A 57,671-nucleotide genomic window follows, 5' to 3' on the forward strand; every position below is an offset into this window, starting at 1 on the left:
CTGATCCAGAAACTGCCGCATTTCAAGATAGGTTCCAAAATCCGGTCCCACCTGCAGATGATACGGTCCAAAGTAGGCACCACTACTTCCGGCTGGTGTGCCGATGGTCTCGCCAACCGCCTTTGTATTCTTAATGACATAGAGGGTATTAAGCGGCAATATGGCACCGGTGTCCGAAAAAGCGCCCACACCGTCTACCGTAACAAGCTTAAACCCGCTGGTTGAAGTCAAAACGGACGTCGCGTCGGTAATACTGTTGAATTTGATGCCAACGCGAAACTGTCGATCCGGGCTTGCTTCCACAGCATAGGAAGGATCCGCATTAAAAGCCAACAGAACTGACAAAAGACATAAAGTCAACAGGATCCAAGCCGGCTTCGCGTTTAGTGTATTTTTTTTATAGGTCACGTTAACCTCACCTCATTCCTCAAGACTGATCTCCAGTTGATTAAAAGGAACCTCTGCCGCAATCTGTCCCTTTGGATCCAGATTGAGATAACGGTAACCGTTTCGCGTAATCACGCGGCCTCTTGGCGTTCGGTTGATAAAACCAAGCTGCAGCAGAAATGGCTCAATGACGTCTTCAATGGTGCCCTGCTCTTCACCGGTAGCCGCTGCCAGGGTACTAACCCCAACCGGTCCGCCGTCAAATTTTTCAGCAATGGCGTAAAGAAGTCTGCGGTCAGCTTTGTCGAGACCGGAATCATCAATATCCAGCATTTTTAATGCATAGCGCGCGACGTCTATATCGATGGTGTCGCTGCCGCCCACCTGAGCAAAGTCTCTGACCCGTCTCAGTATGCGGTTGACAATCCGTGGTGTGCCGCGGCTTCTTCTGGCGATTTCCCACGCAGCATCGTCGTGAATCCCGATCCCAAGGATGTCGGCGGAGCGACGCACGATGAGGTGCAGCTCACGTTCACTGTAGAGATCAAGCTGCAGCATGACGCCAAAGCGGTCTCTCAGCGGCGACGTCAAAAGTCCTGCTCTGGTGGTGGCGCCAACCAATGTAAAGCGTGGGAGCTGAAGTCTGATGGACCTGGCTTCAGAGCCTTTGCCTATGATAATATCGAGGGCATAGTCCTCCATAGCCGGATAGAGGACTTCCTCCACCGCACGGCTGAGACGGTGGATCTCATCAATAAAAAGGACATCTTTGTCCCTCAATGTGTTTAGGATGGCTGCCAGGTCTCCGGGCCGCTCGATCGCAGGGCCTGAAGTGATGCGGATATTCACACCCAGCTCATTGGCAATGATGTTGGACAGTGTCGTCTTGCCAAGTCCTGGCGGTCCATAGAGAAGGACGTGATCCAGTGCTTCAGCGCGGAATTTGGCAGCCTCAATGAAGACACCCAGTTTCTCCTTGTTGCGCTCCTGTCCAATGTATTCCTTGAGATTTTTCGGTCGAAGACTGCCTTCCTGCAGAACGTCTTCTTCTATAAGATCCGGCGTAATAAAGCGGTCAAATCCTGAGTCCAAGGGCAGTGCCTCCTTTCACTATTGCGTGTCTGCCTCAGCGGTCCTGCAAAAGCTATAAATAATGAGATTAGAGAACCGCCATCAGACCAAGGGCCTGACGGATGACGTCCTCCACGGTGAGGTCCCGGCTGTCGATGCGCGAGATGATCTTTTCGACGTCGGATTTCCTGTAACCCAGGGCTATCATGGCTTCTATGGCATCAGAAACGACGCCGACGTTTTTAGGCATAGAAAAACCGTCTGCCTCCGGCAGCGCGGACAGTGTTTTGGAGAATTTGTCTCTCAGCTCCAGTACAATGCGCTGGGCTGTTTTTTTCCCGACGCCAGGTGCTTTCATAAGACCATCGGCATCTCCCAAGATAATCATGCGGGTGAGCTCTAGGTAATGAATGCCCGACAGGGCTCCAATGGCAACCTTAGCACCTATACCTGACACGGTGGTGAGCAGTCGGAAAACCTTCAGCTCGTCCTCAGTAGAGAAGCCCACCAGGGTCATGCTGTCCTCGCGGACGATCAGGGAGGTGAAGAAGGTGACCGTCTCCCCCACTTTGCAGGCCATGGCGCTGGTCGCCGAGGTGGAGATGCTGTAGCCTATATTGCCGACTTCAAGAATGACGCGGTCGGGATGTAAAACGGCGACAACACCGCGAAAATATTCATACATGGGGCAGCCTCCTAAAATGGCGCAGTTGTGTCTCACAGACGGCAAACCGCGAATGAAGCGGTGCGGTGATACAGTTTAAACTAAACCAAAATAACTTGTTTAAGTCCTGCATCCAGCGCTATTTTTTCTAATTTTTCCATTTCTGTATGGTTTGGCATAGTTTTGCCTTTAAATTGGGCAACAACGCCATGGGGTCTGAATCGAATCAATTTGTAGCGGGTTTCTGGCGCATGAGCTGCAAGCACCTTGCTGACATAGGACACTGTATGGGTGTTGTCAAGCCACTCAGGAACAATGACTGTACGCACTTCGCAGAGGGTCCGATCCTGGACCATACGGTTCAGATTCTCAAGAACCCGCTGATTGTCCTCACCGGTAAGTTCCTTGTGTGCCTCTGGATTGACACTTTTAACATCCAGCATAAAGCCGTCGACCCAAGGTCTGATGCGCTCGTAAAAAGCCTGATCAAAGTCGCCGTTGGTGTCGATCAGGACGTTGAAATTCTCTTTTTTCAGAGCTTTGACCAGATCGAGGAGAAATTCGGGCTGCAGGGTGCACTCGCCGCCTGAAATTGTCACACCGGAAATAAACAGGCGGTATTTGAGTACCTCCTGAACGACGTCTTCAGGTGACCTGAGAGACACTTCATCTGTGCTCAGGACGCTGCCAAGGGCAATAGTCTCCGGATTATGGCAATAACCACACCTGAAGCTGCAGCCCTGGAGAAAGATGATGGTTCTGTTGCCAGGCCCATCCACTGAACTGAAGGGCAGGATCCTGCGGACATAGCCCATGAGGCTTAGGTTCTGTACTTGTTCACTCACTGCTTTTCTCCGCATTTCGGACAGAAGGCGTGGGATTTGTCGATTTCAGCGCCGCAGGATTTGCAGAATCTGAGGGGCTTGCCTTTTTTGACCGTTTTGAGATCCCAGTAGGTCAATTCTTCCGTAGGATTTTCCTCATAGGCCTGTCCTTTTTCTTTCTTCAGTTCAAAGACACTTTTGCAGGAAGGACACACGCAAAAGTAGTTTAAATTCCAGCGAACGGTTGGTATAAAAAAGACGTGAAAGGTGTTGTACCTCTTGATGACTTTTTTTGGCAGAGTACTGTTGCACTCCTTGCATTCCACCTGGCTGTCTCTGAGCAATTTATCCTTGCTTGTGATTCCGAATACGCCTATAAAAAACATGTCGTCATCTCCTAAAAGACATCATGTAACTGAGTCTTAGCAATCATTTACCATTATAGCATATTTGTTCGCTTCTGTGAGGGATAAGTTGTGGCGGACGCCAAGAGGGGAACTCAAGTTGTAGATGAGTTCCCCTCGTTTGTCAATTAGTTGAGTTTTTTGATTTCTACGGGTTTTAGCACCTCATCAACCATCGGCACAAACAGGGAAAGGTAAATGCGATCAACCTCTGACGTTTCAGGTACCCCAATGTTGAAAGCTGCGCCTTCCTCCGTTTGCCACATTCCCATGGAACTTTCGGATGGATCCGGTTCCATTCGAAGGGCCCCATATTCATGCCCGCCATAATCAGGGTTTTCATCGAACATACCAGGCCTTAGAAATTCATAAGTGATCCATGGCTTCTCAGATTCTTTGCCAGACATATCGCTGAGTGCCGAGACCTCGCGTCCCTTATACACAATAATCTCGCTCTGGTTCGGAAGCTCTGAATGAATGGTTTCACTTGAAACGTCAAAATACACCGTACTTAAAACATTAGATTGCCATGCGGTTCTCTGAGGATCTATCCCAATAAACATTTTTCCGTCCAGTTCAAAGCGGCTGATGCTGGCTTTGAATTCCATAGTTTGAGCTTCAACCTCAGCCTCTGAATTCAATCTCCCCATACTGTCAAAATAAATTTTATCACCATTCTGGTCCATGAGATATAGGCCAATATTTAAATCCTTAACACCTTCTGCCGGCAGCAGCCTTGCTTTGACGCTGGCATTGATGACGCCTACGTTGATTTCCTCAATATCAAGCATGCCATAATCAGCTATCACCAGCGGCTGGTTCAATTCGTATTGAACAGATTCACGGGATAATGACGCATCAAGGGAGACAGGAAAGCGAAATACTTTATTGTCCATGGTAAATGCCAAGGTAAATTGAGTTGGGATTTCATGTCCGTAGGCTCTGATTTCAGAAAGTCGAACCTCTTCCCCCATACCCGAAAATTCAATACCGATAGCAGCTTTGAAATCCGGAATCTCCAGGGACAGTTCGACAAATTCCTCAGCATGATCACCCGTAATCGAATAATACACAGCCAGGGTCTGCTGATCAGCGACCACGCCATTGAGCGTGATTTCTGTATTGTCAATTTTAATAGCTGCGTTGATAGGCTGATAGCGGTCATGCTCAATAGCAGATTTTAGTCCCGGTTTGCCGACCAGATATTCTACCCACTGCCCGACGAGTGGCCATTTCATCATGTTTTCAGCCAGGGATGGATTAAATTTCGCGCCAATCATGAGGCCGCCAATCCCAATGATCAAGCTTGCCGCCACAGTCAAAGTTCCTCTCATAATAGTTTTCGTGATTTTCGACCTGTTAACAACCGTGTTATGCAGGTCTGCGGCTGTGCCTATTGACCCCGCCTGTCCATCAAATGGATCTTGCAGGTCTGACCCCGTCTGTCGTCTCCCCAGGTCTGACCCCGCCTGTTGGCCACCCAGGTCTGCGGCTGTGCCTATCGACCCCAGTGGTTCAATCATAAGCTGAAGGGTTTCTTCTGCCCACGAGTCCGAATGATCAGGGAGCGACTGTTCTCTGAGCACTTTTTCAATTTTTTTATCAAGAAGCCGTTCATCCATGACTTAGACCTCCCTTCCTGACACTTTTATGGGATTAGCTGTCGAAAACTCCTGTGCAGCCAAATTTTTTCTAAGCTTCTCCCGACCCCTGAACAGCCGGCTTTTCACGGTCGATATCTCTAACTCAAGCACTTCCGAGATCTTTTTTAAATCACATTCAAGAAAATAGTACATAATTAGCGGGATCCGGTAATGATCAGACAACTGACAAAGGGCACTTTCAATCACTGCCCTTTCCTCTTCCCGCATTAAGACCTCGAGTGGCTCAGGATCCGGGTCAGCGGCAAATTCAATTTTTAATGCCTGAGCGCTATCCTCTGCGTACTGTGGCTCGACCACATTTAGCCATCGCTTTTCCTTGGCATATTGATCTCTATATAAATTGAGACAAATGGTATAGAGCCAGTTGGCCGCGGCCTTCTCCTCACTGATTCCGCTTGGAGACAAGAGTGCCAAATGCTCCGGCAGGATCAGGCGTTCCATGGCCTTAAGAAAGGTTTGCTGATAAAGGTCCTTTGAAGCCTCAACTTCAGCGGTTAATTTATAGCTTAATTTTCGAATCATCACGTCATGTGTCTTTACAAACACAGTGAGTGAAGCCTTGAGTACCTCATTAGATTCCGACACCCCACGTTGGCTGGGTGTGTCAGTTTTCAGCCATCCCACAAAAAAGCCTCCTTACTTCCAATTTGAATTGGGTCAATAGGCCCCAGCCGCACGAACAGAAATAATCTTTGTACCGGAGCTTGCGATATCAGTTCTCATTTCACTTTCCTCTATCATACCTAAACGCACGCAAGTTAGAAAGGTTTCAAAAAAAACGAAAAGGCAGATCACAAGCAGTTCATAACCCAACCACTTGCTTTCTGCCTTATGAATTTGATTTTATGGCTTTTTTCCAAACGCTACAGCAATCCATCCCTCATGCGAACGCGCCGCTCCAATACATGCTGGTTGTCCACAGCGCCTTTCCCCAAAGCCACCGTATCCTGCAGCACCGCTTCTCCCCGTCTCAGCTTCTCAATTTCCGAGCGTTTGACCAAATAGCCGGTGATCCGGATTACATCCGCATCTGAGGCATAAGAGGAAAAATAGCGCATCCCGGCGTCAAAGGCGCCTTTGACAATGTCGACCACCACTTGCGGATTGGATTTCACAGTCTCATCAAAACTGAAAATGTCACCAATGCCGGATGGAAAATACTTGTGATAGCGGGCCGCCTGAAGTAAATGCTCGTGAATTGGCGGTTCGTCACCAATTGGAATTCTGCAGCCCGGGCTGGTGCCGGCATCAGAATCAATGCCCACCTGGGCGTGGAGCAGATAATGGCCGCCCGTCGCCAGATGCGGATTGAAATGCCCATTCACAACAGCTTGCATGCCCTCAATGATGCGCACCCCAAGATCATCCGCTTCCTGACTGTGCCCAAAGCGTCCGCTGCGGCCATCCAATTTCATGAGATGGTTGACAGCTTCTGCAAGTCCCACTTCACCCAGCATTGCAGTAAACCTCGCAGGATCAATCAGACCCTCACGAACCAGGAAACTCGATTCGAAGAAATGGCTTTCCTCCACCAAAAATCGAATGCGTTCATCCATGTAATCCATGGCGAGCTGAATCGCTTCAGGAAGCAGGCGCTCGATATAGTCCGCAGAATTCACTGCCTCATAAGACAATTTGTCGAGCTTAAGCCGCGACAAAGTGTAGCTGCCGCCCCCAATAGGCAGGCCGTTGTAACAGCTGACAATGGCGTAACCATCGGCAAAATCCTCGAACTCTTTAGAGAACATGGCGTGGTTGGCAAAACTCGGTTTTGCGGTGATCAGTGATGTGGCAGCCGCATCCCGCAGGAAATCCTCAGTCGACGCTGGACTCACCTTCAGGGTGATATTCGGGATCGCGTCCTGGAGCTCTCGCTCCGCCCTCAGAATCAAAGTCCCAGCTCGAGTCGGCTCAGGGCCGAGGTTCGCATGGCAAAAAGAATCCGTAATAGTCCGGTCAATGTGCTTCAGGAACAGCTTGATCGTCTTAAAAGCCCCCTCCTCATCTTCAACAAAAGGCTCCAGAAGTGTATCCAAGCTGCCAATATACACCGGAAAAGTCGAAATGGACGGGATATGCTTGTACAGGATCAGCAGCGCGTGAACGGCCTCCTCAAGATCCTGAGGCGGATCGATTTCCAGAAATTTGCTGCCCTGCTTCATAAACTTTTCAAAATTGACTACAACATAGCGCGGCCTGTAAGGCGCGTGCCCCTCAAACAGGTCACACAAAATATCACGGTCCCTCAAAGACTGAACCGCTGCCGGAATGTTCAGCACCTCGATTGAATCCTCCGCCGCCCTGGCCAGTGAAATCACCTTTTGCTCATAGGTCAGCACAGGATCTTGAATAATGGACAAAACATTACTCATTGTTGTCACCCTTTCGTTATAAAACACGCTGAAAATGCGTTGATCAGTTCACTGTGACTATCTTTGCTTCTATTTTAGAACAAAGCCAGGCCCGAATCAACGCCCACGAATGACATAGCGCAAACTTCGGGACATTTGTCTCTTTAAAGAATTTTTGCCGATGGTCACTTAACCCACTCCAACCAGACACTAACATGTAAATATAAAAAACACCCCGGTTTCTTCTGAAAGATTCCGGGGTGTTTCAAACTCATTTTAGTCAACAATGACTTTGACCTTATGTAGAACTTTTTATCCTAATCGTTCAAAGTCTACGCTGTTTTCTCGAAGCCAGGAAGTTTCTCCATAGTGATGCCCGTGAAGCCGTAGAAGATTGATACGAGCGGATTGATAATGTTCAGGAAGCAGTAAGGCAGGTAGACCAACGTCGCAACGCCGAGTGTGCCTGACATGAACAGACCACAGGAGTTCCAAGGAACCAGAGGCGAAGTCAGCGTGCCGGCATCTTCGAGAACGCGGGAAAGGTTTTTCGGATGGAGACCGCGGTCTTCGTAGATTTGTCTGTACATACGGCCTGGGATAACGATAGCAAGGTATTGGTCACCAGCCATCATGTTCATGGCAATGATCGTGATGATCGTTGCGAGAACGAGGCTGCCAGTGCCATGAGCAAGTTTCATGATGGAAGATGCAATAGCTTCCAGCATTCCGGATTTCTCCATAACGCCGCCAAAGCTCATAGCGCAGAGAATCAGGGAAACCGTCCACATCATGCTGTCGAGACCGCCGCGGGAAAGCAGGTCATCAATAACCGTGACGCCAGTGTCAGAAGCGTAACCATAATGGGTTGCTTCGACGATTGCAGTCATGTCAGCACCTTGGAAGAGGAACGCGAACAGCGCGCCAAGAATAGTGCCGCCGATCAAGCCAGGCATAGCCGGAACTTTAAAGATAACCATTGCGATAACGAGAATTGGCGCAAGGAGCAGAATCAACGAAATGTTGAAGTTTGCTTCAAGACCATTCAGAATTTCATTGATAGCTGCAGTATCAATTTCGTTTCCGGCAAATCTCATACCAATAATACCGTAGAGAATCAGGGAAATGATCAGTGATGGACCGGTCGTATAGATCATGTGCCGGATGTGTTCAAACAGCGTGGAACCCGCCATAGCTGGCGCAAGGTTCGTCGTATCTGAAAGCGGAGACATTTTGTCGCCAAAGTAGGCGCCGGAAATGATTGAACCGGCTACAATACCAGGGTTCATGCCAAGGCCGATCCCTACGCCGACAAGCGCGATGCCAACTGTACCGGCAGTCGTCCAGGAGCTTCCTGTTGCAAGGGAAACGATACAGCAGAGCAGGCAGGTTGCGACGAGGAAGATGCTAGGAGACAGAAGCTTAAGACCATAGTAGATCATGGTTGGTACGATGCCGCCGAGAATCCAGGTACCAATGATCATACCGATGATCATCAGGATCAGAATAGCCTGCATAGCCATTTTGATGGTGTCGACAATCCCATCCTCAAGCTCTTTCCAGGTATAGCCGAGTCCGACAATTGCGACGATAGCCGCGACGACTGCTGCGAAGAGAATTGGAAGGTGTGGATCCCCGCCCCAGAACTGCATGGTGACGATCAGTGCCACGATAATGAATGCCATAGGAATGAGTGCGTGACCAAGCGTGGCTTTTTTCTTCATCTTTGTTTCCATTGATGAATTCCTCCTTTGCATAAGATAGCTCATTATACATAAGAGGTTACAAAAAAATTCAAAAACGTTCACAAAAGGATAACAAAAATGTCACAAATAATTTAGAATGATCTAAAAATTGTGTATCTCAGTCAGAAAATTACGTCAAGAGGTCTCTAAAACCATCAGGATCAAATTGTCAATAAACTTGCGCACGGAGATCTTGCCGCCGCTCTCGCGCTTGCCGCGAATGAAATCCATCTCTGCTTTGACATTTTCAAAGTCATACAGTGTGCTGGAAAAACGTATAAAGTTTTCGTTCATGTAGTCCTCAATTCCCAAATTTGCCAAATTGATCAGACCCCGGTTAATCGCTCGCCGCAGCCGCTGCTCCATGGCTTTGGGATTGTCACAGAGTTCGTCGCAGATATCCCTGACCTTAAAATCAAATGTTTTAAGATTGTTCTCCAGCATATAAGAACAGATCTGAATCAGATCCTCCCCGCCTTTTTCACCCATGATGCCGAGCTTCGAAAAAATCATTTTGATTTTTTTTACCTGGTCAGACATCTGATCCGGCACTTTGATTGAAGCATGTTTGTCACCTTTATTAAACATACCCTCTATCATCTTGAATGTACGCTCCATCTCCAGCTTCTCTTTGATGTTGCCCAGCACATTTCTGATTTCAATCTGGTTGACGGGTTTGCTGATAAAAAATTCAACCCCGCAGTCGTAAGCCTTCGAAATGATATTCTTGCTTGAAACTTGAGACAGCATGACGAATCTAGTGTCCGGAAGACCATCCTTCAAAGCTTTGACCAGTGCGCAGCCATCCATGTTGGGCATCAGCATATCCACGACAACTATGGAAGGCTTCAGATTCGGAATCTGAACTAAAGCTTTTTCGGAGTCCTTGGCCATGCCAACCACATCACCAAGATCAAACTCTTCAATGATATTTTCGAGCACTCTTAAAACAGATGAGTCATCATCCACCAAATAAAATGTCATGGGGTTACCTCTCCTCTAGGGCTAATTTGTCGAGTACAGCGACTATTTCCGTACCGGAACCTAAGATGGACTTGACTTTAATGTGTCCATTAAAGGTGGTTTCTACAATATCTTTGACGAGGGTCAGTCCTAATCCGCGATAAATATCACCGGTGCTTGGATTGAACTTTGTAGAGTAACCGGCTTCAAAGATAGCCTCAACATCTTTATCTTTAATGCCGGGTCCATTGTCTCTGACTGTCAATATCAAATGCTCAAAGTCCTCTGTCAAAATAACAGAGATGGTGCCTTCTTTCCTTGAATCACGGATGGCCTCTATGCTGTTGGAAATCAGGTTTCTGATGACAGAGACAAAGAGTAAATGCTCACTGACGACGTGGTCAGAATTCAGCAGATCCACCATGTTAAGCTCAATCTTGGCATTGACGCTTTCGTTTTTAAAAAATTTGACTACAATCTCCAGGAGTTCCCTGACTTTAAAAGCGCCATAAGGGTTTTGTGTGACGCCAATCTTATCTATACCTTCAATGACCTTGGAATAGTTTTTCTTGATTTCATGAACATCTTTTGCGATTTTTAAGGACAATTGACGTGATTTGGGGTCTGAATCATCCGCGAGCTGTTCATAAAGTGTGTAAGCCTCCCCCATAACCTGCTCAATATATTCCATGTTGTTCTGCATAAAATAGATTTCACTTTTCAAATCACTCAGAACAGTGTACATACTCTTGTAACGCTCATATTTTTCATCCTTCATCAGGATGATGTTGTAATATTTCAAAACGAAAACAAGTGCCGTCGCCAAAGCTGTCCTAATAAAGGCAACAGTGATCAGGGTGTCGACGAGCCGGATCTTTTCCCCTACCAGAGGGCCAATCCGGACCACAAGTTCAAATAGGTTGGAGGCAAAATCAGCGATACAAATAGCCAGGATCCAGCGCGACAGCGTCTTTTCCTTGGCGAGATAGACGATAAAATAGTAAATGAAACCATAAGACATATCAAATACAAATATAGGAAAGTCAGCCATTGCTGCCGCCATAAAACTCCCAAACACGCCAATTCCAATGATCCCCCGAAAAAGCAGTCCGAACAGTCCTATTCCAAACGAGGTAATGATGGGATTCAACGTCGGATTGAAATAATAATAGACTGGGAGAATGATGACGGACATTGATATTCTGAAACCATTCAGGTCATAACCTATGTAAATTTGGGATGTTATAGCGTCCAGCAAAGCTATAATTGAAATTTTTACAATCAGGGTTCTCAGGTGTCTCATTATTCACATCCTTGCGTTCTGGCATTTCACAATGATTACTCATCATTATACCAAATCCAACCTGAAACTGAAATGAAATTGAATTTAAGCAAAAGGTACAAGGCGTCGAAGATAAAAAAGGAGATGCAAAGTGCGGGTTCACTGGGCATAAGCCGCTGACACCGCCTTTCATCTCCTTTCTAACTCTTTTTAAGCCTCTTCAAATATAGGCTTTCCATCAATAAATGCCTTGATTCTCGCCAGAGAGTGGATCTCAACACCCAGACTGCTCACGTAGGCATTCCCTTCCTGGAAGGATTTTTCGATGACAATGCCGACACCGTAAACCTCGCCGCCGCCCTGGCGTACCAGTTCAATCAGGCCCGCCGCGGCACGTCCCTGAGCCAGAAAGTCATCCAGGATCAACACCCGGTCACCGGGATGAATAAACTTCTTGGACACTCGAACGCTGTAATTCCGCTTCTTCGTGAAACTGTAGACATTCGTCTCATAACTGTCCGGGTCAGCATTGACGGAATCAAATTTCTTCGCAAAAACCACAGGCACATTATCGAAATACTGCGCGGTAATAGCTGCTATGGCAATGCCTGAGGCTTCAATGGTCAGAATCTTGTTGATCCCCTTATCCTTAAAACGTTCGTAAAAGGCCTTGCCCACCTCATTTAACAAGCCAACGTCCACCTGGTGATTGAGGAAACGGTCTACCTTCAATATGTCCTTGCCTAAAACGTAACCATCCGTCAGGATGCGTTCTTTTAATAGATTCAAGTGAGCACCTCTTTCTAAACAGAGTTTTAACTATCTTAAAGGAATCTGCTGAAAAAGGCAAGCCTAACAGCATAAAAATTCTCACCGCTGCTCCAGTTACAATAATTACAACAGTTACAACAGTTGTAGAAGTACAACTGTCATACCAGTGACGCAAGATCCACCTGTTATGCCAGCAATTGACTCTCTTTTTCCTCAATATACTGATGGGTGTAGAGATGCCAGTAATGTCCCTTCAATTTCATCAGTGACTGATGAGTGCCATCTTCAATGATGCGGCCATCCTCTATGACTAAAATGCGGTCGCAGGCGCGAATGGTGGAAAGCCGGTGCGCAATGATAAAACTCGTCCTGTTCTCCAATACTTTCACCAGCGCATGCTGAATCAATTGCTCGGCTTCTGTGTCAATGGAACTCGTGGCCTCATCCAGTATAAAAATCGCTGGTTCAGCAATAACTGCCCTGGCAAAGGAAATCAATTGCTTCTGCCCGGTAGACAACATGGCGCCGCCTTCACCCACCTGAGTGTCATAACCTTGTGAAAGATGCGAAATAAAGGAGTCAGCACCCACCAGTGCAGCTGCCTTTCTGATCTCTTCCTCTGTTGCTTCCAGCCTCCCATAACGAATATTGTCGCGGATGGTCCCACTGAAAAGATGCGGTGTCTGTAGGACATAGCCAATTCCTTGATGCAGCCAAGACTGCGACCGCGCTTTCAACGGTACGCCATCCAGCAAAATTTCCCCGGAGTATGGCTCATAAAATCTGCAGATGAGGTTGACCAACGAACTCTTGCCGGAGCCCGTTGGGCCGACCAATGCGACAGAAGTGCCCGCTTCAACTTTCAAAGACAATCCATGAAAAATAGGCTCCTCTGGTTTATAGCTAAAATGGACGTCTTTAAACTCAATTGTGCCTTCAATAGCCTCAAAGCGCTCTTTATGCGGTGCCAGAACTGTGCCGTAGCGCGCTGTGACCTCTGGCGTGTCTTCGATCTCAGGCTGCTGATCCAAGAGCATGAAGATCCGCTCCGCGGATACCTGTGCCGATTGCATCTCTGAGAGGATCCGCGCCATTTCTCTGACTGGCTCAAAAAATTGGATCGAGTAATTGATAAACAAGACCAAAGTCCCGTAGGAGATGGCCCCGGCCATGACTTCCGCCCCGCCATATTGAATCGCCAGGACGGTGCCAATAGCTGCGATGTTGATGACCATAGGCTGATACAAAGCGCTATAGAAGGCGGATTTGATGCTCTGATCCCGCATGTCTCCGCTTAGAACCCTAAAGTCCGCCATGACTTTATCCTCTACCACCAAAGTCTTAGTGGTCCGTGCCCCGGTAATGCCTTCGTTGATGGCGCCGGTGATCCGGGAATTCAGCCGACGGACAACTCTTTGAAAGGCGACAATTTTGTTTTGAAAATACCAGCTGACGAGAATCAGAATTGGCATGACCGACAGGGTAATGAGAGCCAGTTTCAGATTCACTGCCAGCATGACAGCCATAATGCCCAGCATCATGGTCAGTCCCCAAACCATGTCCACCAAACCCCATGAGATAAATTCGCCCAGTTTGGTGACGTCTGACGTCAGCCTCGCGAGGATCCAGCCTGCCGCGTTCTGGTCAAAATAGCTCATTGAAAGCTGCTGCAGCTTTTCGAATCCCGCCTGACGGATATCATGTGAGAGGCCGGCTTCAACCACACCTGCTGTCTGGATAAACTTGTACACCACCAGAGCAATCAGCAGGACAATGCCGGCATAAACGGCAATGAACAGGTTCAGTCCCTCCAGCCTGCCTGGTGAAATGTAAGCGTCGATCAGGTGCTTGGTCAGGTAGGTCATCATGACATCCATAGCGCCCAGGAGCACCAGACAGAGAACGACCACCGTCAGCTGTTTCTTGTAATTTTTCATAAATGGCAGCAATCTGAACCAAAGCCGCCGGTCAATTTTTTTCCTGCCTGTTTCCTTTTGAATTGAATTTTCCATAAGTCACACCTCGAATTGTTCTGCGTTTAAGTCTGCGATTTTGCATTAAAGCCAGTGAGCTCCCGCGGAACAGTCCCTAACTTGCTTCTGCCTCTGCAATAGAATTCTGAATATCCCAAACCCGCTTGTAAAGCCCTTCCTGCTGAATCAAAGCCTCATGAGTGTCAAAGGCTGAAACTGCCCCGTCTTCAATGACCAGAATCCGGTCCGCCTCCATCAGCGTCGTAAGTCTGTGGGAAATCAAAAGAACAGTTGAATAAGCGCTGTTCGCCATCAAACCACCTCGGATCTGCCTGTCCGTTTCCGTGTCCACCGCACTCAGCGAGTCGTCGAAAATCATCACCGGCATGGGCTTCAGAAGCGTCCTGGCAATAGCGACGCGCTGTCTCTGACCGCCGGAAAGCGATACGCCTTTCTCACCCACCAAGGTCTCATAGCGGTGATCAAACTGCTCGATGTTGTGATGGATCGCCGAAATCTGCGCCGCCCTCACAATGTCTGCCTCGTTTGCCTCGCCTCGGATTGCGATATTCTCTCCAATAGTTCTGGCATAAAGAAAGGCTTCCTGAAGGACAAGTCCAATATTGCGTCTCAAATAACGTTTGGAAATACGGTTTAGCGGTATGCCATCCAGCAAAATTTCGCCTTCAGTTGGCTCGTAAAGCCGCGTCAGCAGATAGGCCAACGTCGACTTGCCCGAACCAGTAGGGCCTAGGATGCCGATGGTCTCCCCAGGTAAAATTTGAAAATCAATCCCCTTCAGAATTTCTTCACCCTTTGGATAAGTGAAACGCACACCCTTAAATTCAATGCCGCCTATTATCTCAGGCTCCAGGTCCTTCTGACCATCTGCTGAAACAGTCAAATCATCCTCTGTTTCCGCTTCCAGAATTTCATCAATCCTGACTACCGCGACCATGGTTTTTCCAAATTCGCTCAAAACTCTGCCGAGCTGACGGATCGGAAAAATGAGCATATTTTCATAAGTGATAAAAGCGACGACTGTCCCAAGGCTGATAGTGCCCTCTATTGCCCACTTTGCGCCAAAATACATAACGAGCGCTATCTGGAGCAGGCACACAAAATCTGACAGCGACCAGAAATAAGCAAAATTTAGAATCAGTTTGTAAACCTTCTCCTTTAAATCTTTATTGAACCCCGAAAATTTCTCGTGTTCAAATGGCTCTCTTCCTAAAGCTTTAATGACCTTTATCCCGCTTAAATTTTCCTGCAGCATAGACGTCATTTTTGCTTCGGCTTCATCCGCAATTTTGAATTTAGCCTTGACCCTGAAGAAAAACCAGATGGAAAACAGGATGACTATTGGGATCAGACTTAGGGCAATGAACGTCAATTTTGGATCAAGTGACCACATCAGCGCAGAGACGATCCCCACCATCAGTACAATGGACACAATTTCCACCACTTGAACAGCTAGAAACCTACGTATCGTTTCAACGTCTGAAGTAGCCCTCTGAATGAGGTCGCCGGTGTCGTGACTTGAAAAGAACTCGAATTTGACTTCATGCAAGTGCTGCATCACCCGGTCCTTGAGTCCCTTGGCAATGCGCTCAGACGCCGCGGCGCTGGCTATGCCTTTGATCAGTAAAAATGCTGCTCGAAGCAGAGAAGCGATCAGAATCAGAATTGCGACCCCAAACAGGGTGCCACCGGTCAGTCTCGTCATCAGATCAGCAGACCATGAGTCAGCCGCTGCACCACCAATGACTTGATCAATCGCGAATCTTATCATCAGGGGAATACTCATGGCAAACAGGGTCGTGAGCAGCACCGCCACCATGGCAACAGTATACACCAGAGTATTTCCTTGCATGTGATGTGTTAACTTTTTAAATTGATTGGAATGAGAATGGAACGACATATCGAAGATGTCCCCTTTCGATCTTTTGTCGAAAATCAAACTAAAAATCAGAAATTATTACATTAAAAAATGACGCAGATTCTCCTGCGTCACGAAATGTAATATTTTACCTGTAAACAGCGTAAAAATAGCCGCAGAAGAATCACCTGCGGCTATATAGACTGCATCTAACTGTCTACAAAATTATAACCACAGGCTGCCGGTATGAAGTTGAATTTAGCGCGATTACATTGTAATCATTAATTGTGATCATCATAGCTGCAACCTCCTTTTTAATATTTTGTAGTGCTTTTCACGAGGGGCATGTCCGCCTGTCGTGGACTACATCCCTATTATAGATCTAAATGTCTTGCTATACAAGAATTTTTTTATACCTCTTTGGCCTTCAAATAACTGGCTACCTGATCCGCACCGACTTCGCCCACCATCTCATTGATCAAACCCTCAGTCAAATTTGAAAGACTCAGCAGTGTCGTCACCAGCGCTTCCATATCCCCTACATTCTGGTAACGCTCAATCATTTCTTTTAAATAAGCCTTTTGTTCAGCAAAAATTGTTTCCGTTCTCTCATTCTGAAATTCAAAAAATCTGTCATCAATAATTACGCGCATGATTTACCTCTTCCTGAACCGGCTAAAAAAGCCTTTTTTTGCGGCACGTTCCTCAACCTGAAGCACAACATCTTCCATTTTGTTTTCAAGTTTGAGAAATTTGTCCTGCTCATTTTTTAATAAAATCTGGAAATTCCGGATTAATTCATCCTTGTTTTGCAGCTGATGGTCCTTGATCTCCAGTTGTTTCCTCAAATAGTCGATCTGCTCCTTCAAGGTATCGAAAACGAAGGACCATTCTTCAACGGACATATACCGCTCGCTATTCTGAGCGACATTCTTTTCGGCTGCAGTACCTTCGCTTTTCGCAGTCTCAGCCGCTTCCACACCAAAGCGTCGCTCCGCCTTATAAACCTGTTCTTCTTCTTGTTGTTGGTTACGATCCCAACCCCGTTCTTGAAACGTTTCCTGATTTCTATCCTGCTCCGCAGCACCAAAGACCTCTGCGGAAGCCCACTTGTACTCCGACACAGGTTGAGGCTCTGACGCTTCAGAAATGCTGTCTTCCTCGCTGCCTTCCTCACGAAGCTCCTTCAGCCAGCGATGTTCGTCCGTCCTAATGTCATCACCAGGCTTCATGTGGTGAAGGTCAGAATCCACAATTAATCGGTCTGACGGCTGCCTAGTCTCAGGATCGGGCTTCAAGTCTTCTAACGGGCTGAGCGCTTCTTCTTCTTCTTCTTCTTCTTCTTCTGCTGCTGCTGCTGCTTTCTGAGGAGTCCAAGGGCTTTCTCCCTCTGATGCTGTGCTGTCCTCTGCTATTTCAGGTTTTTCCTCCGGCTCCGCTTCAGATTCCGACACTTCGTGAAAAGAAGTCACATATTGAAAATGACTGAATCTCTCACGATTTCTTCTGACGGGAGGATAGTCTGACGGCTGAGCTTCAGAGGTTTGCTCATTGTCTTCCCAAGTCGGCTTCAAATCAGGGCTGTTGTGATTGTATTCCGCTGGCAGGAATCCAGAAGGATCTCTCATTGCAGGCAAAACCATTTTAGGCTGATCAATAGTATTTGTCAACTGTTCAGAGGCATCAAAATGCTCCTGAATGACATCAGGCTCAACTTCCGGTTCTGGTTCGACTGCAGAATCCGGAGCTGTTTCCTTCACCTCTTCATTCAGTGTCTCTACATCAATTATTAGCGAATCAGCTGAGTTATTCTCAATATTTACCGCTTGTTCTGGTTCTTGCTCAGCCTCTGATGACTTGACATCCTCAATTTCAGAATGGATTTCAGGTTCTTTCGACATATCGGCAAAACCGTTAAATTCTTCATTAGATGAACCGGCTTCGCCAGAATTGACTTCGTCACAATTCGAATCATCAATTTGGTTGTCCTCAAGATGATCTTCAGCAAGAATGTCTTCATCAAGAGTGTCTACATCAAGACTGCCATCATCAAGACTGTCTTCCTCAAGTTTCTCTTCCTCAAGACTGCCTTTCTCAACACTCACTTCTTCAACACTCACTTCTTCAACACTCACTTCTTCAACACCGTCTTCCTCAAGATCATCTTCATCAAAATCATCTTGCTCGAGATAATCCTCAGCGTATTCCTCATTTAAAATCTCAATCAATCTTGATTTTAAATTATGTGGTCGAATTTCCCCCATATCGCTGTAATTCTCATTTAAGATTCGGATCAGGCGCTCCTGAAAATCCTCATGATCGACATCAAGTTTGAAAACTTTCTCCAGAGCTGGAGTGTCTTGAGTCTCCTTCTCAGAGGCCTTCAGCTCGGCAGCAGTCTGTTTACCTTGTACAGCTTGAAACTGTTCCGTATCAGACCGCATAGCAGCTTCCTCCCCATTAAAAATTAAACTTTCCATCTCAGATCCCTGCAGATCATCTGAAGCATGTACTTCAGGCGGCTTAGACGGTGTTTCATCAAATTGGGTCACTACCACAGCTGTGTGTTGCGTCAAAGCCTCAACCTTTGCCAGAAGCTCCAGCATTTTTTGATGGCGCTGACTTTTGAATATGTCAATTTGTTCAGGTGGCACATCGTCTTTGGGTTCGCGGAACAGGATCGCCTTGAGTTCTACATCCGATGGCATATTATCAGGGACTTCAATCTCATTGTTGTTCCAATCAATGCTAAGGCTTGACTGGGATTGCTCAGGAGTCCCAAGAGTCTCGATCAGCGGTTCCATTTTCTTAATGACTTCCTCTACTTGTTCAGGAGGTGTCGGTTTTAGATCAATCCGCAAAGAAGCATTGTTCTTAAGCCTGAATCTGCCAAGCAAGTCATCTTCAGCAAACTTTTTTCTCATAGTGACACCTCCTGTCTTTTCTGTCAGTCAATCTTCTTTGCTAAAATTCAACTATTTCATAATTTTCTTCGACAAATCGAGACAAGGCATAAAACAAATCAGACAATCGATTAACATATTTCAAAAGCTCATCGCTTATTTCTCCGTGTTTATAAAGAGGTACCATGAGTCTCTCTGCCCGTCTGCAGACAGTCCGGCAAATGTGAAGATGCGCGCTGGCTTTATTATCTCCCGGAATGATGAAATAACTGGGCGTCTCAAAAGTTTTTAAATAATCGTCAATGGTGTCCTCAAGAAAATCCACATCCTCTTGCTGAATGGTCGTCTTTAGAATACTCAGATCCACAGTGGCGAGTTCAGCGCCAACATCAAACAGCTTCCTCTGGATCTCATGAAGCAGACTCGTGGTCTTTGCATCCGTAATATAATGCTTGGCAAGACCTATAAAACTATTCAGCTCATCGATCGTACCATAGGCTTCAACACGGGGCTCATCTTTATAGACATTAGTCGTATCATACAGATTGGTTTTTCCGCCGTCACCTGTACGCGTATAAACCACCATTTCTTCCGGTGTTCTATGATCTTCCTTCATGTTATCTCCACCTCCGTGGTCACCTTTAGTTTCTGAATGGCACTAATTACTGAGTTTCATCTCTGTTCCCATTTCAGTCTTCCATGCCTGGTCGACGACCCTGATAATCTGTGGTCCAACTTTAGATAAGAACACCAGGGTTGATGCCTCAAGCATCTTCTCAGTTTCAGCAAAATCGATGGTGCGGCTGACCACGTCCACTTGAAAACGACCTTCCAGCGTCTCGACGAAGCCCTTGATTCTGTAAGCTGATGCGGATACAGTTTCCAGGAATCGAATCAAATTCCCCTGAGGTACCGGCGCCTGATAGGACAGCATAATGGTCTTTGGCTTGTTGTCTTCTGTGTTGTAACTCTCTCTGAGCTCAGGCACAAAAACCTGATCGATCCCCTTTTCAATAAAGCTAAAATCCAAGTTGAAATAGCTGCTGCGCATCATCCGAATTTTGGGCTGGATGCTGACAATGACAGATTCTACTTCGAGAAGTGCTTCTTCGCTGACGCGGTCAACTTTATTGAGAATGGCGATGTCAGCGCACTCAATTTGCCTTTTTAAGGTAACCAAATCACTGATCTGCTCCATGAAGTGCAGCGCATCTACAATGCAAATGGTGCCTGCATAGTCATATACCTCAGGACTCTCCACCCCGACGACTTCAAGAATTTCAGCAATATTGGAGGGATCCGCAAGGCCTGAGGATTCCACAAAGACATAATCCAGGTCATAAGCCGCCATTTCATTGAGCGCTCTGATGAAGGACAGTTTAAGACATGAGCAGAAGATTGAGCCGCGGTTCAGCTCGATCATAGTCAGCTCATCAGACTCCAGAATTGGACCGTCAATGGAAACGCGGCCAAATTCATTCATTATAATCCCAATTTTTTTATCCGGAAAATGTTCCAGCAGGGACTTTAAAAAGGTAGTCTTCCCGGCACCTAGAAATCCGGATAATAGAAAAAGCTTAATCATAATTTTACTCCTTTGTCTAATCACATTCTGTCTTTGCCGCCGCTATTGCTGTGTATACAATTTAACATTGCTTTCTTTCACATAAGAGAAACAAAGCTATTTCAGACTGTCAATCAGTCCCTGGTCTGGCGACGGAATGGCAATAGCCTCTTTAATTTTATCCGGATTTCCGATTTTTTCAACCCCAACGCGAAGTGCATTTTCAACTGAAGCGACATCACCGGTAAAAAGCACGACAGCCTTTCCGCCCAGCCCGAGACTGACATGAAGTTTGAGAAGCCTGACATTAGCTGCTTTTCTAATGGCATCCGCACCGAGGAACCCCATGGCCAGAGTCTTGGTTTCCAAAATACCTAGTGCCTTGATCTCACTCTTGTCCATGATGCCATGGATGGATTCAAGGACACCATCGGCAATATTAGCTATAACATCTGCTTCCAGGACATGCTTCCCACCTGCTGCTTTTCCCGTCTCCACGGCACTTGTTACCGCTGCCACATCTCCCGTTATGATGGCGAGGTACTTGCCAATGCACGTCATCCGCGCTTCAATCACCTGAACCTGCGCTCGTTTGAGCATGGCGTCCAACGCCTGAATGCCTGCAGCTATGCTGCTGAGTTCCAAAATTCCTATTGCGTTTGGCATATTATTTCACTCCTATCATACCATGACATTTTTAGGACTTCTTCTACAAAAAGTCTGCTGAGGACCGGATCGAACTGTTTGCCTGAGTTTTTGATGATTTCATTGACTGCGGTCTCCGGACTTAGGGCGGATCGGTATGGCCGGTCACAGGTCATGGCGTCATAGGCGTCCGCCAGCTGGATCATGCGGGATTCCAGGGGAATCTGGTCACCCCGGAGGCCTTTCGGGTAGCCTGTCCCATCCCAGTTCTCATGGTGGGCTAAGGTCAGATCCGCGATTTCAGACATGTCGTTGACCGCGCTGAGGATTCTGTATCCAATTTCAGGGTGACGCTTCATTTCGAGCCATTCGTCATCACTCAGCGAGCCGCTCTTATTCAGCAAATGCTCATAAATAGCAATCTTCCCGATATCGTGCATCAATCCAAAGGTTTTCAGTGCCTCAACCCGCGTATTCATGAACCCGTAAGCTGAGCCCAGAGCACCGCACAGCTGGCTGACCCGCCTGGAATGAAGTTCCTCCCTTGGATTCTTCTCGTGAAGCGTGTTCAGAATTGCTTGAACGATCTGGCCCCGCATGCTTGGCCCTTCATAGAGCTTATTGGAGTACATCATGTTCTCGGCATCCTTGAAGACTTCTTGCGTTAACTCATCCGACTCATGCTTCACAGAGAAACCAATGGAGATCGAGATCATGATGGAATCGATTTTCTCATTAAAACTGGCCTGCTTGATGCGCTCCACCACTTCTAGAGCGGTCTTTTGATCCGTCTTAGGGAGCAGCACGACAAATTCATCCCCACCCCAGCGGGCAATGATATCTTCTGACCTGCAAACGCTTCTGAGGATATCCGCCGTTTTGACCAGCAGTCGGTCGCCCATTCTGTGTCCAAAGGCATCGTTGGTGATTTTAAGTCCGTTGACATCACACATTAGAATCGTAAGCGGCAGGTTGCGTTCTGTATCCAGACGGTCCATTTCCACCTCAAAGAAGCGTCGGTTATAGAGACCCGTGAGTTGATCGTGATAGCTGAGGAACCTGAGTTCATATTCAGATCGTTTTCTGACGGAGATGTCGTTAAAAATCTGATAGGCCCCTATGACCTCATCCCCAATCAATACCGGCACACCCTTCATGCTGACTTCTCGAACCGCACCCGTATTGTTGAGGCGTTCCGTTTCGAGCTCAAAGGCTTCGCCTTTGAAAAGTTTATCTGTCAAAGACTTGGCATCCTCAAATTTGGAAGGCTCAGTCAGGATGGCATCTGGTTCTTTAAACCTGAGATCCTCATGATAATAGCCAAACAACTGCACAAACCGTTCATTAAGATCAACCACTTGCCGATGGTGATTTAAAATTAAAATCGCATCCGTAGAATTTTTGAACAGCGCTTCAAATTGATTTTTTTGCAGCATAATTCCGTTTTGTGCCGACTGACTGATAAACAGGGACTCTTCCAGCTTTTGGTTCATTGCCTTAAGTTTATTCTGATCCTTTTTATATTCTCTGCTGTTATGGCGGATCCTATACAGCAGCATGTTGATGCCTGCCATCAATTCACTCAGTTTTGAGGCTTCATTGACCTCCAGCATTTCGAGTTCGGGATTGTTCAAATCCACTTTTCGAATGTGGTCCTCAACCGCTCTGAGCGGTTTGATATAGAACCTTCGGTGATACAGTATTGAAAGCATTCCCAGCAAGGTCATCAGAACGAGAATGACCAAATAGGCGGTCATCATAGGCGAAAATCCGGTTCCAGACTCGGCCCCCGGTGCCAAAAAGCGATAGCTGTAGCCTACGACTGCCAGGATGCTGAGAACTATGGCTGTCATCAGTAATTTGTATAGGACGGAAGCTAACTTCATCAATTTCACCAGCCTTTGCATGATCGCCTTAAGATTACAAATTTGACATCAATTCCGTCAGGTGTTATAATTTTGTCATCATTTCACAAGTTATTTCTTTTCAATGCCAATTGAATGTGACGTTTTAGAGTTCACAATTTACAAGCACCGGAGGTGTATTCACTTGAAAAACGCAACCACCATGCTGATGGAAAACGGCATAAAACCCTCCTATCAGCGAATCCGAATCCTCGAATATTTAATGTCCCACCGCACGCATCCTACGGTCGCTGAAGTATATAATGGTCTGATTGATGAAATTCCAACACTCTCAAAAACTACCGTTTATAATACTTTAAAGCTTCTGATCGAGCATCAGATCGTAAACGAGATTCTCATTGAAGAAAAAGAAGTGCTCTATGATGTTGCAGAGGAGGATCACGGCCATTTTAAATGTGTCTCCTGCGGTGATCTCATTGACTTCAATCTCAATGAAGCGCCGCCAGCGGTTCCGACTGGCTTTGTTGTTCAGTCCGTGCACGTGTATTACAAAGGTTTGTGCAATAAATGCAGCGGTAAACAACATAAGGAATGACACTGACAAAAAAATCCAGGTATTTAACAATTTGAAATTGGCGCGCTGGCAAGTCCATTCAGGATATTGCAGCCTACCAATTTCTTTTTATTTTTTGAGGCTCGCGGTTCCTATACACCCTCAAGGAGCAGCGCTCGCACCGGTGATGCTTCGGCCCCTTCAATTCTGAGCGGCAGCGCTATCAGCCTGTAGCTCCCGTAGGAGACAGCCTTGAGCCGCAGTCCCACCAGCAAAGCACATCCGCGCTCAAACAATAATTCAATAATTTCCCGTTCATGACCTTTTTTCAGCGCCAGCGCATCCAAGCCTACACCCTTGACTCCAATCCGGGCCAGATATCTCGCGGCTTCCAGTGTGAGCTGTACCTCCAACCCTTCACCCGCCTCCAAACTGTTTCGGGTTTTGATCAGGATAAACTCCCCAGCTTGGATTCCAAACAGCGCAAGATCGGTTTCCACAATTTCATCCCCGGCTGTGGAGAGGTCAACCAGCCGGCACGTGGTCAAAACACAGGTTGGACTCATGAGATCTACACTGTCTCCATCCGGTCTGGCGAGGATAGGGGCGATCAGATGAGTGCCTGTTCTTAGGTCAATTTCAAGACGACTGCGCGGCAATTCATGAGCTTCAAGCGCTGCCTGATGACTCAGAAGCGGTTTCAAATTCTGGTCGTGCTGCGGCAATGGCATCTCTTCGTGTATCCGCATTGAGATATCGTAATACTTCATGAGGCATCACCCCTCTTTCTATTCCTCGCGGATCGCGCTGCACAGAAATTGATATGTACTGCATACTCCCTCGGTACAGGATCGTTCCATATATTTCTCGACGAGTTCCGTCATTTCACCATAGAATTTCTCGTAGTCTTTTTGTTCCAGCTTCAATGCATTGTGGATCAAAAAGCCTGAGCGATTTTCAGAGGTGGTTGGCTGCTGTTTCTCCACCTTTTTTCTGATATTGTCTATGAATGTGTCTCTATAAGCATTAAAGGTTGATATATAGAGGTTTTCTGACTTTGAGTAAACTGAACTCCGGACTTTGTCAGAGATGTTCGAATAATCTATGACGAAAGAATCCACGGAAGTCTTATAAAATTTTGCGATAATCCCATTGATCTCTTCTGTGTGATCCAATTCTAAAATGCCTATGCTGAGTAACTTTTGAACGTGATAATGCACTTTAGCGGGTGCGAGTGTCAGCGCATCTGCAATCTGCTTGGCGGTAGCGGGTCGATTGAGATGGTGGAAGGCTTTAAAGATTGTCAATCTAAGTGGGTCTGACATTATTTTGATCTCTTCAGGGGATTTTAAAATGCGTTCAGTGCCCATATACTTCACCCTTTCTTATAAAGCACAGCATGTTTTATTTTTTTGATCGTTTAAGACAATTCTAAACATTTTTAACGGACTTGACAAGATGTACAGAAAAGTTTGACAATTTATTTGATTGTCATGATTTGTCCATATATGATCACTAATGTACATAAATGTCCACAAATGTCTTGACAATTATGTTGATAAAGATTATCATTAAGGTGAAATCAGAAGGTAGCGTTATGCTTGGAGGAATAAATATGGAAGAAAAATTATTCACAATAGAGGAGATAGCAGAACGACTTGGGGTCCATTCAAAAACTATTCGCCGTTATCTTTACAGCGGCAAGCTCGGCGGCCAAAAAGTGGGCAGCCAGTGGCGGATCAGCCAGACCTCGCTTGAGGCATTTCTGAAGTCTGGAGAAGCCAGTTGTCACCAGCATTCCGCTTCGCCTTCCTCTGACGACTTTTGCGTCTATATGGATACCGATCTTGAAACTTTTTCAACAGATCGAAAGCTTAGGATTTGCTCGATTATAGATTATGATGTTGAGTCCGCAAAGGATATAACGCCGCTTTCAATCGCTTTAATGCAAGCCATTGAAACTGTTGAAAACTGTGAGGACTGTCGCTTTAATCACGTTTATGAACCTCATGAGAAGCGCGTCAGATTTGTTCTGTGGGCTTCACCAACAGTCATGATCCATGCTATGGAAGCCATTCAGAAGTTCGATCAGAAAAAAACCAATCCATTTGAAGATTAAGAAGGTGACGATCATGAACGAAGTAAAAACCGATAAGACGACGACCACACTGATCACCAAGCAGTCTAAATCAACACTGTCTCAGGGTGAAAAAAGACTCACCTTTGACGTGGAGGGCATGACCTGCGCGTCGTGTTCTGCCGCCGTTGAAAAGGCCGCTAAAAAGGTGCCTGGCATCGACATGGCCTCAGTCAACTTGATGACAAATCAGCTGACCATCACCTATTCTGAAGAGCCCCCGGCTGAACCAGAGATCATTAAGGCTATAGAAAAAGCCGGTTATGACGCAAAACTTCACCGGGATGAGAAAAGCGTGATTATTCCTGTGGAAGGCATGACCTGTGCTTCCTGTACTGCAGCTGTTGAGCGTACTGTCAAGAAACTGCCCGGTGTCCTTGAGGTCTCCGTCAATCTGGCGACCAATAAAGCCGCTGTCAAATATGACGGCAACCTTCTGCGCTTGAGCGAGATTAAAAAAGCCATTGAAAAAGCCGGTTACACGCCTAAGGAAATCGAAAAACAATCGGCAGAAGCAATTCTTGATGACCAAAAGCAGGCACTCAGACGCCAGTGGTGGCGCTTCATAATTGCCATAGGCTTCGCAGTACCGCTCTTTTACCTGGCTATGGGGCACATGCTGAACTGGCCAATGCCCGAGTGGCTTCATCCTATGGATTATCCGCTTCGCTTTGCCCTGCTTCAGTTATTGCTGTTGATTCCAATCGTCGTGTCTGGATACAAATTCTACACGGTTGGTTTCAGAACCCTATTGTCCGGGCACCCCAACATGGATTCTCTAATTGCTGTGGGTACAACAGCAGCAATCGTCTACAGCGGTTTTCATACCTGGCTGATCGCTAAGGGCGACTTTTCCAATACAGAGCTGTACTATGAGACCGCCGGCGTCATTATTGCGCTGATTATGCTCGGAAAGACACTGGAGCAGCGCTCTAAGGGCCGCACCTCTGAAGCGATTCAGAAGCTTATGGGTCTCCAGCCAAAGGAAGCCACGGTTTTGTTCCCCGACGGACCAATCTCTATCCCGATAGACGAAGTCTCCGTAGGTGACCTGGTATTGGTGAAGCCCGGCGAAAAGATTCCGGTAGATGGTGTGATTACTGAGGGCTTCAGCGCCATTGATGAGTCCATGCTCACCGGTGAAAGTCTGCCTGTTGAGAAAAAGGAAGGCGACCGCGTCATAGGTGCCAGCGTCAACAAAAACGGAGCGCTCAAGGTCATGACCGAGCGCGTAGGCAAAGACACCACCTTATCGAAAATTGTCGGTCTCGTGGAGCAGGCACAATCCACCAAAGCCCCTATCGCGAAACTGGCCGATGTTATCTCCGGATATTTTGTTCCGGTAGTCATTGTTATTTCAATCCTAGCCGGCCTGCTTTGGTATTTGGGTACCAGAGATGTCTCCTTCTCACTCCGCATATTCATATCCATCCTCGTCATTGCCTGCCCATGTGCTCTCGGATTGGCGACTCCAACGGCTATCATGGTTGGCACCGGCCGGGGCGCGGACCAAGGCATATTGATCAAGAGTGGTGTCGCCCTTGAAACGGCGCATAAAGTCAGTGCTGTGATCCTGGATAAAACCGGTACAATTACAGAAGGCCGCCCCTCCGTGGTCGACCTGCACTTGGTCAATGGCTGGACAGCGGCTAAACTCCTGACGCTGGCGGCTTCTGTAGAATCCATGTCTGAACATCCACTCGCTGAAGCGATTGTTAGAAAAGCTTCAGACGAGGGTTTTAGCTGGAACCACGCTTCTGAGTTTAAATCTGTGACGGGTGGCGGTGTCAGCGGCCGTATAGGTGATGACACCATCCTGATTGGAAATAGGCGTCACCTGGAAGGTATAGCGCTCAACGAAGACATTTTAAACGCTGCGGATCATTTTTCTGATCAGGGCGCCACGCCGGTCTTTGCCGTCATCAACGGAGAAGTCGCGGGCATCATTGCCATTGCGGACCCTGTCAAAGCAACGAGCAAAGCCGCTATTGCCAAACTTCACGCTTTGGGAATCAAAGTTGCCATGCTCACCGGAGATAACCAAAAAACGGCGAACGCCATTGCTGCTCAGGTTGGCCTTGACCGCGTCGTCGCAGAGGTTTTGCCTGAAGACAAAGCAGGAGAAGTCAAAAAGCTTCAGGCTGAAGGCCATGTCGTCGCCATGGTGGGTGACGGCATCAACGATGCCCCTGCCCTTGCTCAGGCGGACGTCGGGATCGCCATAGGTTCAGGTACAGATATTGCCATGGAATCCGCGGACATTGTCCTGATGAAGGATGATCTTCAGGACGCCGTTACAGCAATCGCCCTTTCAAAAATTACGATTCGCAATATCAAACAGAATCTGTTCTGGGCATTCGCCTACAACACTGCCGGGATCCCGGTCGCCGCCGGTTTGCTTTACCTCTTCGGCGGACCACTGATGAACCCTATGATCGCCGCAGCTGCTATGGCGTTCAGCTCCGTCTCTGTCGTCACAAATGCACTTCGACTTAAGTCCATAAAAATTTAAACCCTATAAAAAAATTCAAACCCTATAAAGGAGAATGATTTATGAAAACACTTAAAATTACAGGCATGAGCTGCGGGCACTGCGAACGCCGCGTCAAAAACGCACTGGAAGAAATTGATGGCGTCAACGTCATCAGTGTCAGCGCCTCTGAAGACCGCGCTGAAGTCGAAACCAGTGTCGAGGATGATGTTTTAATCGCAGCGATTGAAGAAGTAGGATACACAGTGACTGAGATCAACTAATTTTAGGTTCAAAAAGGACGGCGATGCTGAAAAGCGCATCGCCGTCCTTTTTTTGGAAGTTGGGAAGTTGGTGTCAGACACCTATTTCCGAAACTGAGTGTCTGACACCCAGTTTCAACTCTTCTTTTTTTGAAACCGGGTGTCTGACACCCGGTTTCACACCATAGCCATAACCCGGCACGGCAGACCACTTAACCCCTCAAATTTGATAGGGAATGTATAAATATCACACCGCACGTGTTTTTGGCCTTTCAGTACAGCATCTAAATTACACAAATTCTCAACTACGAAGACACTGCTGTCTGCGCAGTGCTGATCCATTGGGGTGTGCTCAGAACCTCGACGGATACCCGCTGCATCAATCCCTATCATGGCGACCCCCCGGGCAATCAGCGCCTCAATCAACGGTACCGACAATTGAGGGTGATGCCCAAAATAAGCCTGGCTGCCATAGGCCATAATTTCAATTGCGCCAGTTCGGAAGATGACAAAATCACCCTCCTCAATTAAGGACAATTCATCAGCCTCCAGGTCAAGATCCTGACCACCCTTGGCTTCCTCAACCCTATTGAAGATTAGTCCTGAACGCTTTGCATTCTCCAGTGGGAAAACGAGATTCATGACATCAAAATGGGTCCCAAGATGTCCGAAGGCCGTCATTTTTTCGTTGGCCATTGCCGTTTCAGATCGCTCACGGGAGATCGAAACTGTTAAATCGATCCACATGAAGGATCACCTCACCTCAGGGTTTTCAGACTCACTGAAAGGCGCAGCGCCTTCAGTTTCTTCAGCTGCTTCAGCGGTTTCAAGAATTTCGGACTCTTCAAGATCGTCAAAATCATCCGCTGCATCATAGGTATCCAGATCCCGATTTTTATCAAACTTCACCTTGCCACTTGAAGCGGCACTGATTTTCTTCTCAGCTTTCTTGACCTGAGCCAACAAATTAGGATTCGGGTTTAAATTTTTCACCTCTGCAATCAGCGCTTTAGCCTTCTGAAAATCGTACTTTTCGGCGTAAAGAACTGCCAATTGAAATTTAACAATGCTGAGATCATCCGCATGGCGGACTTTGTGGGTCAAGGAGGCCTCAAAATCTCTTATGGCTTCATCAGTCTTGCCTTCCGCCGCTTCAACGTACCCCTTCGCCATGAAGTGGTACGAACGGTAGGACGGGCTCAGCCATTCAGGACGAATGGTTTCATTGACATGAAACTTCGCCTTTTGGAGGTTGTTTTCGCGGATCGCCTTGATGGCTAAGGCGACAGAACCCTGTCGAACTATGGCGACGCCAATAAATATTGACCCTACAGCGAATAGCGCCGCAAGACTTTGACTTCCTGTGAAATAAAAATAGACCGCAACAATGAAATAAGTCAAGGTCAGTGCCAGTTTCATCAGTCTTCCTGTCATCTCATATTACCTGCCCTTTTCTTTAACATAGCTGCCCGCAGCCTTCTTTACCATTTTTTCCATTTCCTTAAGTGTTGTCTCATCAATAGGTCTGCAAGAAATGCCGGCGCGTTTTGTCTTCGAATCCACCATGACCTCAAAGGAAACTCTGGTTGGAGAAATTTTAAAGTCCTTGACTGATTTCCATGGATAATATCTGCCGCGTACCTTTCCAAACAGATCGACGAATGCCAAGCCGGTCTCAGTGATCAAGAGATCATCCGTTTGAAGATAAATCATCATGAAGATCAAGGAAATCCAGAAGGAGATTTCCACGCCCTTTTGAGGGGTCATGCCCTCCGTCCCGAAAACAATGGAGGCGAGGCTGCCTGCTACAAAAAGAAGAAATATGGCCAGCAAACCCGTTTTGAAACGGCTTTTGAGGTGATAGCGTACTTTGCCGGTGTTTTTGTTGCCCTGGTTGACCAGCATATAGCCCAAAAATACGGTCCCGATCAGTGTACCTACTGAGAAAATGATTGTGTTCAATGGACGAAACCTCCTGAAATGAAATTGGGTCGCGGTGTGGGATGAAGCGACCATCGGCAAAAAAATGAAGACAAGGATTTATTGGAGTTCATGAATGACGTTGCTCAGCCACTTCTGACTCCTGTAGCGCCTGTAGGTCAGGACGGACTTGACGATCTCCTCTGACATCAGCATAGCCACGGTAATGATGACACCTGCCTGCAGCCAAACAGCGCCGGCAAACGCCAGCGGTACGCCGAACAGCCAGACCGCGGCCACTTCAACATAGAGGGCATACTTGGTGTCGCCGCCGCCCCTTAAGACACCGACAATCATCATGAGATTGAAGGTTTTGAAGAAAGTGAAGGCAGCGAAAAGGTACATCAGATGAGTAGTCGTTTGTGTCAGCGCGGGATCCAGACCAAAGAGCTTAAGGACGCTGCCGGCAGTCAAGGCCATAAACAGCGCGATCAGAAGGGCGCCTCCCTGAGACAGCTTCAAGAAATGACTGGCATATAGACGTGCCAGGGGTTCCTCGCCCGCGCCAATACGGTTGCCTATCATGACCTGACAAGCGGCGGCCATGCCCATGAAGATGACCTCATAAAAACGAAACAGAGAATTGGCCACTTGGTAGCCGGCAATAGCTTCAGCGCTGATTCTGGCAACAGCCACGTTATACAAGACTGTTCCAATGGCCCAAAGTGTTTCATTCGCGACGACGGGTGACGCTTTGTCGAGGATTTTCAGCATGTAGGACTTGCTGAATGCAAGAAGCTCCCTGGGCTTTGCGGCAAGGACGTGATCCGTTTTATAGATGACGGTCAAAATCACGACAAATTCAATCAGCCGGGCAATCAGCGTTGCAATGGCAGCGCCCTTGACGCCGAGTTCCGGCATGCCGAGCTTCCCGAAAATCAGGCCATAGTTCAGGACGGTGTTGACGGCAAGGGAAATGGCGCTGACCACCGTAGGCATTTTTGCCTGCTCGATACTTCTGGCTGCGACCGCGAAGCTGAAGGATACTGCAGTAAAGATGTAACTCCAGCCGACAATTCTCAGGTAGTCGCTGCCCAGTCGAATGATTTCAGAATTGCCATCACTCAAAAAGCCCATGATTTGATTCGGTGTCACAACTGCCACCAGCATAAACAGCCCTGTGACCGCAATGCCAAATGCCAGGGCTACCCCCATGGTGCGTTTGATGTTGGCTACATCCCGTTTCCCCCAGAACTGGGCTATAAAGACCGAAGCGCCGCTGTTGATGCCAAAGATCAGCAGGATCATCACAAAGAAAACCTGATTTGCCAAACCTACGGCAGCGATAGCTTCCTTGCCCACTTGCCCAATCATCACGGTATCCACCATGTTAAGTGAGGTTTGAATCAGGTTCTGGATCATGACAGGAATGCCAATCCTGAACATTGTTTTTAAAAATTCGCGGTCCTTATACCACTCCATGTTGTCCTCCGAGTTCACGTCATCTTTTTTATTATAACCGATTCGCCGTGACTAAAGAACTCCTGTAGAAATTAATTTTCACATGTTTGTTTCAGGTGTCTGCCACTTAATTCAGCACTTCTTTTGTAAGGTTTCCAAATTAAAAAAAGGATGAAATTGCCGTCTCACCGGAAGTCTGAAACCAAACTTCCATGGACGCCAACTTCATCCCATTGACGCAGTTCTGCCCCCCAGCTGACCGCGCCCGTGACTATTCGCCAAGAAATTCCTTCAGCACCTCTTCCGTGTGCTGCCCAAGAGTCGGCGCCGGCGAAAGGATTGCGCCCGGCGTCGCGCTGAGCTTGACCGGAATCCCCGGCATTTTGAGCTTGCCTGCTACAGGATGCTCGACCTCTATGATCATATCCCGAGCCAGAACCTGCTCATTTTCAATGACTTTATCCACCGTGTTGATTGGACCGTTTGGTACACCGGCCTCATCGAGAATCAACTGCCACTGGGCTGTGGTCTTTTCGCGGACAGCAGCCGCCACCAAAGGTCTGAGACTCTCATAGTTCTCCAGACGCTTTGGATTTGTGTCAAAGCGCGGATCTGAGGCAAGGGACTCCAGGCCGGAAACCTTGCAGAACGTGCGCCACAGGTTGTCATTCCCGGCGGCGATCATGATTTCCCCATCCTCAGTTTCAAAGGGCTCAAAGGGCACAATAGAGGCGTGCTTGTTGCCGGCTGGTTTTGGTACCTCGCCGGTGACCACATAGCGCGCAATGGCATTTTCCAGAATGGCCACCTGACAGTCCAGCATGGCCACATCCACCTTCTGCCCCACACCAGTTTTATGCCTGTGGTTCAGAGCCGCCAAAATACCTATGGCCGTAAACATGCCCGCGTTAATATCACCAACGGACGGACCCACCCGGGTCGGCTCGCCGCCCACCTGACCGGTAATGGACATAATCCCGCCCATGGCCTGCACGACGCCGTCATAAGCCGGTCTGTCGCTGTATGGCCCAGTATGGCCAAACCCAGAAGCAGCTGCATAGATGATGGACGGATGATATGTCTTGATGTCTTCATAGCCAAAGCCCAGCTTTTCCATAGTCCCCGGTCTGAAGTTCTCTACGACGACATCCATTTTCATAAGGAGCGCCTTCAAAGTCGCCTTACCTTCAGGACTTTTCAGATCCAGGACAATGCTGCGCTTGTTTCGGTTAAGACTCATGAAATACGCGCTCTCACCCTTCTGATACGGACCAAAGTGGCGCGAATCATCCCCGGTGACCGGCATTTCAACCTTGATGACATCAGCGCCGAGATCCGCCAGAATCATGGTGCAATAAGGACCTGCCAGAACGCGGGTCAGGTCGAGAACTTTAAGACCTTCCAGTGGACCCATCCAAACCCCTCCAGTCACTTAAGTCAAACAGCGCCTGCCCCGCCGGACACAGCGGAGCAAGCAGATTTCTGTTCACTATTCCTTCTCGTCGTAGGCAACAATGCGGCAGATGCTGGACTCGCCGCCGACAAATCTCCAAGGATAGCAGCCAATGATCAAACGTTTATTGAGGATTTTATCAATTTCGCCGCCCAGATTTTCCGCGTGAATGATATCATCCGGGAACAAATCAATATGCATGAGCTGATAGTCATCATCCGGAAAGAACTCTTCGAGGCTCTTGCCGTACTTCGCCTGAAGGTATGCATCCGCTTTCTTGGCTTCCTTAGGCTCCCAGTCGCGGATCTTCGTGTTCATAGGGTGATCCGCAGAGCCGCAGTCCACGCCAATCCACTTGATGTCCATTTCCTGGCACCATTTTGAGAATTCCTTGGTTGGTCCCGGATGGCGCAGCATGTAGCGGCGCTCGTCTGCCTCAGGCTGATCCCAGCCGTATTTATGATAGCCGGTGTTGATGATCAGTATGTCGCCCTTTTTAACTTCAACGCGGTCCGTGATGTCCTTGGACGTGTAAATGCCGTAATCTTCCGCAATATCCGACAGGTCGACGACCACGCCAGGGCCAATCAAATCCTCAAGTGGGATGGAAGCAATGTCTCTGCCATGTGTGCAGAAGTGAAGCGACCCGTCCAGATGTGTGCCAACGTGGTTGGAGGTCGTAATCAGCTGGCCGTTGGCGCCGTTTGGCGTCAATCGCTTGAAAAATTTGACCTGAAGCGGCTCATAAGTCGGCCAAGGCGGTGTCAGGTGGCTGAGTCCCTGTGTGAGATCATACATTTGAACTTTGTCCCAGAAATTTAGCATGAATTTCCCTCCTGTTTTCAACTTTGTCAACTGAGTAGTGAAGCCTGCCGATGGTTGTTAATTAGTGCGACGTCGATTTTTAGTGTTAGCGTGGCACAAGTCACCATCGGCAAAGGAATTACTTAATTGAGTCTCTAAATGAGGCCCCGTGCCTGGGCGTCTTCCACGAATGCTTCCAGCGCATCCTCGAAGCACTTCATAGGCGGACGGACGAGACCTGCGCCTACCTGTCCGACGCCGGCATTTTTATGGGCGATCCCCGTATTGATAATTGGGCGGATCTGAGTCTCGATAACCTTCATGATATCGATGCCGGTAGGAGACCCTCTGAAATTCATAGGCGGCAGTTTAAAGGCCGAACTTTCGCCAATGGTGATTTCATACATAGACGACGTGAAGTTAAAAGCATCCTGCGGGGTCCCGCCGACGAACTGAACAATGGCCGGCGCCGTTGCCATGGCGAATCCGCCTATACCGCACGTCTCCGTAATGACGCTGTCGCCAATATCCGGGTTGGCATCCTCTTTGGTGAACCCCGGGAAGAACAAACCATCAATGATTTCTGCAGGTGCAGTAAACCAGCGGTTTCCCAGTCCCGAAACGCGAATGCCAAAATCCGTGCCATTTCTGGCCATTGTGTAGACCATGGTCGAATTCTCGATGCCCTCCAAAGGATCCAGGGAGCACTTGCAGGCTGGCATGGTGAGATTGAGGAAAAAGTGGTCGTTGGAATGCATGAACTTCAGGACGTCGCGCTTGTCCTCATCAGAAAACTCTGTCATGACGAGGTACGGCGCAAGCTCTCTGATCAGAAGCGAGGTGCCGGCCTTATTACGATTATGGCCTTCATCTCCCATCTGGACGACTTGAGCAATCATAGTCTTGAGGTCAATAGGACCGGAAAGCGCCAGCGTCGCTTTAAGGACCGGCGCCAAGACCTTCTCCATCCATTTCAGGCGGTCTATGACTTCTTCAGAAAAAGCGCCGTAACGCAGCACTTTGCCCAAACCTTCATTCAGCGTGCAGTAAGCCATATTGCCAAAGGCCTCGTTTCGAAGCTTCCAGACCGGCATGCTGAAGGTGGTGACTCCGGCCATTGGTCCAACGGCATTGTGGTGATGGCAGGAATCAAAGGTAATTTTTCCTGAGGCTGCCAGCTCCAAGGCTTCCGCCTCGTCTTTGGCAAGTCCTTCATAAATCAGGCCTCCGACAATAGCACCGCGCAGCGGGCCGCTCATACGGTCCCAGGTAATTGGCGGACCGGCGTGCAGCACTGTCATCTTATCCATTCCGGGGATGTCTTCTCCGGCCGTGCCTATCCCGACAATAGTCGGCTGTGCCAACTGAAGGCGATCAAAAGCCTCTTGATTGGCTCTTAAAATCCTCTCTTCCAACTTTACCGCTCCCTTTCCCTTCTATTTCTTCCCTTTCAGCTTGCCGAGCAAACTTAACATTTTCTCATTGCCGCCCGCAGGTGGACGCCAGTCAACCTGAATGACTTCCACAGACTGGCTCTTAAGGTCTTCATAAAAGGTCTCAAGTCCTAGGTTGGCAACTTTGAGCTGTTTTTCAAATAATCCGTTAAGCGGTTTCATCAGTGTTCGCCTCCCTGATCGCGGATCGCTTTCATGATCTTAGCTGATAGCCGGACAGCCTGAGCATTGGACGGCATCACTATGGCGCCGGCCTCAGACAAGGTCTCTCTTGAGGCTCTCAGTCCCTGAGGGTCCCCTTCCGTGCCACAGACTGACGCAATCACGGTCAGATCTCCTCCGCTTGCCGCAATGTTTTCTCTGGCTTCACGGATTTGAGCGGCAACTTCGCCAGCGGGATCAGGGTGAGAGCCATAGCCAAGGACCACATCCATCAGCAGCACTGCCACATCCGGTGCCGCTTCTTTAACGATGCGTTCGCTGCGGGTGGATGGATCGATCATAGGGTGCGGCCTGCCAACGGTAAAGGCGTCGTCTCCAAAATCAATGACAGTATGTTCAGCGGAAACCTTGACGTCTTTCAGCTGCTCTTCCGGCTTCAATGGTATGTTTGACCAGATGGTGCCAATTTCCGGTCCAAGGAGCTTCATGGCTTCGTCCGCCAGTGTTCCGCCGGTGAAAAGGCCTCTCAAATATTTTTGGGTTGGTGCTTTTTTTCCGGCCTCATGAGCGGCCAAAGCCTCTATGTCCGCCTCAGGGACATCAAAGCCCGCAAAGTCAGAAGGCGCAGATTCTCCCCTCATCAGCGCGACCGCTTTTCTCGCAGCGTCTTCAAGGCTGATACAGGCGACGGCCCCAACAGCCTCAATGGCACTTCGGTCGCCGCCTATGAAGTCAACCACGACCGGTTTACCGGCATCTTTGACCAGGTCGAGGACTTTTTTTGCCACATCAGGTGCCGGCGGCTTAGAGATCAGTACAATAACATTGGTCTCCGGATCAGCAATAAGCGCTTCGAAAGCCTGAAGCATCATCAGCCCGCCAATTTCAGATTTCAAGTCCCGGCCGCCGGTGCCGATCACTTGTGAAACACCCCCACCTAATTGGTCAATCAGGGACATGATTTCTTGTGTACCGGTTCCTGAGGCACCCACAATACCAATGCCCCCCGGTTTCACGACATTGCAGAAGGCCAGTGGGATGTGATTGATCATGGCGGTGCCACAGTCCGGTCCCATCATCAACAGCTGTTTCGACACCGCCTTTTCTTTAAGGCGCTTTTCGTCTTCTATACTGACATTGTCGCTGAACAGCATGACGTGCAGACCGGCATCCAAGGCTTTTTCAACTTCAGCGGCGGCAAAGCGGCCCGGAAGAGAAATGAGAGCCATATTGAGCTGCGGTTCATTGGAAAGCGCGGTTTGAAGGCTGGCCGGTCTGTAGCTGCTGCCGGCAGAGGATTTCTTCGCCGAGAGCAAGGCGTCCAGGGCGTTCACCAGCGATTCCATTGTAGCCTCTCCGCTCAGCTCAGCCGTGACAAAGAAATCATTAGCCGACAAGGCTTCCAACTCAGGGGTCAATAGGTTGAGGTTGGCGGCAAGCTCTTTGTTAAGCTCTGTTGCCATGCCCACCAGAATGTCTTCCACCCCGGGCAGCTTTGCCAGGTCTTTGGTGATCAGCATTAAGGTTACGGAGTCGTAGTAGGCATTTTTACGTATGGTCGTTTGTACTGCCACTGTCACTTCCTCCTCGTATTGTAATGAATGGTTCCAGCTGCATGTCACATCCGGTGAAGACAGGCTTTGAAAAGCATTAAAGCATCTTCCGTAGTGATGGGTCTCAAGCATTCAGAGCCAGCATCAGGGCAGCTGCGGCCCCTGTCATAAAATCTGTCCCTGAGGTGTCACCATGGTCAAGTGCGTTCAGCGCCGCTGCTTCCAAATCTCCTTCTGTTTCGAAGCAAAGCAGCTCCAAAAGCCTGTCGTATTTTTGCGCGACATGGCCGAGTGCAGCATGTTCCAGCATAGCCTCACTTATGACCGTGGTTTTTCCTTTAGCCCTACTCGCGAGCTTCTGATTGCGTTTCAAAAGTTTTTCACGGTTCATGACCTGCCCATAAGGGGTGCGGATACTTGCGGCCATAAAACCGGCGACATAATCATCCGACGACGGTGTCAGACCCGGGCCAAACCCAACCAGCCTTGTAAAGGCAGTAATTACTCTGGACTCACCTGCTTCTGTCCCGTCTCTGTAAGCTTCAGAAAACTGATCCAGTCGTCCTTTGATAAAATCTACATACCGGTTTCCGGTCATGTCAGCGGGACAAGTCCCCGGATGAGGCAACACCCTGGCTTCACAAAGATACGGCAGGAGACCCTCCGGCTTTCCCCGAATCAGGAGCAGCTTGGTGAAAGACTCAAGGCGCTTCATCATTTCAGCTCTCGTCAGTTGTTCAGAGGGAGGCAAGTCAAAGCTCCACATTGGCGTCCATTTCTGTGCGTGTGAAAACTCCAAATGCGTTTCCCCAATAATAATGCCCTCGCTTGAACTGCTGACCGGCATTCCGGGATGCCAGCCCAAAGACTTCAGTGATCCTTTTGAGACCTGAAAAGTCATGGGTGCAAGATCCATTTGATCCGACACAATAGTCATCAGAACCCCACTTGAAAAGAGCAGATTGACAGCCCGCTCAAAAGTCGAGTGGACTTCGCCGGTTTGACCTGGACTTTGGGTTAAAAAGGTTAGACAGTCCTCTGACACGCGAAGCACTTTCATAGTCGATCACCACACAGACTTTTGATTAGAGGGCATAGGGTTCATCTAAACTTAGTGTACCAGAGTCACAGGCAGGGTTCATTGTGCCCCGCTTCCAAAATCAAGGGACCCCGTTTGTGACTCAGACCCAAGGTCGGTCTGTATCAGATCCATGATCTTCAGCGCGATCTGAACGTTGAGACGCGTTGATGGGTCTTCAAGATCAAGTCCGGAAATCTCCCGGATGCGCTGCATTCTGTAAATGATGGTATTGTAGTGCGTATACATTTCCTCAGAGACCCGCTTCAGGTTGCTGCCGCAATCAAAATAGAGCTTGAGGGTTTCCAGCAAATTAGTGTCCTTCTCCCTGTCGTACTTAGCAAGCGGCTCCAGCATTTCCCTGAAAAAGGATTTGAGCTCCGGTTCCAGCTCTTCAAAAGAAAGGAGTTTATAGATTCCAAGAGCGTCATAGTGTATAGGACGTCCTTTTTCACCGCAAAGATGATGATTGGCAAGTGCGCGATTGGCCTCGCTCTTTGACTTATAGAGAAGTTCCAGCTGTTTATACTGACGCCCAACACCTACTGAGAGAAGTTCCTTCAGCCCTTCCAATTCGGCGCTGTGGAGGATTTCTCCCGCGAATTTCATCACAGTTTCCTTAACCCGATCCTCTGATAAATCCTTGGGTTGACCAAACAAAATGATGAGCCTGTCGCTCTTCTGAGCAAAATGGACTCTGCCTTTGTAGGCTCGAGAGATCCGCTCGATAATGCTGACCATTTTGGTGCCAATGGTTTGAATAAAACTGGCATTGTTTGGCGTCAGCTTCAGCACCTCAGAAGTTGAGTCAAAATCAGCAACAACGACAGAATAGGCATAATTTGGATTGAACTCCATATAGACAGCGTGCTCGAGGGCTCGCTGCTGCCGGAAGGTCTCCGTCGACAGCAAATCATCGAAAAACTCTACTTTGTGTCGGTTCGCGCTTTCGTATATGGACATTTTCTTGAGCAGGTCCAGCGCAATTAGAGAGGTGGACGCTTCGATGACTGAAATCTCCATTGCGTTCAGCGTCTTTTCAGTTTCCCACAGAATGACCCACCCATAGTGTCTCTCATCTGATGAAATGGGAATTGCGACCCTGTTGAATGGGATGCCAGGTTTTCCTGTTCCATGAAGGGCGCCTTCAGGCAGTTCTTCCTCTGTCACAGGACTATCCTGGATTTTGTTCTTATCCATAAACTGCTCAGCCCTATTGATCAAAACTGACTTCATAGCTTCAGGTCCTGAGACAACCAGATTTTTGAAAAGTGGTTCAACTATGGCCACGGGCAGCCCCACGCTTTTGTGAATGGCTCTTGCAATCTCCTGCAGGCTGCCGCCCCTGAGCATTACCCGGGTGATCCTGCGGTTGAAGTCGTTCACCTGGCTGATGATAGCGCTCTGACGGTTGAGAAGTTCGCTCATAACCGGCATCATGATGTCGGAATAAGATATTTCAAAGGGGATTTCAATTAGGGGGAAGTCATATGCATCAGCGGTTGACAGCACAGTGTCCGGCAGCGTGTCGACGAAACGCTTGGTCTTGATGCCCATGCCCGCCAAACCCATTTCGCTGAAAGTTGGAATCAGCGTATTCAGAATTTCAATGTCGTCCTTTATGGAATATGCCGTAGTTAATAGGAATTCTCCCGGACGGACCCAGTCTATAATATCTGGGACTTCCATGACGTTGACTTTGGTGACCCGCTTGTCGAGACCGCCGCTGCCTGCCAATACATGAGATTCTTTGAGCACCGTCATTTCAATCAGGTCCCGGACCCGAATACCGATGATATTGTCCATTTCACTACCTCCGTTTGTTATTCACTCACAAATCACTTATATTATAACAAAAAGAAAAGCCCTCGCGTCAACGAGGGCCCTGATACGGGAAGAAAAAAATTTGTTTCCAGACAATAAGTCTTAAGCTTCTTTTGATTCAGGCAATACCACATTGAGTAAGATTCCGACGATTGCTGCAAGTGCCATACCTTCAAGATTAAGAGAAAAAAGACCAATTTTGAAAGGTATAACTGCGCCGCCAAGGCCAAGAACCAGGATAACTGCGGCGATGATCAGGTTTCTGGAAGACGTGAAGTCGACTTTATTCTCAACCAGGGTTCTGGCGCCAATCGAAGCGATCATACCAAACAGGATGATGGAGATGCCGCCGATAACTGCCGTTGGAATAGTTGAAATAACAGCACTGAGCTTTGGAACCAAGCCGAGAATTATCGCGAATACTGCTGCGATCTGCATGATTTTTGGATCCCATGCTTTTGTCAGCGCGAGGACACCCGTATTCTCCGAATAAGTTGTATTCGCAGGACCGCCGAACATAGCTGACAGCGCCGTTGCAAGACCGTCACCCATCAAGGTTCTGACAAAGCCAGGGTCCTTGGTGAAATCTCTTTTGACCGTGGAGCTGATCGCCAGGACGTCGCCAATGTGCTCTATCATAGTCGCAAGCGCGATAGGCGCAACCGTCAGGACAGCTTCAGCGTTAAATTTCGCTACCGTAAACGCAGGGATGCCAAAAATGGCCGCTTCCTGAATTGGTGTGAAATCAACTCTGCCAAGTATGACTGCAAAAACATAACCGCCAATCAGACCAATGATAACCGGAATGACCTTGAGGAAGCCTTTTGCGAAAACGCTGACGCCAGTGACAATAACAAACGCCACTATGGCCAGCAGCCAGTCGCCTGAAGCCATTGAAACTGCCGTAGGCGCAAGTTTCAAACCGATAACGATAATGATAGGTCCTGTCACCACCGGCGGGAAGAATTTAAGGACGCGTTCGATACCGAAGACCGCGATCAAGCCGGCTAGGAGAAGATAAATCAAACCAGCGACGACTATACCGCCCTGGGCGTACTCCATGCCATGGGTCTGAGCGACTGCTAAAATTGGAGCGATGAAGGCGAAGGAAGAACCGAGAAACGCCGGTACTTTTCCTTGTGTAATGACATGGAACAGCAATGTGCCGATCCCCGCCATAAACAGTGCGACTGAGATATTCATGCCCGTGATGATTGGAACGAGCACTGTCGCGCCGAACATAGTGAAGGTGTGCTGAATTCCCAGGGTGATCATTTTTGGTACGCCGAGCTTCGTGACGTCACGTATGCCGTCGTGGTTGATGTTTAGTTCTTCTTTACTCATGGGCAGCTCCTTTCATCCTCTTAGTATTTTCTCCCGTATCACTGAGAAAAAATAAGTTCACTAACATTATAACAGAGGCATAGCCTTTGTTAGCCTGAAAACAAAAATTTGAGGTGAAAATTTTGTGCAAATCTAGTGAGCTTGAAGACTTGAAATACCAATGATTCCAGCCAGCGAAACAACTGTTGACATAACCCTTGATTCTAGAGAACTCGGTGTCTGACACCGAGTTCCTAAACGCTTACTTAGTCTGCCCTTTTGCTTTCATTGCTGCCAGAACCTTCTCCGGCGTCAGCGGCATGGTCGACAACCGTATGCCCACAGCCTTGTAAACCGCGTTGGCAATGGCGGGCGCCGTAGGCACCATGGCCGGCTCAGCCACGCCCCGGGCTCCGTAAGGGCCGGACTCCTCCGGATTTTCAACAAAAGACACAACCAGCTCCGGCATGTCGTCCGACGTTGGAATCTTATAATCCACAAAGGACTTGTTCAAGATCTTGCCGTCCTTCAGCATCAGTTCCTCAAATAATGCCGTGCCCATGCCCTGCAGGATCGCGCCCTCCAGCTGGCCCTCCAGCATCTGCGGATTCACCACCTGGCCCACATCAAAGCACGACGCCACCTTCAGCACCTTGATGTGCCCGGTTTCCACGTCCACCTCCAGATCCACGCCCTGGGCGCCATAAGTCCAGAACGCGACCGGATGATCTCCGAGCCCCGTCTTTTTGTCCGCATTCCGGATGTTCGGAGGGATAAAGGAGCCTCTGCCGATGATTGGCCCATGAACACCGCTGCCATCCTCAAAAGTCAGGCCAAGAGCCAGCTCGCTGATGGCGACCTTACGGTCCGGATAAATCTGAGAGACAATGAACCCATCCCGCATCTCAAGATCCCGCTTGTAAACCCCAAGCTTGATCTGCGCCAGCTCGAAGAGCTGGGCTTTCGCATCCTGCGCCGCTTCATAAACCGCCCGGCCTGCAGAGTACGTGATGCGGCTCGCCACTGTTTGCCACTCATAAGGCGTATGATCCGTATCTCCGGTGCGAACCGTTATTTTTTCCGGTGAGATCGACAGCACTTCTGCTGCTATTTGCGTCATGACCGTGTCAGAGCCCTGACCAATGTCCTGGGCGCTGACCAGAAGATGCGCAGTGCCATCCTCATTCAGCTTGATGACAGCGGAGGAAGCCGCGTTATTAGGCATGGACGGCGCTTTCCAGCCACAGGCAATCGCCTTGCCCCGGCGTTTGTTTGGTCCGGAGGCAGGCTCTTCCTTGTCCAGCTCAATATCTCGAATGACATTGTCCAGACATTCCATCAGTCCGCACACTTCGACCAATTCGCCGGTCCCGGTTCGGCCGCCCGGCTTTAATCCGTTGATGCGCCTGATCTCCACCGGTGAAATGCCTATTTGCTCCGCCACAATGTCCAGGTTTTGTTCGATTCCAAAGTGGATTTCACTCATGCCAAAGCCCCTGTAGGGACCGCCCACCGGATGATTGGTGTAGACGCAGTAGGAATCTGTATGGACGTTATCAATGTCGTACGGGCCCGCGGAAGCGTACCCTGCCGCTTTAACTATATTGACGCCATATTCCGTATAAGCGCCGCCGTCCCAGATAAATTCGTTTTGAACGGCGACAATTTTTCCGTCTTTGCGCACACCGGTCTTAATAGTCGCATGGAGCCCCTGGCGCACATAAGCGTTTTCAAACTCATCTTCACGGGAGTAGGTCAGCTTCACCGGCCGTCCGTTTGATCTCATGGCCAGCGGAATGATGATGCCTTCCAGTGTCGTCCCGGCTTTGGAGCCGAAGCCGCCGCCCACAGCAGGAGACATGACGCGGAGCTTGTTGAGAGGTATGTCAAAAGCAGCAGAAAGCGCTTGTCGGACTGCATAAGGCGACTGACAGGAAGCCCAGACGGTCAGGTAACCATCCGCATCCATCTGCGCAACTGCGGTGTGGGTTTCAATAGGCACGTGCTGAACGTGGGGCACGTAAAATTTGTTCTCGAAGACGAAATCCGCCTCTGCGAAACCCTTTTCAACGTCGCCTTTTCGCAGCTTGTAGTGGTTGGAAATATTGGTACCCGGCTCCGGGAAAAAGACCGGGGCCACCTTGTAGTCGCCAAGATCAGGGTGAACCAGCGGCGCGTTGGGCGCCATGGCCTCCACTGCGTTGGTCACAGCAGGCAGGACCTCATATTCAACCTTGATCAACTCGACAGCAGCCTGGGCGATGTCCTCGCTCTCCGCCGCCACAGCCGCAACGGCCTCACCACGGTACCTGGCCTTGCCGACTGCCAAAAAGTTCTTGTCCTCAAGATACAGACCGCCGCGCTTAGTGTAGAATTCGCCCGTTATGACGTCCTTAACGCCCTTTAAACGAAGGGCTTCAGAGGGATCAATGGACAGAATTTTGGCATGGGGATGCGGACTGCGCTTGACAGCAACGTACAGCATTCTGGGCATTTTCATGTCATCCACATATTTCAGGGAGCCGGTGACCTTCTTGACACCGTCAACCCGTTTAATGCTCTTTCCAACGAACTTCAAGGTGAAGCCCCCCCTCATTAGTCGTTCCCGTGTCCAACCCGGTTCTGATCCGCGACACTTTGAATGGCCTGGACAATTTTTTTGTATCCGGTGCACCGGCACAGGTTGCCGCTGATGCCTTCCTTGATCTCCTCATAAGTCGGCGTTGGATTCTCATCCAGCAGCGCCTTGGCCGTCATGATCATTCCCGGCGTGCAGTAGCCGCACTGCAGGGCCGCATTGTCAATAAAAGCCTGCTGCAGCGGATCCAGATGCGTGCCGTCCGAAAGGCCCTCAATAGTCTCAATAATGCTGCCCTCTGCCTCAGGTGCCAGAACCAGACATGCGTTCACTGCCTGCCCGTTCATAATGACCGTGCACGCGCCGCATTCCCCGGCACCGCAGCCTTCCTTGGCGCCGGTCATGTCGAAGTCTTCCCTGAGCATTTTCAGAAGTGTTCTATTCGGCAGCGTCTCATGCTCAACTTCTTCACCGTTTAAAATAAAACTGACTGTCAGCTTGCTCATGACACCGCGCCTCCCTTCTCAATCTGTTCGAGTCCGCGCTTCAGCATGACCTTCACCATCTCGAGGCGGTATTCCCTGGAAGCCCGCACGTCATCAATAGGTTTAACCTCTGAAACTGCGCAGGAGAGGACTTCCTCCAGGGCTGCCCCTTGATTCAGCAGCGCCTCAGTCTTTGGCAGCCTGACCGGCGTTGGCGCCACAGCGCCATAAGAGAGCCTCCAGCCATCCTCCGCCTTCAGCAGCGTCATGCAGACCATGGATAGGTCTACCTCTTTGCGCCTTGCCAGCTTGGTAAACACACCCTGCCCCGCTGTCTTAGTCACGCGAACCCCTTTGACTATTTCACCCGGTTTCAGGGAAGTTTTTCTCACAAATACAAAAAAATCGCGGATGGGGATCTCCCGCTCTCCCTCAGGTCCGAACACCTCAAGAACGGCGTCCAGCGCCATGAGCGGCGTCGCCGTATCCGCCAGCGGCGAAGCATTGCAGAGATTACCTATGCAGGTTGCGCGGTTTCGCACCTGTTTGGAACCCACGGAGAGCGCGGCCTCAGCCAAATAAGGAAAGCTTTTGCCGATGGTCTCATGACGGCCCACCTGATTCAAATTTACCGTTGCACCAATATATACAGATTCCTCGTCCTCGCGGATCCGGCTGAGCTGCTCTATGCCTTTGAGATCGATCACCGCTGACGGAAGCGTCAGTCCGTCGCGCATTCTGACTATCAAATCCGTGCCCCCGTTTAAGAGATGCCCGCCGTCGCCATAGCGAACCAACAGCTCTGAGGCTTCTTTCAGACTTGAAGGTCTGAAATACTCAAATGGTCTCATGGTTATAACCCCCCTATGATTTAATTATAGGCCACTTTGATTATCATTATACTCTAAATTTTCTGTCATTTGTCCGGATTCCTTAGTGAATAGACAACAAGGATTTCGAGTTATATAATTAAGTCAGCGTTTTCCAATTTGCTCGAAAGGCAGGTGATGTCCCGTGTCAGCACAAGAACAAGCGCCCGCACAAGCTCTGGCTTATACGCCCAGCATTGCAAACGCCGTATCCCGAAACTTGCTTGACGAATACTATTTCGAAACCCTTCGTGATCAGTCGAAGCTTTTAGCCAGGTATCAAGCTCTGCTGTCAGCCCTCACCCCAGGCTTCACGACGCTTTTGGAGGACCTGTTTTATCTGTTGTATAAAATCGAGCCCGTCTTGACACCACAGCCTACAGCGGGGCGCGCTGTCATTTCCGGTATGCTGTCCACCACTACCCTCAAAAAACTTAGAGGCCGCACCGCAGGCAATACCACCGAAAGTTATCTGGCGCTGAAATTGATGGTGGATGAACTGCTGCTTCATCTCAGGGGCACGGACATCCCAATGCATTTGGAAACCCTGAATAGCGCGTTGGAAGCGCTCATAGAGACCAGGAATGCCCTTGAAGACAATTTGGGCGCTAAGCTGGAACTAAACGAGGCAGTAAAGCCGGAAGATGCCGGACATCTCAACCGCTTGAAATCACCCCTTGGACTGTCTCAAAACGCCTCCCTCAGCGAGGTGGCCAGAACGCTGGCTGAGTCACTTAAAGCCCTTTCCGGCAAAAAATCCCCTGACTCAATGATGACTGAGAAAGCAGAAGACCAGGCTAAGCCTGCAGCGCCGAAGCCCTCTGACAGAAAGTCGACAGACCTCGACGCCAAACTAAAGTCGTCGTTGGCACCGGACCTTTCCTCATTCCTGGAAAAACTCGATACGGCCATGAACAGCGATCACCAGGTTCAGGCTGAGCAGGCCGGCGACCGCAATCAGCCATCAGAAAAGACCGGCGCTCCGTCACCTGCAGACGAAATGGCGGACCATCTGGCCAATGAGCTGCAGGCATTGTCCATCAAAATGGATGCAAATAGTACGGCATCCCCGCCCGACACGCTGACGCCTGCCGGATTCGACCTTCAAGAAATGACGGGGGGAGATGTGGATCAAAAGCGGATTGTCGACGGGGCAGGTCTGGGTGCCCCTGTCTCCTCTACCACACTGGGCTATTCAGGTGACAGCCATTTGGACAGCCGGGGTCAGACCCGTCAAAGTGCCGGCTCTGGCGCAGGCAGCCTGCAGCAGACCCTGGAACGCCTGAATGAACGCATCTCACATCTTGAAGGACAGATCTCTGAGGTACTCAGACCTCTGGATGTGTCATTGGCAATGAACAAGACCATTGACAGCATTGACCGTTTTACTGAAAATCTGAAGTCCTTGGGGGTCAATTCTGACCTGGAGGTGACAGATGATTTCGATCATGTGTTGGAGCTGTATAAGGCCCTTGGGGAACCATCGGCTATACGTTTTTTGAATAAAGTGGGAAAAAAGCGTGAGATCGCCAAGCGGGCGCAGTATCAGAAAAAGCGCAAGATGCAGTATATCATTGACAAAGTAGCCGTTGGGGACCGGTTCGACGCCCTGATTGACGAAGAAATCACCACCCTGTCCATGGACGTCTTCAGCGACGACTTTTACGACCGTTTCCTGAACCGCAGCCTGCTGGTTTACGAAATGGAAGGCCACGCAGCCCGTGACCGGGGGCCCATTATCCTCTGCTACGACGGATCGGGATCCATGGAAGGGATCAAAATAGAAGAGACGAAGGCACTGCTGGTCGCGTTCATAGAAGTGGCGCGGATCCAAAAACGCCGTCTGATCACGCTGCAGTTCGCGTCAAAGACTGAGCCGCTGTACATTCAAGAGTTCAATCCCAATCACGTGACCATTGAGGAGATCATGCGCCTGTTAGGACATTTCATCCGGGGCGGCACAGATTTTGAAACACCGCTTAAAGCGGCGGTAGAACTGCTTAAGGAGGACCGCTATCGCCGCGCGGACATCCTGATGATCACGGACGGCTTCAGCGATATTCGCGATGGGTTCAAGAAAGCGTTTAACCAGTGGAAATCCGCCATGGCTTTCAAGCTGTACGCCATCATTATTCACGGCGAAACTTATGGGGATTACGGGGATCTGGGGGAGATTTCAGATGAAATCCTCGAGATCCGCGACCGGGACCTGTCCAACTGGAACGAAAAAATCAGCGCGCAGCTTTTTGAAAAGATATAATCAGGTGGGGGGAATTCTAATGACCATGGAGCATCGCGACACAAAAAGAGCCGCGCTCGAGACTGGATTATCCGAGAGTCTGGAGCAATTCAGCGGGAAGCTGAGAGGGATTCGCGACTTTCTGAACCACAAATATTATGAGGTGGATACTTTTGTAGAGTGTATTCTGCTCTCCATGATCTCCAGGACCAACATGATTGCCCTTGGGCCTCCGGGGATCGCCAAATCCGCGATTCTCAGGGAAATTGTCAATGTCATTGACTTTGATGTCTTTGAAGGCACACCGTATTTTCACATTCAGATGGGCACGGACATCAGTCCGAACAACATCCTGGGCGCGCCGGACATTGAGTATTACAAGCGTCACGGCATCATTAAACGTGCGTATCAGGGATTTTTGCCGGATGCGGCGATTGCCTTCTTTTCTGAATTCTACCGGATCAGCGACCAGGTGGCCAACTCCGGCATCCTGACCATCTTGAATGAGGGCGAATTCAAAAATGGTACGGATACGGTCAAGACGAACCTGAGGTTTTTCATGGCGGACACCAATTTTTTCCCGAAGCAGCCGGATGATCTGGACGCGGATGAGACGGATTACCGCCTCCAGGCCCTCCATGACCGTTTTCTCTCCAGGGTGCTGGTCTCTCCCCTTCAGGATGACGACAACAAAGTCCGCATGATCCTGATGGACGACCATGACAGCACGGACCTAAAGCTGAGCCTGAACGATCTGATCTGGATCCAGGATCATCTGGAGCTGGTGGAGCTCCCTGAAGCGATTGCCCGTGCCATGGTGGAGATCTCCAATACCCTCACTAAGAAGCACAAACTCTTTATCTCACCACGCCGTCTCAAGATGTCCAGAAATTTGATCCGGGCCAGCGCACTGCTCAGCGGTCGGTTGACTTGCCGGATGGAGGACCTGATGGCCCTTCAGTTTTCGTTCTGGCAGAAGGAAGAAGACATACAGAAGGCGCGTGATTTGATTCTGGACACCATAGGCATCCCGGAATCCGATGGCCGAAAGTTCGACAAAATGGCCCTCAGCATTCTGCAGGAGCTGCAGTCCAACATTGACAACACCCACAACCTTCCGACCTTCAACCCCGAAAAACTCTACCGCCAGGCTGTCAACGACCTGACCAAGCTCCTGGAGATGATCCTGAAAAAGTATCCGGTGCCCGAGGAGCACGCGGCTGTGGAGAAGGCCTTCCGTCAGGTTGAGGCGGAAATTCGGAAGCTGCAGCTGGAGGCGTGATGGAGACGAAAAGACGAGAAACTCGGGTGTCTGCGGCTTACGCCTATCGACCCCGAGTTTCCTTCCTCCTAAGCACAAAAAGAGACGCTTCAGCCCGAAGCGTCTCTTTTTTTTAAATCAGTCCCAAACTCTTGAGCCCAAAGATCCACAGAAAAATTGTCACGACGGACAGCGCTGAGCCAAAGACCACCAGCTGCCCCGCCAGGACATCATCCGCGTCCATCTGCTGGGCCATGGTAAAAGTGGAAACCGCCGCGGGCGCGGCATACATGATCACTAAAGTCACGAGCTCCGGACCCGTAAAGCCCAATCTGACACAAAGGGGCACCAGGATCCCCGGGATCACCACCAGCTTCGAAAACACGCCATAGGCAATATATTTGGTGTTGTCCTTCACGGCACTGAAGTTGAAGGAACCGCCCAGGGCCAAGATAGCCAGTGGCGTTGCCGCCTTCGCCAGATCGCCAATCGTCTTCTCCACCGCCACAGGCAGGGACAGGCCCACCCGCATGGCCAGAATTCCAGCCAGCGAGCCAATAATCAGCGGATTCTTAAAAACGTCCAGAATCAGCTTCCCGGGGCTGATTTTTTTGTTTCTGAAGACCGACAGGACAATAACACTCAGCGCGTTGAAGATGGGAACCACGGTCCCAACGACAATGGCAGTGATGCCGGCCCGTTCAGCGCCGTAGATGGAGGCGACAATAGGCAGGCTGAAGATGATGGAATTGCTGCGGCCTATGCCCTGGATCAGGGTGGCGCGCCTGCGGTTGTCCTTCTCAAGCATCACGGTGACCACTGTAAAGACACCGAAGATGGCAAAGGCGGAGACCGCCGCGAACAGGATCACGCGGGTGTCGAAGTGGCCATTCGGATCCGTCTGGTAAATATTATTAAACACCAGCGCCGGGAGCAGCGCCTTGAACGCAAGGCTGTTCAGGACTTTCAGGGATTTTGGATCAAACATGCCGAGATGCTTCAGGCCATATCCAAGCGACATGAGCAGAAAAAGCGGCAGGATGATATTGAGCGAGAAGATAAAATTCTGCATGGGGTGACCGTCCTCTCGGTATGACTTATGTCGTTTGGATCAGTGTTTTGGCCGATGGAAGCCTGAACGGGGCAGTGAGGGTGAATCAAGCGACCATCGGTTAAACAGCTCTGTTTTTTTGGTTTGGATTACAAGTGCCGCTCCAGGCCCGCACGCACGTCCGCCATCATGGCCGGGGCGTCATGACCGGGATAGAGCATCCAGTCATCCGCCCATTCCTTCAGGGCTTTCCGGATCGAGGCCTTCATCTGGGCGTCGCTGCCGCTGTACAGGTCGGTGCGGCCTACGTCATCGCTGAAAATAGTGTCTCCCGTAAACACCACGGGGGCATTCTCGAGCCTCAGGCAAATGCTGCCGGCTGTGTGGCCCGGAGTGTGCAGGACCTGCAGGGCGTGACTGCCAAAGGGAATCCTCTGCCCGTCTTCAAGACCGACATCCGCCGTCAACCGCAGATCGCGCTCGCCGGAATGATTGTAAAAGGGTGTCACGAGGAGCTTCGCCTCAGCCCTATGGGCCATGAGGGGGCAGTCATACTGTTTTCGCAGCGCGGCTGCGGCGCCAATATGATCCCAATGTCCATGGGTAAGAATGATGCCGATGGGCTTTAAACCCTTCTCATGCACCACTTTCATTATCTTTTTCTTCTCGTCGCCCGGATCCAGGATCAGCGCTTCTTTCGTCTCTTCATCATAGACAAGGTAGGCGTTGGTCTGATGGGATCCCAGGGCGCGCTGCCATAAACCGTAAGTCATATTACTCTCCTGTCAGATATTTCAGATAAGGCGAATTGATTGGGAGCAGCAGCACCGTTTCGCCATTGATGGTCGTCTTGTAGGAAGTCAGCGTCCGGTAGAGATTAAAGAATTCCGGATCCTTGCTGTAGGCGTCATTGTAGAGTCGGGCGGCTTCCTTTTCGCCTTCGGCCTGAATGGTCTTGGCATCCGCCTCCGCTCTGGACAGCATTTCTGAGACTTCACGGTCTGTTTCCGCCCGGATCTTCAGCGCTTCTGCGTCACCCTGAGACAGGTACTGCTGGGCGGTACTTTCACGCTCGGAGATCATGCGCAGGAAGACAGATTCTTCGTTGGCAGCCGGGAGATCCGCGCGCTTCATCTTAATGTCGATCAACTCGATGCCGCTTTCATTTTTAATTAGGGTGTCATTGACCTGTCCCTTGACAGTGGTATCAATGCCGCCTCGAGCGGTGACACGGTCTTTGATGATATCTACATAGTTCATTTTGCCCAGCTCAGTGCGGATGCTGGAGTAGACAATGTCACCCAGCCGGCTCTCAGCCGCGCTGAGGGTTCTGAGGGATTCGATCATCTGAATAGGGTCAGTGATCTTCCAAAGGCTGTAATAGTCAACCATGATGCGCTTCTTGTCCAGAGTGTTGATTTCAGCCGGCGGCACATCGTAAACCAGAGTATACTTAGGCAGGCGGGTAATGGTTTGGACAAACGGGGTCTTGAACTTTAATCCCGGCGCGTCAATTATTTTCACAATCTCGCCAAACTGCCGAACAATGATGAATTCGTTGGCTTTGACTATAAAGAGGTTGCTTTGCACAAAAACCGCGAGGATGACCATTAAGAAGACCACTGGGATGATCTTAGGAAATGAGCGGTTAGCGGGGCGAGGGCTGGGATTCGGGTTTTCGGGGTTGGTCCTTTGACCATCAGCCGCATGAGGCCTTTGGGCTTTGTTGGCGGCCATACCCTTCTTGATCTCCTCAATGATGACCTGGATCACGTTGTCGAGCTTACTCATTTGCCTCACCGCCTTTCTTCAGCTGGTCCAGCGGCAGATAATTGACGGTGTTGCCGCCGCCCTCCTGCATGATGTAGATCTGAACGTCCGGCAGGATCTGCTCGAGGGTCTCGATGATCAGGCGGTCACGGGTGATAGTCTTATTGGTCACGTATTCGGAGTAGATGGCGTTGAACTGGGCAACGTCACCCCGGGCCTGCTCGATGCGGGCGACCTTGTCCCCTTCCGCGCGGCTGATGAGGGCGGCCTTCTGGCCTTCAGCGGTGTTGATCTTTTCATTGCGGTAGCGGTTGGCCTGGTTGATTTTTGTGATGCGCTCCTCGCGGGCGGAGGCGACTTTTTTGAAGGCATCGCTGACCTGCTCGTTAGGGAGGTCGACGTCCTGGAGGTTGACGTTTCGGATGGCGACGCCAATCTGATAAGTCTCCACCAGGGACACCAGCGTGTCTCTCGTGTCGTTCATAATGCGGGTACGGCCGTCTGTCAGGGCGTCATCCACCACCGAGCTGCCTATGACGCCGCGCAGGGCGCTGGAGGTGGCATTCATAAGGATCTTGACGGGATCCTCAGTATTGTAAAGAAAAGCGATGGGATCGACGATCTGCCACTGGACTTCCAGATCCGCCAGGATGATATTCTCATCTCCTGTAATCATTTTGGCGTCCTTTTCCTGAAGGACTGCGCCATCAGGTCCTTCCTGGCTTTCTTCATAGCCAAAAGTCAGTGAGAAGGTTTCTCTGGAGAGCTTGCGAACATTCTGGATTGGATATGGCAGCTTGAATCTGAGTCCCGGCTGAACCAGGTTGGTGTCCGGCTTGCCAAAGGTCTCGAGGATGGCGTATTCCGTTTGGTCCACCGTGTAGAAGCTGGTGCCGCCGAGCCAGATTATTACCGCTGCGACTAGGATTAGAGCAAAAAACGTGGGCGTTCGTTTGGTCATCATAGGCCTCCTGTTTGAAAGTGTGTGATGTGCTTGGGTACAGATAGTGTTGTGAGAGATCCTTTTTGTGCAAGGTCGTCATTGACTGTTCTGTCATGGTGGGTTGATTGGGGCTGTTGCAGCAGAACACACATCACTTTAATTCTGAAGGTTTTTGTGGCTTTAGTCAATTGAACATGCAAAATATTTTCTATAAACCGAATTTAATCAGAATGGGATGAAAACGCTATGTCATAGCATTTAAAATGATTTAAAAAAGCTATTGATTTTATTACTAATTAGTAGTATATTGTTGTTAGATGATAACAACTCTCAACTATAGGAGGACTTCACCATGATCAGAAAAATAAGTCATCAGCAAATGGGACGCAGCAATCGCGGCTGGCTTCGCAGCCTCTTTCACTTTTCCTTCGCTGAATACTATAATCCGGACAACATGAATTTTGGGGTTCTCAGGGTCCTGAACGATGACCTGGTGGCTTCCAAGTCAGGCTTTGACACCCACCCGCACCGGGACATGGAGATCCTCTCCTATGTCGTCAAAGGCGAACTGACACACGGTGACAGCATGGGCAATAAGAGCACGATCACCCGGGGTCAGGTTCAGTACATGAGTGCCGGAACCGGCGTTGCCCACAGCGAGCACAATTTGGGTGAAGAAGAGCTGCGGTTCCTTCAGATCTGGATCCTGCCGGATCAAAAGCGCCACACGCCTGCTTATGGTGATGTAAAACTGGACTGGGATCTGCGCAGCGGCAAATGGCTTCATTTTGCATCCCCGGTGGGCGGCGGCGCATCCGTTGAGCTTCATCAGGACGCGAATTTTTATGCTGTAGAGCTGACAGGCGGACAGCACATTGATTTTGAGGTCAAGACAGGTCGGCAAGTCTATTTGGTGTTGATTGAAGGCAGTGCCCTGGTCAACGGACTCAGGCTGGAGACCAGGGATGCGCTGGAATCTGTTGAGGAATCCCTGTCCATTCACGTGGATCAACCGGATCAAACTGCCCACCTTCTCGTCATAGAGATGGCGAAAGGGTAAATTTTAAGTTGGGGACGCGGACGGGTTTTGACTTGGTGACGCGGATAGGTTCTGACTTGGGGACGGGGGACGGTAATATTTCTGTAACAAAACGCAGCTAAATTGAAATCCAAGAACTTTATTTGACCCCTTTTTCCAGTTCGGCTATGATTGTAATAGCACTGAAGAGAAAGGGGTTTTTTGCATGCCGGAAATCATTTCGGGCCTTCTGCCCGGCTTATATTGGTTATGGGTTATCCTTTATTTCGAGATTACGCTTCGCCTAGCTACCGTTAAGAGCTTCAAAAATTTCGGTTTTGGCAGCCTCTTCATCTGGTCGGCCCTTTACGCCTGTATGCTGATGCTCATAACGCCGGTCTCCTCCGGCAGCGTTTCAGCGGCGCTAACCACAGCCCTGTCTCTGATCCTGTTCTTTCTCTTCGCTTCCCAGCTGGTCTACTATAAAATCTTCAAAATGTTTTACACCCTGTATTCCATGGGCAACGCGGGACAGGTTCTGGATTTTGTCAAAGATATTGCGGCTTATGTCGCCTCCTGCCTCCAGTGGATTCTGGTCCTGCTTCTGCCTCCTGCGGCTTACTTTTTATTCCTGGCAGATCGCCTCTTCAGCCAAGGACGACTGAGCCAGCCGGGCTCGGCAGTAACAGTGACAATGATCACCTTGACCTTTGCCGTCCTTTTATTATCAATTGCCAGATACCGACTCCATGCAGGACGCGGTGCTCTGGGCTCCTCTTACGAAGCCTACCACAAAAGCATGGACCCCACGGTGACACTCCGCCATTTCGGCCTGCTCACCACCATGCGCCTCGATTTCCAGCGCACTATACTCGGCATGAAGTCCATGATTTATGATGATCAGCAGATGATCTCCGCCCTCACTGCTGAAGATGCTGGCCCTTGGCCCCCCTCCAAATACAATGCTTTGCCGATGGTCTTCTCACCCACCGCCTCAAAGCTGAAAGAGCTCGCCGCAGACCCACAGCTGAAGGATCTTCACAACTGGCTCAGCGCCCAGCCGCCAACCCCCAAAAACGACTACACAGGCCTTTTCAAAGGCTGCAACCTGATTGTCCTCACCGCCGAAAGCATGTCGCCCTACTCCATAAACGAGACATTAACACCGACACTCTACAAAATGACACACAGTGGCTTCCATTTCACTGATTTTTACAATCCTATATGGGGCGTCAGCACCTCAGACGGCGAATATGTCGCTTGTACCAGCCTCCTCCCAAAATGCGGTGTGTGGAGCTTCATAGAGTCCGCAGGCAAAAGCATGGCAATGACCCTTGGCAACCAGCTTCGTCCCCTTGGATACACGACGACCGCCTATCACAACCACCGCTACAGCTACTACAAGCGCCACCTCTCCCACCCCAACATGGGATATACCTACTTTGGCCTTGGAAACGGCCTGAACGTCACCCCCACCTGGCCTGAGTCCGACCTGGAAATGATGCAGCTCACAGTTCCCCAGTACATAGACAAAGAGCCCTTCCACACCTACTACATGACCGTCAGCGGCCATATGCGCTACAGCTTCAGCGGCAACGCCATGGCTTCCAAGAACCGCGCCGCGGTGGAACACCTGAACCTCAGCGAGGAAGCCAAAGCCTATCTCGCCACCCAGGTTGAACTCGACCGCGCCATGGCCTCACTTCTCGAACAGCTTGAAGCCGCGGGCGTTTCCGACAGAACACTGATCGCCATGAGCGCCGACCATTACCCTTACGGCCTTTCCGACGCTGCCCTCGACGAGCTCGCCGGCCACAAAGTCGACCGCAGCTTTGAACTCTACCGGAGCCCGTTTATTTTGTACTGTCCTGATAACAGGCGGTGTCAGTCACCAGGTTCGAATGAGTGTCAGACACCAGGTTCGAATGAGTGTCTGACACCAGGTTCGAATGAGTGTCAGACACCAGGTTTGAATGAGTGTCTGACACCAAGTTTGAATGAGTGTCTGACACCAGGTTTGAATGAGTGTCTGACACCAGGTTTGAACGAGTGTCCGACACCAACTTCGAATGAGTGCCTGTCACCAACTCTGAACCGGTGCCAGACCCCGGTTGTCATAAACACCCCATGCTCCAGCCTGGACATCCTCCCCACCCTTTGCAATCTCATGGGCCTGGAGTACGACTCCCGCCTCTTCATGGGCCGCGACATCTTCTCAGACAGCGAGCCCCTCGTGATGTTTCTCAACAAAAGCTTCATCACCCGTTATGGCCGCTACGACGCCCTTAAAAAGAGTTTTTTGCCGATGGTCACCGAACCCACCCCTATCCCGACCACAGACTACATACACGAAGTCACCAAAACTATGGAAGAAAAATTCCTGGCGTCTGCCCGCATTCTGGATCTGGATTATTACGGTTACCTAGACCTCACTTCAAAAGAGACAAGATAACTTGGCCCCCGTCCCCAAAACCTGTCCAGATCCAGTGTCACCCGGTTGCCCCAGCTTGAGACAATCAAGACTTCTCTGCCGCTTCGTTCAACCGTCTCAAAGCCTGTAATCACCACCCAGTGCCATTGAAAGCGGTCAGTGGTAAAAACGCGCCCCGACACCGCGCTTAGATAATCCACCTGTCGAAGCCCGCGATTGTTGAAATTGAGCATCGCCACAGGAACACCCTTATCAATCTGCCCTTTTATAAAAGCCTTTGCCTGACTCAGACTGAGTCTTTGACTGGCCGGCCACCGGACAGTGCCGCTGAGCGGCCAGACTGGCCGCAGTTCGACATGCTGCCTGCCGGCTAATGAAACTACCCCATTAGCAAATCGAACCGGGCTGTGAATGCCCAGAGAATCCGGCAGCTTCAGAATAGAACGTCGCCCTCCGCCGCCGCCATATCCGCTTCCCTGTTTAAACCGGGTCATCGACTTCCAGGGTGGAACCAACGGGGTCAGACCTGCATAGACCTGGTGCAGGTGTGCAAGATAGTCCGCCTGTTTCAGGTGCCTGCTCTCAAGAACCGGCCCAGCGCCTCCAAAAGCCCCATCCGCGCCAAGCACGACCCCAAAGTAAGCCAGGATGTTGGCCGCCGCAACAGTCCCGCAGCCGCCTGCCCGTCCATTTTCCGACTCAAACCAGGATTGATCGCCGCCGTAAAAATAGGTTGTGGATCCATTGAAAGTTCGCGCTTCAACGCGAATGAATTCTGCGAGTGCCTCTCTGGAGTATTCCAGCATGACGGCCGCCTCCTCTTCAAAGCAAAGTCGGTGTCAAGCGGCGTTGGGCCGCCGACACCGACTTCCTTGTTTTTGCCTCTCAAATCAGTAAAGCACAAACGTCGTCACCGCCGGGCTGGGATCCCAGCCATCCATGGTCAGTTTGACGCTTTGCAAAGTGTCTACGTTGACCCCGACAACCGTCAGAACACCGCTTGAGCCTATAGTCCCGACCCCATACCCATTAAACAGGACCGTCGCACCCGCTCTGCCAGTCACCCTGACATTGGCATCCATGCCCGAGACCTTGGATACCGCGACACCTGGCGCTGCCAGCGCCGACTTCGACACTGTCAAGGTCAATGCAGCTTTCGCAGTTGTCCCGGACACTGTACCGGTACTGGTCTTCGTGCCCGCGCTGTAGGTATCCAGCACCGAAGGATTCCAAGTGACCGCCACTTTTTTCGTGGTCTTGTCACTCATCACAGCGACAACTGTCGTTGGCATGGTATACCCCTCACCCTGTCTGACACTTGCCTCGACTGAACGAAGAGACTGAATCGTGACCGGTGCAGGCTTCGGAGCAGGTTTAGGTGCCGGCTTGGCCTCAGGCTTTGGCGCAGGTGCCGGATCAGGTATTGGTGTCAGCGCTGGTGCAGTTTCAGGTTTCGGAATCTGCGCAGGCTCAGACACTGTTGCCTGTCCTGGCAACTGTGCCGCCTCTGCGCCGGGTACAATAGACCCCGTTGGCGGCCCTAAAGCAGGGGCACCATCATTTGAAGCCACTTGATCGCTAATGATCAGCGTCAGAGTCACTTCCCCTTCATACCC

General features: G+C 49.6%; 51 protein-coding genes (1 of these 51 running past the window's edge). 8 read left to right on the forward strand and 43 right to left on the reverse strand.

The features are described 5' to 3' along the window. From OEL90_RS07295 to OEL90_RS07390, 20 genes are all read right to left on the reverse strand, one after another. Positions 1–408 (reverse strand): hypothetical protein (locus OEL90_RS07295; protein WP_300687691.1); only part of this gene is annotated, 408 nt, incomplete at its 3' end. 12 nt (positions 409–420) lie between these two features. After that, a complete protein-coding gene (gene ruvB, locus OEL90_RS07300) occupies positions 421–1,479 on the reverse strand; it encodes a Holliday junction branch migration DNA helicase RuvB (protein WP_291404141.1) in 1,059 nt (352 codons plus the stop codon). Positions 1,480–1,546: 67 nt separating this feature from the next. Then, positions 1,547–2,143 (reverse strand): Holliday junction branch migration protein RuvA, encoded by a 597-nt coding sequence (ruvA, locus tag OEL90_RS07305; RefSeq protein WP_291404143.1) that lies wholly within the window; start codon positions 2,141–2,143, stop codon positions 1,547–1,549. Positions 2,144–2,223: 80 nt separating this feature from the next. Further along, positions 2,224–2,967: a radical SAM protein gene (locus OEL90_RS07310; RefSeq protein WP_300687692.1), complete on the reverse strand. Its 744-nt coding sequence runs from the start codon at positions 2,965–2,967 to the stop codon at positions 2,224–2,226. After that, entirely contained in the window at positions 2,964–3,332 is a 369-nt protein-coding gene (locus tag OEL90_RS07315) for a zinc ribbon domain-containing protein (protein WP_291404147.1), read from the reverse strand. Before OEL90_RS07315 ends, OEL90_RS07310 begins: the two co-directional genes overlap by 4 nt. Before the next feature lie 146 nt (positions 3,333–3,478). Next, a complete protein-coding gene (locus tag OEL90_RS07320) occupies positions 3,479–4,972 on the reverse strand; it encodes a DUF4179 domain-containing protein (RefSeq protein WP_300687694.1) in 1,494 nt (497 codons plus the stop codon). Positions 4,973–4,975: 3 nt separating this feature from the next. Further along, positions 4,976–5,638, reverse strand: a complete 663-nt coding sequence (locus OEL90_RS07325) for an RNA polymerase sigma factor (protein WP_291404151.1) — start codon at positions 5,636–5,638, stop codon at positions 4,976–4,978. Positions 5,639–5,877: 239 nt separating this feature from the next. After that, the gene (locus OEL90_RS07330) at positions 5,878–7,386 is read right to left on the reverse strand and encodes a YjjI family glycine radical enzyme (RefSeq protein WP_291404153.1); all 1,509 of its coding nucleotides are present in this window, start codon (positions 7,384–7,386) and stop codon (positions 5,878–5,880) included. A gap of 311 nt (positions 7,387–7,697) precedes the next feature. Beyond that, positions 7,698–9,101, reverse strand: coding sequence for a Na+/H+ antiporter NhaC (gene nhaC, locus OEL90_RS07335; RefSeq protein ID WP_291404155.1), 1,404 nt, complete (start codon positions 9,099–9,101; stop codon positions 7,698–7,700). A 144-nt stretch (positions 9,102–9,245) separates the two neighbouring features. Then, entirely contained in the window at positions 9,246–10,094 is an 849-nt protein-coding gene (locus OEL90_RS07340) for a response regulator (RefSeq protein ID WP_300687695.1), read from the reverse strand. 4 nt (positions 10,095–10,098) lie between these two features. Next, positions 10,099–11,376 (reverse strand): sensor histidine kinase, encoded by a 1,278-nt coding sequence (locus OEL90_RS07345; RefSeq protein WP_291404159.1) that lies wholly within the window; start codon positions 11,374–11,376, stop codon positions 10,099–10,101. A 189-nt stretch (positions 11,377–11,565) separates the two neighbouring features. Continuing rightward, a complete protein-coding gene (locus OEL90_RS07350; protein WP_291404161.1) occupies positions 11,566–12,144 on the reverse strand; it encodes a xanthine phosphoribosyltransferase in 579 nt (192 codons plus the stop codon). A 167-nt stretch (positions 12,145–12,311) separates the two neighbouring features. After that, positions 12,312–14,138: an ABC transporter ATP-binding protein gene (locus tag OEL90_RS07355; protein WP_300687698.1), complete on the reverse strand. Its 1,827-nt coding sequence runs from the start codon at positions 14,136–14,138 to the stop codon at positions 12,312–12,314. Positions 14,139–14,214: 76 nt separating this feature from the next. Next, positions 14,215–15,954, reverse strand: a complete 1,740-nt coding sequence (locus tag OEL90_RS07360; protein WP_300687699.1) for an ABC transporter ATP-binding protein — start codon at positions 15,952–15,954, stop codon at positions 14,215–14,217. Between the two features lie 434 nt (positions 15,955–16,388). After that, positions 16,389–16,631, reverse strand: a complete 243-nt coding sequence (locus OEL90_RS07365; protein ID WP_291404167.1) for a hypothetical protein — start codon at positions 16,629–16,631, stop codon at positions 16,389–16,391. A gap of 3 nt (positions 16,632–16,634) precedes the next feature. Continuing rightward, entirely contained in the window at positions 16,635–18,902 is a 2,268-nt protein-coding gene (locus tag OEL90_RS07370) for a hypothetical protein (RefSeq protein WP_300687701.1), read from the reverse strand. A gap of 40 nt (positions 18,903–18,942) precedes the next feature. After that, positions 18,943–19,497, reverse strand: a complete 555-nt coding sequence (locus OEL90_RS07375) for a cob(I)yrinic acid a,c-diamide adenosyltransferase (RefSeq protein WP_291404171.1) — start codon at positions 19,495–19,497, stop codon at positions 18,943–18,945. 42 nt (positions 19,498–19,539) lie between these two features. Then, the gene (locus OEL90_RS07380; RefSeq protein ID WP_291404173.1) at positions 19,540–20,466 is read right to left on the reverse strand and encodes a CobW family GTP-binding protein; all 927 of its coding nucleotides are present in this window, start codon (positions 20,464–20,466) and stop codon (positions 19,540–19,542) included. A gap of 96 nt (positions 20,467–20,562) precedes the next feature. Further along, positions 20,563–21,111 (reverse strand): BMC domain-containing protein, encoded by a 549-nt coding sequence (locus tag OEL90_RS07385; RefSeq protein ID WP_291404175.1) that lies wholly within the window; start codon positions 21,109–21,111, stop codon positions 20,563–20,565. Beyond that, positions 21,096–22,976, reverse strand: a complete 1,881-nt coding sequence (locus tag OEL90_RS07390; protein WP_300687704.1) for a diguanylate cyclase — start codon at positions 22,974–22,976, stop codon at positions 21,096–21,098. The genes OEL90_RS07385 and OEL90_RS07390 overlap by 16 nt, the downstream gene beginning before the upstream one ends. A 163-nt stretch (positions 22,977–23,139) precedes the next feature. Here OEL90_RS07390 and OEL90_RS07395 point away from each other — a divergent pair, with 163 nt between their 5' ends. Then, positions 23,140–23,550 (forward strand): Fur family transcriptional regulator, encoded by a 411-nt coding sequence (locus OEL90_RS07395; RefSeq protein ID WP_291404179.1) that lies wholly within the window; start codon positions 23,140–23,142, stop codon positions 23,548–23,550. A gap of 110 nt (positions 23,551–23,660) precedes the next feature. Here OEL90_RS07395 and OEL90_RS07400 read toward each other — a convergent pair whose 3' ends face one another. Together OEL90_RS07400 and OEL90_RS07405 are read right to left on the reverse strand one after the other, a co-directional pair. Beyond that, positions 23,661–24,278, reverse strand: a complete 618-nt coding sequence (locus tag OEL90_RS07400; RefSeq protein WP_291404181.1) for a cyclase family protein — start codon at positions 24,276–24,278, stop codon at positions 23,661–23,663. 18 nt (positions 24,279–24,296) lie between these two features. Next, positions 24,297–24,833, reverse strand: a complete 537-nt coding sequence (locus OEL90_RS07405; protein WP_300687708.1) for a helix-turn-helix domain-containing protein — start codon at positions 24,831–24,833, stop codon at positions 24,297–24,299. A gap of 290 nt (positions 24,834–25,123) precedes the next feature. On the opposite strand from OEL90_RS07405, the gene OEL90_RS07410 reads away from it, so the two are divergent. The 3 genes from OEL90_RS07410 to OEL90_RS07420 are packed head-to-tail and all read left to right on the forward strand — an operon-like array spanning position 25,124 to position 28,399. Further along, positions 25,124–25,627 (forward strand): helix-turn-helix domain-containing protein, encoded by a 504-nt coding sequence (locus tag OEL90_RS07410; RefSeq protein WP_291404184.1) that lies wholly within the window; start codon positions 25,124–25,126, stop codon positions 25,625–25,627. 13 nt (positions 25,628–25,640) lie between these two features. Then, a complete protein-coding gene (locus OEL90_RS07415) occupies positions 25,641–28,157 on the forward strand; it encodes a heavy metal translocating P-type ATPase (RefSeq protein ID WP_300687710.1) in 2,517 nt (838 codons plus the stop codon). Positions 28,158–28,198: 41 nt separating this feature from the next. Continuing rightward, complete coding sequence (locus OEL90_RS07420) at positions 28,199–28,399, forward strand: heavy-metal-associated domain-containing protein (RefSeq protein ID WP_300687712.1); 201 nt, start codon at positions 28,199–28,201, stop codon at positions 28,397–28,399. A 156-nt stretch (positions 28,400–28,555) separates the two neighbouring features. Here the strand turns inward: OEL90_RS07420 and OEL90_RS07425 are convergent, their stop codons facing one another. The 15 genes from OEL90_RS07425 to OEL90_RS07495 form a co-directional block, all read right to left on the reverse strand. Continuing rightward, positions 28,556–29,125, reverse strand: coding sequence for a cyclase family protein (locus tag OEL90_RS07425; protein WP_291404189.1), 570 nt, complete (start codon positions 29,123–29,125; stop codon positions 28,556–28,558). Positions 29,126–29,131: 6 nt separating this feature from the next. Beyond that, positions 29,132–29,812, reverse strand: a complete 681-nt coding sequence (locus tag OEL90_RS07430; RefSeq protein ID WP_300687714.1) for a hypothetical protein — start codon at positions 29,810–29,812, stop codon at positions 29,132–29,134. A 6-nt stretch (positions 29,813–29,818) separates the two neighbouring features. Beyond that, positions 29,819–30,340 carry a hypothetical protein gene (locus OEL90_RS07435; RefSeq protein ID WP_300687716.1) on the reverse strand — a complete coding sequence of 174 codons (522 nt, stop codon included), beginning with the start codon at positions 30,338–30,340 and terminating at the stop codon, positions 29,819–29,821. Between the two features lie 78 nt (positions 30,341–30,418). Continuing rightward, complete coding sequence (locus OEL90_RS07440; RefSeq protein WP_291404195.1) at positions 30,419–31,780, reverse strand: MATE family efflux transporter; 1,362 nt, start codon at positions 31,778–31,780, stop codon at positions 30,419–30,421. A 250-nt stretch (positions 31,781–32,030) separates the two neighbouring features. Continuing rightward, positions 32,031–33,173 (reverse strand): CaiB/BaiF CoA transferase family protein, encoded by a 1,143-nt coding sequence (locus tag OEL90_RS07445; RefSeq protein WP_291404197.1) that lies wholly within the window; start codon positions 33,171–33,173, stop codon positions 32,031–32,033. A 75-nt stretch (positions 33,174–33,248) separates the two neighbouring features. Then, on the reverse strand, positions 33,249–34,037 hold the full coding sequence (locus OEL90_RS07450) for a cyclase family protein (protein ID WP_300687717.1): 789 nt from the start codon (positions 34,035–34,037) through the stop codon (positions 33,249–33,251). A gap of 134 nt (positions 34,038–34,171) precedes the next feature. Next, on the reverse strand, positions 34,172–35,431 hold the full coding sequence (locus OEL90_RS07455; RefSeq protein ID WP_291404201.1) for a DUF1116 domain-containing protein: 1,260 nt from the start codon (positions 35,429–35,431) through the stop codon (positions 34,172–34,174). A 21-nt stretch (positions 35,432–35,452) separates the two neighbouring features. After that, complete coding sequence (locus OEL90_RS07460; RefSeq protein ID WP_291404202.1) at positions 35,453–35,632, reverse strand: fdrA domain protein; 180 nt, start codon at positions 35,630–35,632, stop codon at positions 35,453–35,455. Further along, positions 35,632–37,206 (reverse strand): acyl-CoA synthetase FdrA, encoded by a 1,575-nt coding sequence (fdrA, locus tag OEL90_RS07465; RefSeq protein WP_291404204.1) that lies wholly within the window; start codon positions 37,204–37,206, stop codon positions 35,632–35,634. The genes OEL90_RS07460 and fdrA overlap by 1 nt, the downstream gene beginning before the upstream one ends. Before the next feature lie 103 nt (positions 37,207–37,309). Beyond that, complete coding sequence (locus tag OEL90_RS07470; RefSeq protein ID WP_291404206.1) at positions 37,310–38,245, reverse strand: DUF2877 domain-containing protein; 936 nt, start codon at positions 38,243–38,245, stop codon at positions 37,310–37,312. 78 nt (positions 38,246–38,323) lie between these two features. Continuing rightward, positions 38,324–40,069 (reverse strand): PucR family transcriptional regulator, encoded by a 1,746-nt coding sequence (locus tag OEL90_RS07475; RefSeq protein WP_291404208.1) that lies wholly within the window; start codon positions 40,067–40,069, stop codon positions 38,324–38,326. Between the two features lie 120 nt (positions 40,070–40,189). Continuing rightward, positions 40,190–41,431: a uracil-xanthine permease family protein gene (locus tag OEL90_RS07480; protein ID WP_291404210.1), complete on the reverse strand. Its 1,242-nt coding sequence runs from the start codon at positions 41,429–41,431 to the stop codon at positions 40,190–40,192. Positions 41,432–41,672: 241 nt separating this feature from the next. Next, entirely contained in the window at positions 41,673–43,988 is a 2,316-nt protein-coding gene (locus OEL90_RS07485; protein ID WP_291404213.1) for a xanthine dehydrogenase family protein molybdopterin-binding subunit, read from the reverse strand. A 17-nt stretch (positions 43,989–44,005) separates the two neighbouring features. Continuing rightward, complete coding sequence (locus tag OEL90_RS07490) at positions 44,006–44,494, reverse strand: (2Fe-2S)-binding protein (RefSeq protein ID WP_291404215.1); 489 nt, start codon at positions 44,492–44,494, stop codon at positions 44,006–44,008. Continuing rightward, positions 44,491–45,324, reverse strand: a complete 834-nt coding sequence (locus OEL90_RS07495) for an FAD binding domain-containing protein (protein WP_291404217.1) — start codon at positions 45,322–45,324, stop codon at positions 44,491–44,493. Before OEL90_RS07495 ends, OEL90_RS07490 begins: the two co-directional genes overlap by 4 nt. A gap of 163 nt (positions 45,325–45,487) precedes the next feature. Between OEL90_RS07495 and OEL90_RS15135 the strand changes: the two genes are divergently transcribed. Both OEL90_RS15135 and OEL90_RS07505 read left to right on the forward strand, forming a co-directional pair. Continuing rightward, positions 45,488–47,602, forward strand: a complete 2,115-nt coding sequence (locus tag OEL90_RS15135; RefSeq protein WP_300687722.1) for a VWA domain-containing protein — start codon at positions 45,488–45,490, stop codon at positions 47,600–47,602. A 19-nt stretch (positions 47,603–47,621) separates the two neighbouring features. Further along, entirely contained in the window at positions 47,622–48,863 is a 1,242-nt protein-coding gene (locus tag OEL90_RS07505) for an AAA family ATPase (protein WP_291404221.1), read from the forward strand. Positions 48,864–48,975: 112 nt separating this feature from the next. Here the strand turns inward: OEL90_RS07505 and OEL90_RS07510 are convergent, their stop codons facing one another. The 4 genes from OEL90_RS07510 to hflK form a co-directional block, all read right to left on the reverse strand. Beyond that, positions 48,976–49,914 (reverse strand): AEC family transporter, encoded by a 939-nt coding sequence (locus tag OEL90_RS07510; protein WP_300687724.1) that lies wholly within the window; start codon positions 49,912–49,914, stop codon positions 48,976–48,978. 128 nt (positions 49,915–50,042) lie between these two features. Further along, entirely contained in the window at positions 50,043–50,666 is a 624-nt protein-coding gene (locus OEL90_RS07515; protein WP_291404225.1) for an MBL fold metallo-hydrolase, read from the reverse strand. Between the two features lies 1 nt (position 50,667). Beyond that, positions 50,668–51,684 (reverse strand): protease modulator HflC, encoded by a 1,017-nt coding sequence (hflC, locus tag OEL90_RS07520; protein ID WP_300687726.1) that lies wholly within the window; start codon positions 51,682–51,684, stop codon positions 50,668–50,670. Beyond that, positions 51,677–52,624, reverse strand: coding sequence for an FtsH protease activity modulator HflK (gene hflK / locus OEL90_RS07525; protein WP_291404228.1), 948 nt, complete (start codon positions 52,622–52,624; stop codon positions 51,677–51,679). Before hflK ends, hflC begins: the two co-directional genes overlap by 8 nt. Positions 52,625–52,958: 334 nt before the next feature. Here hflK and OEL90_RS07530 point away from each other — a divergent pair, with 334 nt between their 5' ends. Together OEL90_RS07530 and OEL90_RS07535 are read left to right on the forward strand one after the other, a co-directional pair. Further along, on the forward strand, positions 52,959–53,666 hold the full coding sequence (locus tag OEL90_RS07530) for a pirin family protein (RefSeq protein WP_291404230.1): 708 nt from the start codon (positions 52,959–52,961) through the stop codon (positions 53,664–53,666). Positions 53,667–53,850: 184 nt separating this feature from the next. After that, entirely contained in the window at positions 53,851–56,076 is a 2,226-nt protein-coding gene (locus OEL90_RS07535) for an LTA synthase family protein (RefSeq protein WP_300687728.1), read from the forward strand. Here OEL90_RS07535 and OEL90_RS07540 read toward each other — a convergent pair. Together OEL90_RS07540 and OEL90_RS07545 are read right to left on the reverse strand one after the other, a co-directional pair. Beyond that, a complete protein-coding gene (locus tag OEL90_RS07540; protein ID WP_300687730.1) occupies positions 56,043–56,861 on the reverse strand; it encodes a hypothetical protein in 819 nt (272 codons plus the stop codon). The two genes, OEL90_RS07535 and OEL90_RS07540, sit on opposite strands and share 34 nt — an antisense overlap. Positions 56,862–56,945: 84 nt before the next feature. Then, positions 56,946–57,671 carry the end of an Ig-like domain-containing protein gene (locus OEL90_RS07545; RefSeq protein ID WP_300687731.1) on the reverse strand. It continues 804 nt past the right edge of the window, so only the last 726 of its 1,530 coding nucleotides appear in the window; its start codon lies beyond the right edge, outside the window — the gene reads right to left on this strand; it ends in the stop codon at positions 56,946–56,948.

The sequence above is a fragment of the Acidaminobacter sp. genome, from assembly GCF_030247605.1.
In the GTDB taxonomy this organism is placed as follows: Bacteria; Bacillota; Clostridia; order Peptostreptococcales; family Acidaminobacteraceae; genus Acidaminobacter.

Bases quoted from the DNA above. Each gene is read 5' to 3' on its own strand.
- ruvA (WP_291404143.1), bottom strand. From the start codon at position 2,143: ATGTATGAATATTTTCGCGGTGTTGTCGCCGTTTTACATCCCGACCGC.
- OEL90_RS07315 (WP_291404147.1), bottom strand. From the start codon at position 3,332: ATGTTTTTTATAGGCGTATTCGGAATCACAAGCAAGGATAAATTGCTC.
- OEL90_RS07320 (WP_300687694.1), bottom strand. From the start codon at position 4,972: ATGGATGAACGGCTTCTTGATAAAAAAATTGAAAAAGTGCTCAGAGAA.
- OEL90_RS07330 (WP_291404153.1), bottom strand. From the start codon at position 7,386: ATGAGTAATGTTTTGTCCATTATTCAAGATCCTGTGCTGACCTATGAG.
- nhaC (WP_291404155.1), bottom strand. From the start codon at position 9,101: ATGGAAACAAAGATGAAGAAAAAAGCCACGCTTGGTCACGCACTCATT.
- OEL90_RS07340 (WP_300687695.1), bottom strand. From the start codon at position 10,094: ATGACATTTTATTTGGTGGATGATGACTCATCTGTTTTAAGAGTGCTC.
- OEL90_RS07345 (WP_291404159.1), bottom strand. From the start codon at position 11,376: ATGAGACACCTGAGAACCCTGATTGTAAAAATTTCAATTATAGCTTTG.
- OEL90_RS07355 (WP_300687698.1), bottom strand. From the start codon at position 14,138: ATGGAAAATTCAATTCAAAAGGAAACAGGCAGGAAAAAAATTGACCGG.
- OEL90_RS07365 (WP_291404167.1), bottom strand. From the start codon at position 16,631: ATGCGCGTAATTATTGATGACAGATTTTTTGAATTTCAGAATGAGAGA.
- OEL90_RS07370 (WP_300687701.1), bottom strand. From the start codon at position 18,902: ATGAGAAAAAAGTTTGCTGAAGATGACTTGCTTGGCAGATTCAGGCTT.
- OEL90_RS07375 (WP_291404171.1), bottom strand. From the start codon at position 19,497: ATGAAGGAAGATCATAGAACACCGGAAGAAATGGTGGTTTATACGCGT.
- OEL90_RS07380 (WP_291404173.1), bottom strand. From the start codon at position 20,466: ATGATTAAGCTTTTTCTATTATCCGGATTTCTAGGTGCCGGGAAGACT.
- OEL90_RS07385 (WP_291404175.1), bottom strand. From the start codon at position 21,111: ATGCCAAACGCAATAGGAATTTTGGAACTCAGCAGCATAGCTGCAGGC.
- OEL90_RS07390 (WP_300687704.1), bottom strand. From the start codon at position 22,976: ATGAAGTTAGCTTCCGTCCTATACAAATTACTGATGACAGCCATAGTT.
- OEL90_RS07400 (WP_291404181.1), bottom strand. From the start codon at position 24,278: ATGAAGTATTACGATATCTCAATGCGGATACACGAAGAGATGCCATTG.
- OEL90_RS07405 (WP_300687708.1), bottom strand. From the start codon at position 24,833: ATGTCAGACCCACTTAGATTGACAATCTTTAAAGCCTTCCACCATCTC.
- OEL90_RS07410 (WP_291404184.1), top strand. From the start codon at position 25,124: ATGGAAGAAAAATTATTCACAATAGAGGAGATAGCAGAACGACTTGGG.
- OEL90_RS07415 (WP_300687710.1), top strand. From the start codon at position 25,641: ATGAACGAAGTAAAAACCGATAAGACGACGACCACACTGATCACCAAG.
- OEL90_RS07420 (WP_300687712.1), top strand. From the start codon at position 28,199: ATGAAAACACTTAAAATTACAGGCATGAGCTGCGGGCACTGCGAACGC.
- OEL90_RS07425 (WP_291404189.1), bottom strand. From the start codon at position 29,125: ATGTGGATCGATTTAACAGTTTCGATCTCCCGTGAGCGATCTGAAACG.
- OEL90_RS07430 (WP_300687714.1), bottom strand. From the start codon at position 29,812: ATGACAGGAAGACTGATGAAACTGGCACTGACCTTGACTTATTTCATT.
- OEL90_RS07440 (WP_291404195.1), bottom strand. From the start codon at position 31,780: ATGGAGTGGTATAAGGACCGCGAATTTTTAAAAACAATGTTCAGGATT.
- OEL90_RS07445 (WP_291404197.1), bottom strand. From the start codon at position 33,173: ATGGGTCCACTGGAAGGTCTTAAAGTTCTCGACCTGACCCGCGTTCTG.
- OEL90_RS07450 (WP_300687717.1), bottom strand. From the start codon at position 34,037: ATGCTAAATTTCTGGGACAAAGTTCAAATGTATGATCTCACACAGGGA.
- OEL90_RS07460 (WP_291404202.1), bottom strand. From the start codon at position 35,632: ATGAAACCGCTTAACGGATTATTTGAAAAACAGCTCAAAGTTGCCAAC.
- OEL90_RS07470 (WP_291404206.1), bottom strand. From the start codon at position 38,245: ATGAAAGTGCTTCGCGTGTCAGAGGACTGTCTAACCTTTTTAACCCAA.
- OEL90_RS07475 (WP_291404208.1), bottom strand. From the start codon at position 40,069: ATGGACAATATCATCGGTATTCGGGTCCGGGACCTGATTGAAATGACG.
- OEL90_RS07480 (WP_291404210.1), bottom strand. From the start codon at position 41,431: ATGAGTAAAGAAGAACTAAACATCAACCACGACGGCATACGTGACGTC.
- OEL90_RS07490 (WP_291404215.1), bottom strand. From the start codon at position 44,494: ATGAGCAAGCTGACAGTCAGTTTTATTTTAAACGGTGAAGAAGTTGAG.
- OEL90_RS07495 (WP_291404217.1), bottom strand. From the start codon at position 45,324: ATGAGACCATTTGAGTATTTCAGACCTTCAAGTCTGAAAGAAGCCTCA.
- OEL90_RS07505 (WP_291404221.1), top strand. From the start codon at position 47,622: ATGACCATGGAGCATCGCGACACAAAAAGAGCCGCGCTCGAGACTGGA.
- OEL90_RS07510 (WP_300687724.1), bottom strand. From the start codon at position 49,914: ATGCAGAATTTTATCTTCTCGCTCAATATCATCCTGCCGCTTTTTCTG.
- OEL90_RS07515 (WP_291404225.1), bottom strand. From the start codon at position 50,666: ATGACTTACGGTTTATGGCAGCGCGCCCTGGGATCCCATCAGACCAAC.
- hflC (WP_300687726.1), bottom strand. From the start codon at position 51,684: ATGAGTAAGCTCGACAACGTGATCCAGGTCATCATTGAGGAGATCAAG.
- hflK (WP_291404228.1), bottom strand. From the start codon at position 52,624: ATGACCAAACGAACGCCCACGTTTTTTGCTCTAATCCTAGTCGCAGCG.
- OEL90_RS07530 (WP_291404230.1), top strand. From the start codon at position 52,959: ATGATCAGAAAAATAAGTCATCAGCAAATGGGACGCAGCAATCGCGGC.
- OEL90_RS07535 (WP_300687728.1), top strand. From the start codon at position 53,851: ATGCCGGAAATCATTTCGGGCCTTCTGCCCGGCTTATATTGGTTATGG.
- OEL90_RS07540 (WP_300687730.1), bottom strand. From the start codon at position 56,861: ATGCTGGAATACTCCAGAGAGGCACTCGCAGAATTCATTCGCGTTGAA.